Source organism: Ruegeria sp. YTSC004 (assembly GCF_059609805.1).
Genome location: NZ_JBXWMJ010000002.1, coordinates 1 through 55,740, shown reverse-complemented (window position 1 = coordinate 55,740; position 55,740 = coordinate 1). Strand labels below are relative to the sequence as shown.

Here is a 55,740-nt window from a genome sequence, read left to right as displayed (position 1 = left end):
GTCTGCCGAGGTCACGAACGTCGCGCCCACACCAAAGGTCGAGGTGTCGCCATCCGAACCACGGTACATGCCACCAGGGATTGTCGCAGTACGGTAGAACGAGTTGTCGTCTACCAGCTTGCTGACGGCGTCGCCGCTGACGTTCACCAGAACCGAGTCACAGGCTGTGGTCGCTTCCTGGATCGAACCCGACGGGTGACCAACGGTGTAAACCATCGCGTCGATCTGGTTGTCACACAGAGCGGCAGACTGTTCAGCCGCTTTCAGCTCGGTCGCCAGTTCGAAATCGTCGGTGGTCCAACCCATTTCGCCCAACAGGACTTCCATCGTGCCGCGCTGACCGGAACCGGGGTTACCGATGTTGACGCGCTTGCCCTTCAGGTCTTCGAAGTTGGTGATGCCGGAATCGGCACGTGCAACAACGGTGAACGGCTCGGGGTGAACCGAGAAGACGGCGCGCAGGTTTTCAAAGGGGCCAGCCTCTTCGAATTTCGAGCTGCCGTTATACGCGTGGTACTGCCAGTCCGACTGGGCGACACCAAACTCCAGCTCGCCTTCGCGAATGGTGTTGATGTTGTAGACCGAACCACCTGTCGACTCGACCGAGCAACGAACGCCGTGCTCTTTACGGCCTTTGTTCACCAGACGGCAGATCGCACCACCGGTCGGATAGTAAACGCCGGTAACGCCGCCGGTACCAATGGTGATAAACTCTTCTGCATGAGCGGCCGGAGCCATAAGAGCAGCGGTAACGACCGCGCCCAGGCTAAGCTTGCTGCTATTTTTCATTTTTGAGAACTCCCAACTCTTATTGTGGATGAGAGACAGTTCAGCGGCCCCCATCCAGGGACCTTGCCGGTACGGCAAGCGAACCCGTCTTGCAACGGGTCAAGCATCTGAAATTTAAAAGTCTCCCAACGCCTTTGACGTTTCATTCAGACACTCCGCTTGTCAACCCCTGCGCGGGGTATGAAGGCCCCGATCCGCAGATGTGAGGAGATTTCCGAAAGTTTCCCCCTTTAACGGGGCGGTTTCGCACAGATCGGCATCACTGGGCCGGATCATGAGAAACCGCGCCAGCTAAATATCCAAAAACACTTTGAAAGTTTGGATTCCGCAACCTAGGCTTGGCCAAACGACCCGATGTTTCATGAATTTACGCGAAAGGGTTCTGGACAGTGGACGGCAAATCACCCAGTCCGATGCTTGTGATCGCCCTAGCCCTTAGTGCGGCCATCGCAATCTGGGGCATTGCTGACCCGCAAGGCCTGGGTCGCATTGCTGCATCGGCGGTTGAGACGCAATTCAACAGCCGCGGCTGGTTCATCATGCTTGAGGTCAGCGGGCTTTTGTTTGTGGTCCTCTTTCTGGCCCTGTCACGATTTGGAGATATCCGCCTTGGCGCTGACACAGCCGAACCAGAGTTTTCAACGACCGCATGGATCGCGATGTTATTCGCCGCAGGAATGGGTGTCGGTCTACTGTTCTATGGCGCAGCCGAGCCGCTGACCCACTACGAAGTGCTGCGTCAATATAATAGCGACGCAGAAGCGGCCAGTTATGCGATGTTCGTGACCTACTTGAACTGGGGGTTCCACGCCTGGGCGATTTACGGAATCGTCGGATTGGTCATCGCCTATTTTGCCTATCGCCGAAATCGCACTTTGTTGCTGAGTGCCCCAGTCACCGACGCACTTGGCGAAGCAGGATGGACAAAAGCGCTGGGGTGGGTTTTCGATCTGCTCTCGATCGTCGCAATTGCCGTCGGTTTGGCGGGCTCTATGGCAATGGGGGTATTTCAGATCCAGACCGGACTGGCAGGCCTGTTGGGTATAGAAACCCCAGGCGTGCTGACGCTGCCCGTTTTTGCCGCGCTTTGTATTGCATTCATCATACCGTTGCGTCGCGATCTGGGAGACGGAATGGCCCTGCTGTCCAACGCAGCAATGCTGATCGCCGTCGGGATGATGGTCTATCTTCTAGTGCTGGGTCCCACATCTTATCTGATGGATGGCATCGTTTCGGGATTCGGACGCTATCTGTTCGGTGTCCTGTCAGCAGGGTTCTCTACGGCTGAGTTCTTCGACGACCTGTTGGTCGACTGGTTCCACGGCTGGACGCTGAACTATATGATCTGGTGGCTGGCTTGGTCACCCTTCGTGGGCATTTTCATCGCCCGGATTTCCCGCGGACGCACGATCCGAGAGTTTCTGATCGGAGTCGTCGTCACTCCCACACTTTTCTCTATCCTGTGGTTCGGCGTTTTTGGCGGCTTGGGTTTTTTCGATGCTTTGCGTCAGGACGGAGCCTTATCAGCCGTCAATGCAGAGAACCTTGACGCAACCACATTTGCATTGCTTGAGCGCTTCCCGCTAGATGGCATCACAAGAATAGCAACAATCCTGGCCGCGTTCCTGTTCGTGGTTACCAGCGTCGTAAGCGCCGGGTTCACCCTTGCGATGATAGGGACCGGAGGCGACGACAACCCCTCCCCCCGAATTCGTACAATCTGGGGCATTATCCTTGGCGCGTTAGGGATGGCGATGATTTTGGTGGGCGATATCTCTCTGGTTCGGTCCATCATAGCGCTGTCAGCCATCGCTTTCGTGTTTATCGTGCCCGTTCTTGTTGTCTGCCTGTTCAAACGTCTGGCGCAGGAGGACCGATCATGAGTGGCCAACTGATCGACACCGCACTGAACCTAAGCGTTTTCGCCTATATCGGGTTCCTGGCGTGGCTGATCCTGCGACGCAGTAAGTGAGCGCAGAAACTGGGAACAGATTCGCCCTGAACATCCCAAGTCTGTTCGCTTTTTCCTGAGTTTGCCGGGAAACTTGCCCGATGAAACTGCACGCGCAATCCGGAACTCAGATTGTCGCCAAGCTTTCCAACGACCGTCAAAACCCCGACATTTTCGATACCCCGGTCAAAAGTGGCAACATGAACATTCGAAACGTCAGAAAAGAAAAAACAGAGAGCAGGTTCCCCTTACCCTCTGTTTTTACCTTGGTACCCAAGGCCGGACTCGAACCGGCACGTCCGTCAGGACGGGGGATTTTGAATCCCCTGCGTCTACCATTCCGCCACTTGGGCCACGAACACTGGATTAGCGCTCATAATCGGGAAGGTCCAGAGGCAAAAAACAACCGATATTCAGTTTGTTTTCTTCAGGCACGGTTGACGGCCCATCAGGCGCATGGTTTGGCTGACGCAACAAAGGAACGGGATTTTAGCATCTGATGTTGCGATCGCTCTATGACTGGACCATTCGTCTGGCCGAACACCCGCACGCGCTTTGGGCTCTGGCCATTGTGGCATTTGTCGAAAGCTCGTTCTTTCCGATTCCCCCGGACGTTCTGATGATTCCCATGATTCTTGCGCGCCCGTCGCGCGCCTGGCTGATCGCGACGGTTGCCCTGGTGGCCTCGGTGTTGGGGGGCATGCTGGGATATGCGATCGGCGCGTTCTTCTATGAAAGCATCGGCCAACCCATCCTCGAATCCATGGGCAAAGCGCATGCCATGGAAGAGTTCAACACCAAGTTCAACGACTTCGGATTCTGGGCCGTGCTGGGCGCAGGGATTACCCCATTCCCGTACAAAGTCATCACCATCATGTCCGGGTGGACAGGCATGCCGCTGGGCACATTCATCGCCACGTCGATTCTGGCCCGCGCGCTCAGGTTCTTTGTTGTTGCTGGGCTGCTTTGGGGTTTTGGTGAACCCATTCGCAACTTCATCGAAAAGCGTCTGGGGCTTATGTTCACTCTGTTTGTCATCCTGCTGTTCGGTGGGTTCTTAGCGGTGAAGTTCTTATGACACGCAAAAAACTGTTGATCCTGATTGCGGCAGGCGGTTCGGCCGCACTGTTGTTAGGCGCATGGGCGTTTCAACACCTGGGCGGTATGGCCCCGTGCAAAATGTGCATCTGGCAACGCTATCCCCACGCCGCGGCTGTTCTGATTGGCGTGTTGGCCTTTGCCTTTCCAGGCATTCGCCCCCTGCCGCTTTTGGGTGCGGTTGCCGCGATGGTGACTGCCGGGATTGGCATGTACCACGCAGGTGTCGAACAGAAATGGTGGGAAGGTCCAACCAGCTGCACGTCGGGCGATATTGGCGGGTTGTCCGCTGAGGAACTGATGGATCAGATCATGTCCGCGCCGCTTGTGCGCTGTGATGATATCCCGTGGGAGATGTTCGGCCTGTCGATGGCTGGCTGGAACGCTCTGCTATCTGCTGGTCTGGTTTTGGTCTGGCTGGCCGCGTTCCGTGCGAAATAAGCGTACTACGCGTCCAGTTCGGCATCCCAATACAGAAAGTCGATCCAGCTGTCATGCAGGTGGTTCGGGGGGAACTTGCGTCCGATGTTTCGCAGTGCCTCGGCATCTGGCTGACGCGGCGGCTTGCGCAGCGACATGCCCGCCTGCCGCAGCGACTTCGATCCCTTCCTCAGGTTGCAGGGGCTGCACGCCGCCACAACGTTCTGCCAACTGGTCACACCCCCGGCAGCCCGCGGAACAACATGGTCAAAGGTCAGGTTGTCCCGGCTTCCACAATACTGGCAGCGGAACTCGTCCCTTAAAAATAAATTAAAGCGCGTGAAGGCCACGCGCTTTCTGGGTTTTACATAGTCTTTCAGGACAACGACCGATGGTATTCGGATCTCGGTACTGGGGCTTCGGACGACCTCGTCGTATTCGGCCACGATGTCCACCCTGTCCAGCCAGGCCGCCTTGATCGCTTCTTGCCAGGGCCACAGGGATAAGGGGTAATAGGACAAGGGGCGATAATCGGCGTTCAAAACCAATGCCGGATGGTGCTTTAGGGCACCCGGTTCCCTGACAAATTCGGTCCTGAATTCTCCGTCCATATCGGAATCGCTCCTCGCTCTGCTCTGCCCGTTATTGACACCAGAGCGGGGAACACCCGCCCCGGCCTTAACTTAACTATATATCGTGTTAAAACTCTGACAAGCCCTGAGTTTCCACAACATCTCGGGTATTGAGTATGCCTGCTCCGTAACAAAGACGTGACAGTTATCCACAGGTTGCGTTCTCTGCCTCTGGCAGGCTATGGCGGGATCATGAGCTGGTTCATACGATTCAACAAACCCTTCGATGTGTTGCCGCAGTTTACCGACCGGGCAAATGCAGAGACGCCGCGCAGTACTTTGTCGGATTTCATCGACCTGCCCGGTGTGTATCCGGCTGGGAGGCTGGATCGCGACAGCGAGGGCCTGATGCTGCTGACTGACAACGGCCGGCTGCAGGCGCAAATATCGGACCCCAAGCACAAGATGCCCAAAACCTATTGGGTTCAGGTGGAAGGTTCACCCGATGCTGCCACCCTGAAGGCTCTGCGCGACGGGATTGATCTGAAGGACGGACCGACGCGCCCGGCCAAGGCCCGGTTGATGGATGAGCCCGAAGATCTATGGCCACGAAACCCACCTATCCGCGTACGCCAAACAGTACCAGACAGCTGGATTGAGCTGACCTTGCGCGAAGGCCGCAACCGGCAGGTTCGACGCATGACGGCAGCGGTCGGTCATCCCACCCTGCGCCTGATCCGCGCCCGGATCGGGGACTATACGCTAGAGGGGTTGGCGCCCGGCCAATGGGACAGCCTGACAGCTCCTGTATTGGATTCCGCACCGAAGCGCAAACGGGACCGCCGACCGCGCAGGTGACAAAAACGTCCTTTTGTGATAGGGTTAAGGCATGAAAGTCACCCGAAGCACACCATCCCCAGAGGGGATCCTTGAGGCCGCGCTTTATGTTGGCGATCTGGACGCGGCCGAACGATTCTATGGTGAAATACTGGCGTTAGAATGTATTCAACGCGTCGCGAACCGACATGTATTTTTCCGCGTCGGCGGATCGGTGTTGTTGCTGTTCAACGCAGATGAGACGGCAAAGCCGCCGGAGAATCCGAAGCTTCCCGTCCCGCCACATGGCGCACGCGGTCCCGGTCACGTCTGCATGACTTTATCGCGGACAGAGATAGACGAAATGCGCAAGCATCTGCTGGAGTGGAACATCCCCATAGACGCCGAGTTTGATTGGCCAAGCGGGGCACGATCGCTGTATATTCGGGATCCCGCCGGAAACTCGGTGGAATTCGCTGAAGGTCACCTGTGGGATTGAGACCCTAGCGCAGCGGTTGTTTTTCTCCCCCGACAATCCGGTAGATGTCGCTCGAAACAACGCCCACTTCGCCCAGAACAGCTTGAAACTCGGCCATATGCGGGGCAGCGAAATGCGCCTCGAGCGCGGCCTGATCCTGCCATTCTTCATAAACACGGAACTTGTTGGATTGCCCGAGTATCTGGCTGAATTCATAGATCAGGCAGCCGGCCTCTTTCACAGTCTCGGCGACCATTTTCTGTGCGGCCTCAAGGGCTTTGTCGACGCCATCTGTCGACACTTCAACCGTTCCGGTGACTATCAGCATGTCGTTCCCTTCTTCAATTCAAACCGTTTCGAAATCCTGTCGACTGGCGTTCCGTCTTGCAGAGAAACAGCATAAGTGACCGAGTAGTCGCGGAAACCCATCTTGTCGTAATAGCTAAGCCCCTGCCGGTTGTCGGCCCGGATCGTCGCGTTGAGCGCGCTGAACCCAAGGGCCGCGGCATAGGTCGCGGTTTCAGAGAACAACGCCCGCCCTGCCCCTTTCAACACCGGCTCTCGCCGGGTGAAAGTCGCTATATCCGCGCAATCTTCCGGCAAGTCCTCATTGGTACCTAACCATTGAAACCCGGCCACCTCACCCTGTTCATCAAGGGCAACGTGGCAACAGATTTTGTCTGCGCCATTCAGGTAGACTTGAGCAAACAGCGCCTCGGAAAACGGTGTTTCAAACGCGGTCGTCCCGCCGATAGCAATGATTTCGTTGAGAATTCGGCAGGCAACTGCCACGTCCTCAGGCATCATGGGACGAACCGCGATCATGGCTACAGGCTCAGCTTGTCGCGCATGAAGGCAAGCGCGACACTAAGACCGTCGGGGGCAATCCCGTGGCCGGTGCCCTTCATGACATGCGCGTAAACTTCTTTGAAATCTGCGGCCTGCAACGCTTCGGCAGCTTCGGGCAACGACTGTGGCGGAACGACGTCGTCGGCATCGCCATGCACCAGAAGGATGGGCATCCGGCTGACGGTTTCGTCGGGCAGCAGATCCGGTTCCAACAACCGGCCCGAGAAGGCAACGACCCCAGCCACCGGGTCTTCGCGGCGCGGGGCGACGTACAGGCTCATCATCGTACCTTGCGAGAACCCAAACAGAACCACCTGTTCGGGCAGCACATCTTCATCCACCATCAGGGCATCAAGGAAGGCGTTGAAATCCTCAACGGCCATTTCCATGCCACGGCGTGCTTCTTCTTCGGATGAGCCATCAATCCACGGGATCGGAAACCACTGATATCCGTTAGGCATTCCGGGGATCTGTTCCGGCGCATCGGGTGACACGAACAACGTGTCAGGCAGATGCTCACCCAACGGATCGGCCAACCCCAACAAATCGGCCCCATTGGCGCCATAGCCGTGCACGAACACCACGACCGAGCGTGTATCGCCCGAAACCGGCTCTTTTCGGAGCGCATTCAAAACCCGTGTCATCTGATCCCTTCTCGTTCTTTTGCCACCCGGTAATAGGCCCACAAAACCCGCGCCGCAACCGACCGCCAGGGCGACCATGCCTCGGCCATCTGGCGCAGCTGTTTGTCGGTAGGCCGGTCGGGCAAATCATATAAGATGCGCGCGGCCTCTTGCAGCGCCAGATCGCCCGGCGCGATCACGTCGGCACGACCCAAAGAGAACATCGCATAAATCTCGGCCGTCCAGACGCCAATACCCGACACCTCGGTCAGGATCGCCACCACGTCTTCGTTTGAAACGTCCCGCAAGGCTTTGTAGTCAATGCGCGCCTCAGCCAAAGCGCGGGCATACCGGATTTTTTGGCGGCTCAACCCAACTGCACGCAGATCATCGTCGGTGGCCCACATGATTTTGCGCGGGCCGGTCAGTTTCGCATCCTTCAACCGGTTCCAGATCGCATTGGCCGAGGCCACACTCACCTGCTGGCTGACTATGGCGCTAAGCAGTTGCGCAAACCCGTCCGGGCGACGGCGCAAGGGCAACGGACCGGTCTGTTCCATCGCATAGGCCATGCGCGGGCAGCTTTCGGCCAGCCATGTCGCGCCTTCTTCCACACAGTCGGGTGTTTCTATGATCCGTCCAACGGACATGTGCTCTCCGGCCTCGATGATCGACTGCACGTTAGGCCGCTTTGCCGCAGATGCAACCCGCTTGTGCACAATCGTTTTCGCCATTACGCATGTGCTCATGACCATGACCGCCACAACCCCGGACAACAGTCTGGCCAAACGCAATGTCGCCGTTCTGGTGGCTGCGCAGGCCCTGCTGGGCGCACAGATGCCGATGATCTTTATCGTCGGTGGGTTGGCCGGGCAGTCATTGGCGACCAATCCCTGCCTGGCGACTCTGCCCATATCTTTGATCGTGCTTGGCTCAATGCTGGCGGCGACGCCGATCTCGGCCATCATGCAACGGTGGGGTCGCCGGGCTGGATTTCTGGTCGGCGCGACGGCAGGTGCTTGCGGCGGGCTTGTCGGCGCTTATGGCTTGTTTCTGGGATCATTCCCTGTGTTTCTTGCTGGCAGCCTGCTGACCGGCATCTACATGAGCGCGCACGGTTTCTACCGCTTTGCCGCCGCTGACACCGCATCGGACGATTTCCGTCCCAAAGCGATTTCCTATGTCATGGCGGGCGGTCTGGCAGCGGCAATCATCGGGCCTCAGATCGTCAAACTGACCTCGACCGCGTATGTCATCCCTTTTCTCGGTACGTATATCGCTGTCATCGCAGTGAACGTCATTGGCTCGGCCCTGTTCTTTTTTCTCGACATCCCGACCCCGCCCAAACCTGCCGCTGATGCCCCCAAAGGTCGGTCCCGGATCGAGCTTCTGAAAACGCCGCGTATTGCGGTTGCAATCATCTGCGCCATGGTGTCCTACGCGCTGATGAACCTTGTGATGACGTCGACACCGCTGGCCGTCGTGGGCTGCGGGTTCAGCGCCAATGACGCGGCGGATGTCGTCACCAGCCACGTGTTGGCGATGTACATTCCCAGCTTTTTCACCGGACAGTTGATCGCACGTTTTGGGGTCGAACGGATCGTGGCACTGGGCCTACTCATTCTTGCCGCGGCCGGAGTGGTTGCTTTACAGGGCGTTGAGCTGGGTAATTTCTTTGTCGCGCTGATCCTGCTGGGCATCGGCTGGAACTTTGGTTTTATCGGCGCAACCACCATGTTGGCTGAATCTCATGACGTCAGCGAGCGCGGACGCATGCAGGGGTTGAACGACTTGCTGGTGTTTGGTGGCGTCACGTTTGCCTCACTGGCTTCCGGTGGGCTGATGAACTGTTCTGGCGGCTCTCCGATTGAAGGTTGGACCGCGGTGAACGTCGCGATGATCCCCCTTCTGACTTTGGCGGGCGGCGCGCTTTTGTGGCTGACGATGCGGCCCCGAACGGCCTAATCGTTAATGTTCAGTATCGGTGCAAAGGCACCTAATCTCTGTGCCTCGGCGATCCCCTCATCAATGTGCATGCGGTAGATATCCCACATCTGCCGTCTCAGGGTACGGCCTTTTTCGGTAATGCGCAGGATTTTTCCCCGTCCGTCCCCCGCTGCAGCATGGCGCGTCAACAATCCGTCCTCCGCCATCCGTGCGACCTGACGGGAAAAGCTGGACTGATCAAACAGCAGCTGTTGCTCCAGCTGTTTAGGTCGCAGGCCGTCTGGTGCTCGTTCCAACTCCCACAACACGTCATACCAGTGCAGCCGTGGATATCCCGCTGCCACCAGCGCGCGCTCAGCCCGGGAAAAGATCCGGGTGCGTGTCTGGTTCAGAGCGATCCAGGCCGCCTCTCGTTCTTCAAATCCGCCCATCACGCCTCCGCGAGGATTGTGGTTTTCCTTTGCTCATCAATTTAGATGCATTTACATGTTAATTATCAACCCTGCAAATCAGAGAAATGTCATGAAGCTGTTTACCGCATCTGCCCTCGTCTTGGCACTGGCCACACCAGTCCTTGCCGAAACCTATCACTTTGATCAAAGTCACACCGAAATCCGGTTCTACTACAACCACGCGGGACTGACCGAACAATCCGGCGAATGGACCGCCGTATCCGGCACGGTCGAGTTTGACCCTGAAAATGTCACCGCAACCAGCGCGGATATCACAATCGACGCCTCAAGTGTCGAAACCGGTTGGGGGCCGCTCAACGATCACCTCAAAAGCGGTGACTTCTTCGATGTCGAAGCTTACCCAAACATCAAATTCGTCTCGACCTCGGCGGTGCAAACCGGTGCAAGCACCCTGCAAATGATCGGTGATTTGACAATCAAGGATCAGACCAAGCCCGCAACGCTTGAGATCGACCTGACCTTCATGGGCGAACATCCCCTGGCCGGATTTTTCGATTATTACAAAGGTGACTGGGTTGGCGTCGAAGCTGCTGGCCAGCTTTTACGCAGCGAATACGGCGTCGGGATGTTTGCCCCGGGAACGTCAGACTTGGTGCAGCTGAAAATCTCGGCCGAAATGCGCGCCGGCGGCTGGGAATAACTACCAGCGCCCCGTTGCCGCCTGGACCATCAGCGACAGGCGGCGGCGGATTTCACCCGGCCCAAGGGCTCCAGAGGCGACCCTGTCCGGGCGCGCAATGACCTGTTTTAGAACCAATTCAGTTTGCCAACCGGCATGAAACGCGGCAGCAGCTTTTGCCGAAACCGAGTGTCGTTGAGTACGTGCCTGTTTCAAACGCCCGTACGCTTTTTCAGCCAGACGTTGAACACCCGCAGGCGTTCCATCCAGCAGCGGAATTCGCCCACGCGCTTCCAGATCCGGAATGGCGCGCAACCAATTGGCGACCCCAACGGCATAGCCAAAGTCCCGCACGACATCCTCATCCGCCGACCCCAGCGCTTGTGCCGCTACCACCGTGAGCGTGCCCGCGCTGTGGTTTATGTACGCGTCGAAATGATCTTCGTCCTCGAACGGGTCGCGATAGATATCCCAACGCCTTACGGCCACATATTCATCCATCATCGACGCAAGATGAGGGGACAAGACACGCGACAGCGGCGTAACGATCTCATGCCGACGCACGGTTGGACCTTCGGCAATCTCTTGTAAAGCATCGCGCCACCATTGCAGGCGCATCTCGGCAATCATCGGTTCTTGCGTCACCCAAGGTGCCCGGGCGACCTCGATATTTAACGCATAGATCGGAAACAACACCGCCCTGGCGGACACTGGTGCCGCCATGGCCGCCATGAACCGGTCGGGATCGGCCCGATGCAACAGCGCGGCACAGGCCTTGACGTCATCGTCAAAAGGCGCACTCACTCGGCGACTGCCGACTGTGGGCCGCAATCGCGCACGAGTTTCCATTGGATCGCATCCAGCAACGCCTCGAACGAGGCGTCGACTATGTTCGCGCTGACGCCGACGGTGGACCACCGGCGCCCCTGCCCGTCTTCACTATCGATGATGACGCGGGTCACGGCCTCGGTGCCGCCCTGCGTGATACGTACCTTGAAGTCGACCAAGTGCATATCATCCAATATCCGCGAATACTGCCCCAGATCCTTGGCCAGCGCCTTGGCCAGCGCGTTCACCGGACCCCGGTCACCGCCGGACCCATCCAGAGACTCGCTGACCGACAGTTTCTTTTCACCATCGACCTTCACCACAACAACGGCCTCAGACAAACTGACCATCTTGTTGTACTTGTTCTTGCGCCGTTCAACGGTGACCTTGTACCGCTTTACCTCAAAGAATTGAGGCAGTTGACCCAGTTCGTCCCGCGCCAGCAGCTCAAAGCTGGCCTGCGCGGTGTCGTAGGAATAACCTTCCGCCTCACGCAACTTGATCCGTTCGAGGATACGGCCCAGGGACGGGTCACCGGGTTCGACCGACAAACCGGCCTCGATCAAGCGCTGGCGCAGGTTCGACTGCCCCGCCTGGTTCGACATCGGAATGATCCGTGTGTTCCCAACCGACGCCGGATCCACATGTTCATAGGTCGTCGGGTCCTTGAGGATCGCGCTGGCATGCAGCCCTGCCTTGTGCGCAAATGCGGACGCCCCGACATAGGCCGATTGCTTGCTGGGCACCCGATTCAGGATCTCGTCCAGCATGCGGCTGACGCGGGTCAGACCCGCCAGCGCTTCGACACTGACGCCGATGTCAAAGTTCGATGCATAAGGTTCCTTCAGCAGCAGCGTCGGGATCAATGAGGTCAGGTTCGCATTTCCGCAACGCTCTCCCAATCCGTTCAAGGTTCCCTGAACCTGCCGCGCGCCCGCATCGACAGCCGCCAAAGAACAGGCCACCGCGTTTTCCGTATCGTTGTGGGTATGGATACCCAGCCGGTCCCCCGGCAGGCCCGCCGCGACCATCTCGGACACGATCTGCGACACTTCTGCGGGCAAAGCGCCCCCATTGGTGTCACACAAAACAACCCAGCGCGCACCGGCATCCATCGCGGCCCGACAGACCTCAAGCGCATAGGCCGGATTGTCCTTGTAGCCGTCAAAGAAATGCTCGGCATCAAACAGCGCCTCGCGCCCCTGCGCTACGATATGTGCAATCGAGGCGCGTACGTTCTCGACATTCACATCCAATGAGATGCCAAGCGCATGGGTCACGTGGTAATCGTGCGACTTACCAACCAGACACACAGCCCGCGTACCCGCGTTCATCACCGCCGCCAGAACATCGTCATTCTCTGCCGACCGGCCCGACCGTTTGGTCATCCCAAAGGCGGTCAAACAGGCCGACGTTTTGGGAGCTGCATCGAAAAACGCACTATCCGTCGGGTTCGCCCCCGGCCAGCCGCCCTCGATATAGTCTACGCCTAACTCGTCCAGAGCCTGCGCGATCTGCACCTTCTCAGCGGTCGAGAACTGCACACCCTGTGTCTGCTGCCCGTCGCGCAGAGTAGTGTCGTAGAGGTAGAGGCGTTCTTTAGTCATCATACGCCCTCCAGCTTGGCCGCATCGAACCCGGTGCCCGGAACCAGTTCGACCCCGTCCTTACTCATGCGTACTTCCAGCCCTGCTGCAACATAGGCCGCTTTCAGACGGTCAACCTCCGAGAAGTCCTTGTTCTGCATTGCACTCGCGCGGGCATCGGCCAACCGATCTGCGTGAGACGACAGGTCCACCGACGCTGTGTCAGCCCATGCTCCCATTTCTGACAACAATAGGCCCAGCACCTGTGCGCTCGCCAACAATCCCGCCGCATCACCATCTGCAGCCAAACGGTGCAACTCTGTGAGCGCGCCCGCAGTGTTCAGGTCATCGCTGAGTGCAGCGACCACAGCAGGCGCAGCGCTGGCGGCGGGCTCCATGCCCGCTGTCAGCGCCCGCCATTTGCGCAGCGTCGCCTCAGCCTCACGCGCCTTTTTCTCGGTCCAATCCATCGGCTTGCGATAATGCGTCTGCAGGAAGACAAACCGGATCACCTCGCCCGGCACGCCCTGCTCCAGCAAGTCATGTACGGTGAAGAAGTTGCCCAGCGATTTGGACATCTTCTTGCCTTCCACCTGCAACATCTCATTATGCAACCAGTACCGCGCGAACTCACCGTGCGGATGGGCGCATTTGCTCTGCGCGATCTCATTTTCATGATGCGGGAACATCAGGTCGTTTCCGCCGCCGTGAATATCAAAGCTCTCACCCAGCAGTTCATAGCTCATGGCCGAGCATTCGATGTGCCAGCCCGGACGACCACGGCCCCAAGGCGAGTCCCACCCCGGCAACTCATCGGTTGAGGGCTTCCACAGCACGAAATCCATCGGGTTCCGCTTGTACGGCGCAACCTCAACCCGGGCACCAGCGATCATGTCATCCACCGACCGACCAGACAAAGCGCCATAGTGTTCCTTCCAGCGGTCAACCGCGAACAAAACGTGCCCTTCGGCTGCGTAGGCGTGACCCTTCGCGATCAAATCCTCAATCATCGCAACCATTTGCGCGATGTACTGAGTCGCACGCGGCATCTCGTCGGGCTCAAGCGCGCCCAACGCACCCATGTCGTGCAGATACCAGCCGATGGTTTCATCCGACCGCTCCTGCACCAACTGCTCCAGCGTGCCCTCAGCACCCGCCTTCTGGCGTGCCAGCGCGGTTGCGTTAATCTTATCATCCACGTCGGTGAAATTGCGCACATAGGTCACGTGATCCGCGCCGTAGACATGGCGCAGCAATCGATAGAGCACGTCAAAAACCACCACGGGCCGCGCGTTGCCCAGATGGGCGCGATCATAGACCGTAGGTCCGCAGACATACATCCGCACGTTATCGGCACTGATCGGAACGAAATCTTCTTTCGCCCGTGTCCGTGTGTTGTGCAGTTTGATTGTCGTCATCGGTCGGCTCCTAAAGACAGCAAATGCTTGCGCTTGGCGCGGGCTTAGCAACTTGTCTCAGGGATGAAAACGAAAGAAACCGGCCCGCTTGATAAATCAGCAGGTAATGCAGCAGATAATGATGCAGGTCATACGGTTCATGTCCTCCCCCTAGCATGGACAACGCGTTCAGCCAAGACTTGAGTTCAATCTCAAGGTGGCGCACCCTTTCGGCCATGAGCCGAGAATTTGTCAATTCCATCTGCCGCACGTTTCCAGGCGCTGACCTTTCCGACCCTTGGGGCGGAGGCCATGATGCCTGGAAGGTTGGCGGCAAGATGTTTGCCTGCATCGGCACCGCCAACGATGGCGTGTCCGTCAAAACGCCTGATATCGAGACAGCTCAGATGCTGATCGAAGCAGGCGTCGGTACCAAAGCCCCCTATTTTCATCACAGCTGGATCCGCCTGCCGTTTGGCTGTGACGAGGATGAGATGCGTCATCGGCTGGCCACATCCTACGATCTGGTGCGGTCTTCCCTGACGAAAAAAGTGCAGTCCACTTTACCCCCACGAAGCTGATTGACATTTTCCAATGCCTCTGGCCCATTCTGCGCTGAAGACAAGATCGGAGCGTGCCATGAAACTGTCGCAGCGTATCACTCATCTGACCGGAGGTGGCAGTGATGGGTGGGATGTATTTTACCGCGCGCGCCGGATGATCAGCGAAGGGCACGTCATTACTGAACTCACCATTGGTGAGCATGACATTCGCACGCACCCGACCATTCTGGATGCCATGGATCTATCGGCACGTCAGGGAAACACCGGCTACGCTGTGGTGCCCGGGTCTGATTTGCTGCGCGATACTGTTGCCGCGCGCATTCAGGGCCGCACTGGTCAGAAGACAAGCCGAAACAACGTGTTGATCACCCCGGGCGGCCAATCTGCCCTTTTTGCTGCCCACGTGGCGGTGTGCGATCCCGGTGATGTCGGTCTGTATCTCGATCCCTATTACGCGACATACCCCGGCACGATCCGGGGCGCCGGTGCGACAGCCCGGGCCATCCAGACCACCGCCGAGGATGCATTCCAGCCGCGCGCGCAGCAGATCGATGCGGCGGCAGATGGTGCGGTTTCGCTATTGATCAACAGCCCGAACAACCCCACTGGCGTCGTATATTCGCGCGAGACACTGAACGGTATCGCAGGTGTCTGCCGTGACCGCGACCTGTGGCTGATCTCAGATGAAGTTTACGACACGCAGGTCTGGGAAGGTGAGCATATCTCACCACGTACCCTGCCCGGAATGGCCGAGCGTACCTTGGTCGTTGGTTCGATGTCCAAGTCACACGCGATGACCGGGTCCCGATGCGGTTGGGTGGTCGGCCCTGAAGAGGTGATCACCCATCTCATCAATCTGGCAACGCACACAACTTACGGCGTGCCCGGGTTCATTCAGGACGCCGCCAGTTTTGCTTTGAGCGCGGGTCATGATCTTGAAGAGGAAATCGCTGCCCCGTTCCGGCGTCGTCGCGCATTGGCGGTCGACATTATGGCTCAACAAAACATCGTCGGCCTGGTGCCCGCGCAGGGTGCGATGTACCTGATGCTGGACATTCGGGCCACCGGGATGAGCGGCGAGGACTTTGCCAACGCGCTGCTGGACACTCACGCAATTGCTGTCATGCCGGGTGAAAGTTTTGGCGAGGCGGCGGCAGGTCACGTGCGCGTTGCTATGACAATTGACGACGACCGCTTTGCCGCAGCACTCAGAACGATCTGCGAATTCGCAACCGGCTTGGCGGAAAGTCACGCGGCGGAATAGACGGCCTTAAAACCGGAAGGTTGTACGCAGGTTGAACACGTTGGCGTCAATATCGCCCTGGCTTCGTGTGACGTCGTTAAAATTCTGTCGCAAGGCCTCACCACTGATGACGAAATTGTCGCCGATGGGATAGGCAATTCCGATGCCGTACACTGCAGCGGTGTCATTTTCCGGTGACGCATCCAATCGGGCCGCGCCCACGACGACATAGCCCAAGGCCGGTCCGAAATCATAACCACCGCGCAACTTAAGGCGGGTCAGACTGTCCACGCTGCCTTCACCCTGCCCCAGATCAAGCGAGAGCCGGTTGTACTCCAACTCACCGCCAAGAACGAAATTACCGAAGTCATGATCATAACCGACAAGCGGGCCAAAAGTCGTGTCGTTTCCGCCAGAGCTATTTGGGCCATCAACATCCGCATAGCCAAAGCTGAAGCCCGCATACGCCCCTGTCCAATCCTCTGCATATACCGGTGCAATGCCGATTGTCAGGCAAGTGGTCATGAGGGCCATCAGGGCTTTCATCAACCTCTCCAAAATTCCTTGTAGCGCGCCCACCAAACGATAGGCTTCATCACATAAAACTTGGTCTGCAATCGTTAAAAATCCATTGAGATCACGGACCACTCTTAAATAAGTGATAGAAGCTTAACAGAATTTCCCACATTCGGGAAAAAACTTTACCCCACGGCAAGAACGTGATGCCGACAGGGCACAACACTTCGTTTTTGGCCCCTCAGGTCGCAAACAGGACAGATTGTGCACCCTCGTATTGAGAGAGTTCACATCACCAAATGAGGACCCGCATGCAAAGTGACGTTTGGAAGATTCGCCTGATCAGCCGTACCATTGGTGCGGATCGTGGGCGTGCCGCGCGTGGGCGGCCGGTTGTGGTCTGAGTACACTCACCCTGAACGTACTTTCTCGACCGGACCTAAAATTATGAACGAACAATCCCGAAATACATCGCGCAGCGGCGGTCGTGCCGCGCGCCGTGCAGCCCGTGCCACAGCGCTACCCGAACATCTGCGCCCGATCCGCCCCGGCATGGAGGGCGGCACGCTGAAGGTGCTGACCCCGGCGCAGATCGAGCGTATTCACCAGGCCGCGCTGACCGCGCTGGAAACAATTGGTCTGGCGGACGCTCCACAAAGCGGGATCGACTATCTTGTCGGCGCTGGCTGTATCTTGGGTGACGACGGGCGTATCCGCTTCCCCCGCGCTTTGGTGGAAGACACAATCGCCAAGGCCAATCGCTCGGTCACCTTGCATTCAAGGGATGGCAATTCCGATCTGGAACTGTCGGGCAACCGCGTCCACTTTGGCACTGCCGGCGCAGCTGTCAGCATGGTTGACGTGCACGGCCAGGAATACCGGGATTCGACCCTTCAAGACCTGCACGACGCGTCCCGAATCTGTGAACAACTTGAAAACATTCACTTTGTTCAGCGCCCAATGGTGTGCCGCGACATCGCCGACAACCTCGAGATGGATTTGAACACCGTCTACGCCACCACGTCCGGAACGTTCAAACATATCGGCACGTCCTTCACCGAACCCAGCCATGTGGCCCCTGCGATTGAGATGCTGCACATGATCGCTGGTGGCGAGGATAAGTGGCGAGAACGGCCCTTTATGTCGAACTCGAACTGCTTTGTTGTTCCGCCGATGAAGTTCGCGACCGAAAGCTGCGAGGTGATGGAAGAATGCATCAAGGCAGGAATGCCCGTTCTGCTGCTATCGGCCGGAATGGCCGGCGCCACCGCGCCTTCGACAATCGCCGGTGCTATTGCGCAGGCCACCGCCGAATGCCTGGCCGGGTTGGTTTATGTAAACGCCGTAAGTCCCGGCGCACCCGCGATTTTTGGCACCTGGCCCTTTGGCCTTGATCTGCGCACAGGTGCGATGTCCATCGGGTCTGGCGAACAAGCACTCCTGACAGCGGGCTGCGCCCAAATGCACCACTTCTACGACTTGCCGGGCGGCGCGGCCGCCGGTGCATCGGATGCGAAACTGCCCGACATGCAAGCCGGGTGGGAGCAGATGTGCTCGAACGTCATGGCCGGGCTTTCGGGTTTGAACATGGTGTATGAGTCCGCGGGCATGCATGCCTCGCTGCTGGGATTCTGCCATGAAAGCCTGATCCTCAGCGATGATTTAATCGGGCAAGCACAACGCTGTGTACGCGGCATCGAAGTGACGGACGAAACGCTGGCACTGGATCAGATGGCCGAAGTCTGTATCGGAGGACCCGGTCACTATCTGGGAACCGATGCAACGCTGAGCCGGATGCAGGCGGACTATGTCTACCCGACTTTTGGCGACCGGTCGTCTCCGAAGGAATGGGTCGAAATTGGCAAGCCCGATTTGATCGAAAAGGCGGTGAAGCGGAAGGAAGAGATTCTCTCGACGCCGTCTCCGGCCAGTTTCGATCCGCTTTTGGATGCCGAACTGCGCGGCAGGTTTAACATTTACTTGCCGGCGTAACCCATTGAAATATGGCGGCCCGTGGGGGTACGGGCCGCCGATGCCTTCGCGGGATTAACCGTTGCTGGGCGGTAGCAACCCTGCTTCCTGCGCGATGGCAATTTCATCTGCGTCCAGCGACCCGTCGCCGTTGGCGTCCATCGCCGAGAAACCATCGGCGTCAACTTCGGGCAGAACGGCCTGAACTTCTTCTATGGTCAGAACTCCGTCGCCATTGGTGTCCGCCGAGGACTGCGCGGCAGCCATCGCCGGCAGGCCCAATACGAATGCGGAAATGATTGCCAGGTTTTGCGGTTTCATTGTGATGCCTCCTAAGTGGTATTTGTGTGTGTTTTCGTCCGGACAGGCACCACAGACACCAAATCAATGAACGTCGTCACCCCAACCCGGCAACACGTCCTGTTTCGCGCCATTCTCCGCGTGTTTGTCCGAGTCGCGTCTGCAATCAACCGCTGGGCGAAACGTCCAATCCACGTTTCGGCGGTTCTTGCCCGATGCGCCTGTGCCGTTCCGGCAAGGCCCTGCCTAAATCACCGACTCGGAGGGGCAAAAAGAAAGGGGGCCGAAGCCCCCTGTCAGTTTCGCCATCCAGGCTCCATTCGTTGACCGCCCGGTGTTTTGTTTGCCTGCGGCCTGGACGTCGCATGGGACGAGCGCACCCGTCCCGTGAGAGAGTGGGAAAGAGCAAATATTCCGCCCCACCCTGTTCCCGGTCGACACGGGCATGTCGACCGAGTGGACCAAGGCGTATTTGGTAAGTCTCAACGCCTTGCTCCGTGTTCGTCGGGATCGGACATCCGAGGGGAAACCCTGATCCCTACACCCCGCCTGACGGGGCGTTTTCCTTAGCTACACCCGCTGGTCGCCCCGCAGGTATTGCACTTCATGCAGGTGCCATTGCGCACCAGCGTGTAGTTTCCGCATTCGCCGCAAGGATCGCCCTCGTACCCTTGCATCTTGGCCTTGGTCCGTGCGTCCATGCCCGTGGCAACGGCAGTTTCCGCAACCGGAGCTTCAAATTGCGCTGCCGGTTCTGCCATGCCGTTCACTTCGGGTTGGCCGCCGTTGAACACCACCAGATCCTGCGGCAGACGCTTGCGCAGATAACCGGTCGAGCTGATTTGTTTCAACACCTCCAAGGACTTGGACGCGGCGCTGTCGCTGATCTCAGATACGTTGGACAGACCATCTTCCTCGCCGCGGCCCAGATCATCAAATGTGGCACCTTCGGGTTTCACATGGGCCAGATCGGTGCGATCCAGATAGGACACGGCCAATTCGCGGAAGATGTAATCCAGGATCGAGGTCGCGTTCTTGATCGAGTCGTTGCCCTGCACCATTCCCGCCGGTTCAAACTTGGTGAAGGTAAAGGCGTCGACGAATTCTTCCAGCGGCACACCGTATTGCAGGCCAACCGACACTGCTATGGCAAAGTTGTTCATCATCGCCCGGAAGCCAGCGCCCTCCTTATGCATGTCGATGAAGATTTCGCCCAGCTTGCCGTCTTCGAACTCACCTGTCCGCAGATAGACCTTGTGGCCACCGACGATCGCTTTCTGGGTGTAACCCTTGCGGCGATGCGGCAGTTTCTCACGATGGCTGCGGATGATTTCCTTGACGACGACCTTCTCAATAACCTTTTCGGCGAGAACGACGGCTTTTTCATGGGCCGTGCCGCTCTCCAGCACCTCTGCCGCCTCGTCGTCATCCTCGACCAGTGCGGCTGCCAGCGGCTGCGACAGTTTCGAACCGTCACGATACAGTGCATTGGCCTTCACACCGAGCGACCAGCTGAGCTCATAAGCCTTCTGGCAATCCTCGATGGTTGCGTCATTCGGCATGTTGATCGTTTTGCTGATCGCACCCGAGATGAAGCTTTGGGCCGCGGCCATCATGGTGATGTGGCTATCAACCCCAAGGAAACGCTTACCTTTCTTGCCGCACGGGTTGGCGCAGTCGAAGATCGAATAATGCTCTTCCTTCAAGTGCGGCGCGCCTTCCAGCGTCATGGTTCCGCAGACATGGTCGTTGGCCGCGTCGATATCCGCCTTGGTAAAGCCCAGATGGCGCAGCAGATCGAAGGTCGGATCATTTAGCTTGGTCGCCGGGATGCCCAGAACGCCGGTGCAGAAATCCTCGCCCAGTGTCCACTGGTTGAAGACGAACCGGATATCAAAGGCGCTTTCCAGTGCGGCATCCACCTTGGCCAGCTCATTTGGGCCAAACCCGTGACCCGTCAGCGAGGTGTGGTTAATCCCCGGCGCGTTGCCGATGGTGCCGTGACCAACCGCGTAACCCACGATCTCTTCAATCTGAGACGAGGAATAGCCCTGCTTTTCCAGCGCCGACGGCACCGAGCGGTTGATGATCTTAAAGTAACCGCCACCCGCGAGCTTTTTGAACTTCACCAGAGCAAAGTCGGGCTCGATCCCGGTCGTGTCGCAATCCATCACCAGACCAATGGTGCCGGTGGGCGCGATTACCGTGGCTTGCGCGTTACGATAGCCGTTTTTCTCGCCAAGGCTCAGCGCCTCGTCCCAAGCCGACATCGCCAGATCGACCAGACGCTTGTCCGGGCAGTTGCCATGGTCCAGAGGCACCGGCTTCACGGCCAGTTTCTCATACCCATCGGTCACACCTTGCGAGGCACGGCGGTGGTTGCGGATGACGCGCAGCATGTTGTCTGCGTTGCGCTCATAGCCCTTGAAGGGTCCAAGCTCTCCGGCAATCTCGGCCGAGGTGGCATAGGCCACACCGGTCATGATCGCGGTCAGTGCGCCACAGATCGCCCGACCCTCATCCGAGTCGTAGCTGTAACCCATGTTCATCAGCAGACCGCCGATGTTGGCATAGCCCAGACCCAAGGTGCGGAAATCATAGGACAGTTGCGCGATTTCTTTGGATGGGAACTGCGCCATCGTGACTGAGATTTCCAGCGTCAGGGTCCACAGGCGCGAGGCGTGCATGTAGTCTTCCGCCTGGAACTCACCATCCTTGAGGAAGGTCAGCAGGTTCATCGACGCCAGGTTACAGGCCGTGTCATCGAGGAACATGTATTCCGAGCAAGGGTTCGAGCCGCGGATTGCCCCGTCTTCGGGGCAAGTGTGCCATTCATTAACGGTGTCATGGAACTGGATACCCGGATCAGCACAGGCCCATGCCGCATGGCCGACTTTCTCCCACAGATAGCGCGCCTTGACGGTCTTGGAAACCTTGCCATCCGTCCGGTTGATCAGTTCCCAATCCGCATCTTTTTCAACTGCGGTCAGGAATGCGTTGGTCACACGGATCGAGTTGTTCGAGTTCTGGCCCGAGACCGAGCTGTAGGCTTCCGAATCCCAATCCGTATCGTAGGTCGGGAACTCGATGCTGTCGTGGCCCTGCTTTGCATAATCAAGCACGCGCTTGATATAAGTCTCGGGGATCGCAACCTTTTTGGCCTCGCGAACCGCTTTCTTCAAGCTGTCATTCTTGTTGGGATCATACGCATCGTCCTGCGCACCATCCCATGAGCGGATGGCCTCGAAAATGCCGTTCAGCATCTTCTCGTGCATCTTCGATCCGGCAACGATCGAGGCCACCTTCTGCTCTTCGATCACCTTCCATTCGATGAATTTCTCGATGTCCGGGTGATCGGCATCGACGATTACCATCTTTGCTGCTCGACGGGTTGTCCCGCCTGATTTGATCGCGCCAGCGGCGCGGTCGCCGATCTTGAGAAAGCCCATGAGGCCCGAGGACTTGCCGCCACCTGACAGTGCTTCGCCTTCTGCGCGCAAGTGGCTGAAATTGGTCCCGGTACCCGAGCCGTATTTAAACAGGCGCGCCTCGCGCACCCATAGATCCATGATGCCGCCTTCGTTCACTAGATCATCATCAACGGACTGGATGAAGCATGCGTGCGGCTGCGGATGTTCGTAAGCGGATTTCGACTTGGTCAGCTTGCCGGTTTTGTAGTCGACATAGTGGTGACCCTGCGCAGGACCGTCGATTCCGTAAGCCCAGTGCAGACCGGTGTTGAACCACTGCGGGCTGTTCGGCGCGGCGCGCTGTGTCGCCAGCATATAACGCATCTCGTCAAAGTAAGCGCGCGCATCTTCCTCGGTCGAGAAATAGCCACCTTTCCAGCCCCAATAAGCCCAGGCTCCTGCAAGGCGGTCAAAAACCTGCTTCGAAGACGTCTCGCCATCAAATTCTGCGCCATCGGCGGGGACCGAACGCCACAGGAATTCGGGGACGTCTTTTTCCTTAACTTTCTTCAGCTTGGACGGGACGCCTGCTTTGCGGAAATACTTTTGCGCAATGACGTCGCTGGCAACCTGGCTCCAGCGCGTGGGCACTTCGATGTTGTCCAGGCGAAAAACGATGGTGCCATCCGGGTTTCGGATCTCAGACGTTGCTGAGACAAAGTCCAGTTCCGCATAAGCGTCCTGCCCCGGTTTCGTAAATTTCCTGTCAATCTTCATGTCCGCACGCCCTAGATTCAATCAACTTGTCTTTCAGCGTCAGGTCCTCAGACGCGGACCGATCGCCATGCCGTATAAAATTGGGCGCAATTGACCAGCCGCTGCATTCCGCAGCGCAAAACCGATCAAACGGTTGCACGTTACTATGATGTGCTTTCCGACCCTCGCCCTGTGCCTTATACTGGTTTTGGTACCAGATTTTGTGGCATCCCTTCCGGCCCATACAACTTGACGTATCGACCCATAGATCGTCAACGCCATTTTTAAGTCATTTTTGATATCTTTTGTGTTGACCCATTTCTGACAACTTGCTTCGGGACACCCTGTTCTGATTCCTCCACAGGTTCATCCACCACGTGCGCACGTCGATTCCCAAAACCTGCGGGTAAATTAACTGTGTTTCCCGGCACAGTTATCGGAATTTGATAATCTAACGCTAAGGTGTCTACGTTGAATGAGAATCACGAAGCGGTCATTTTGAACCGCGGCGCTGGGTAAACCGCCGGGCGCGATCACTCAAAGGGGAGCGGACAGATGTCGTTGTTACGTTTAATTCCGATTCTGGCCCTGATCGTGGCCTGTACACCACAAGATGTGCCCCCACCGGCGCGCAGCGCTCAATTCGACAGCTACCCCAAAAAACTGTTCGACACGTTCGAGATCAGTTGCGACGGCCCGGGCGAGCGCTTTGAAAAAACCGGGAATCGGGTATTTGAATGCACCGAGTTTCTGCCCCCGGACACAACCGCGTTTCTGATTCTCAACTATGACGGATACCCTCAGGACCTGCCCAAAAGCGTGATGCGGCTGACAACGACCAAGAACAACTCGGGCTACCGTGTCGATGCCGAGCTGTATTTCAACGTCCCACGCAAAAGCGGCCCGTCGGTCAAAGTACCAGTGGAAAGCGAAACGCTGGATAAGGCGCTTGGCGCGCTTTACCAAGCGTTGGGTGGATCGCCAACATAAGTGGAAGAAGTGGTCGGGGCGGCAGGATTCGAACCTACGACCCCCTGTACCCAAAACAGGTGCGCTACCAGACTGCGCCACGCCCCGAACCGTGCGCCTTCCTAACCATGCCAATCTGATTTGAAAAGCCCTAACAGGACCAAATTGCAGGACCTTGCGAAAAAATTTCGTGCCGCATGACGGTTCCGGGCTTAATTGAGTAGCGCGCGGCGAGTCCCGCGTTGATTTCGAGAACCGCAAAGACGGAATCGCCACCTTCGATTGGTGTCAGATCACCGGGAATCGCACCTTGATGAACATGCGTCACGGTCCCAGCCCTATCGATGAAAATGATGTCCAAGGGAATCAGTGTGTTCTTCATCCAGAACACCACCGGTTGCGGCGGGTCAAAAACGAACAGCATGCCCGAACGGTTTGGCAGCGACTCGCGGAACATCAGTCCACGCGACCGATCCTGCGGGCTAATCGCCAATTCGATATTGAATCGGATCTGCGCCGAGTCGTTCTTGATGTCGATCTGATCAGGCTTGCACGCAGCCCAGGTCATTCCGGACCAAAGCAACAAAATCGCTAATAGACCCGGAAGAAACTTTGGCATGAATCACTCAGTCGTCCAAAGCAGCTTCCCAGGCCAATACCTGAGCCGCCATACGTCCACGCTTGCCACTAATGACACGCATCGCGAGGGCCTCGCCCGGCTGCAGATCCGACAGGCCGGAGCGGCGCAGCACTTCGATATGCAGGAACACGTCTTCACCGCGGCCAAAAACATTGGCAAACCCAAAGCCTTTGCCTTTGTCGAACCATTTGACTCGCGCGGCCTCTAGCGGGGCAGCGGCGATCTCAACAGGATCAAGCTCGGCAAAATCAGCCAGCATCATCGTGTCCGTCCGGGCGGGCGGATCGACACTGATGACCTCAACCGCCTGAACACCACGGTCCGTGCGATGGGTCATGATTTCTATGCCCGCACCATCCGCGACCGAACTTTGGCCGAAATTGCGCAACACATTGACGTGCAACAAAATATCCGGACCGCCCTCATCAGACACAACAAATCCGAATCCCTTTGCAGGGTCGAACCATTTCACGTGTCCACGGACGCGGTACATGTTGTTCAGATCTTCTGGCACGGCGTTCCCATCGCGAAAATTGTCATTTCGTTAAGGGTCCGATGTGTATGGGAATGGCGCGCAAATTCAAGCTGAAAAAACCTTTTGTTTTCGGCCTCTTGCATTTCACGATACGCGAACGTCATGGATTCAACCTCTGTATCTGCCAGTCGGAACCCACTTGATCCCGCTGCCATCGGAACCTGTCGTGCAACCGAAAGGCCCCATCGGCCCAGAATTCGATTTCGGTTGGCACCAGCCGATAGCCGCCCCAGAACGGCGGGCGTGGCGGGTTCGGGCCCAACTTGGCTGTTACCTTGGCCACCTCGGCCATCAGAACCGAGCGACTGCTGAGAGGCTGAGACTGCTTGGACGCCCAGGCCCCCAATCGGCTTTTTAGCGAGCGGGACGCATAATACTCATCTGCCTGCGGCCCGCTTTCTCTGGTTATTGTACCACGAACTCGGATTTGCCGCCGCAGAGATTTCCAATGCATCACAAAAGCAGCTTTTCCGGCGCTGTCTAACTCGGCCGCCTTGGCACTTTCGTAGTTGGTGTAGAACACAAAAGCTGCCGGTTCGATCTCTTTCAGAAGAACCATGCGAACATTCGGCATGCCGTCCGAATCGACGGTCGCCAAAGCGATCGCATCCGGATCGTTCGGTTCATTCTCTTTGGCCTCAGCCAGCCACCGCCCCGCTATTTCAAACGGATCGGTGCCGGCAAATATGCCGCTACGTTCGCTCATTCCCATCCCCTGGAAACTAATAAAGTCCACCCTAGGGCGAGAACCCGCCACGGGCAAGAGCGCGCGGCCTTGATGCAGCGCACCCAATGGCATAAACCATCCCAACATAACGCGAAGACAGGCGGAGAACCAAACATGTCAAATCAGTTGATGGCCGGCAAACGCGGCCTCATCATGGGACTGGCCAATGATAAATCAATCGCATGGGGAATAGCCCGTGCTTTGTCCGAATCCGGAGCGGAGCTGGCTTTTTCATATCAAGGCGACGCACTTAAGAAACGCGTTGATCCACTGGCGGCACAGCTTGGCAGCGAAATTGTTCTGCCCTGCGACGTCAGTGACGAAGAATCGATTGATGCGCTCTTCACATCTTTGGAAGCGAAATGGGGCAAGCTGGACTTTGTTGTTCACGCCATCGGTTTTTCGGACAAGAACGAACTGCGGGGCCGCTACGTCGACACGTCGCGTGCGAACTTCAAACTGACCATGGACGTGTCGGTCTATTCCTTCACCGCCGTGATGCAACGGGCCGAGAAGATGATGTCCGAGGGCGGCAGCGCAATTACTCTGACCTATTATGGTGCTGAGCAGGTGATGCCGCACTATAACGTGATGGGTGTCGCCAAAGCCGCGCTTGAGGCTTCGGTCAAATACCTGGCCGAGGATCTGGGCAAGGACGGTATCCGCGTGAATTCGATCTCGGCCGGTCCGATCAAGACGCTGGCCGCCAGCGGTATCGGCGACTTCCGCTATATTATGAAATGGAACGAGTATAACTCGCCCCTGCGTCGCAACGTGACCATCGACGATGTCGGCAAATCAGCTCTGTATCTTCTGTCTGACCTCAGCAGCGGCGTGACCGGTGAAAACCTGCATGTGGATTCGGGTTATCACATTGTCGGCATGAAAGCCGTCGACGCACCTGACGTCGAAAAGGGATAAAGACATGAGCGCCAAGGATCGCCTGCCCCACGAAAAAGGGTTTCACATCAGCTGGGATCAGATTCACCGTGATTCCCGCGCCTTGGCCTGGCGTTTGGACGGGCAAGGCCCGGATGACGGCGCATGGCGCGCAGTTGTGGCCATCACCCGTGGTGGTATGGCACCTGCGATGATCGTCAGCCGCGAGCTGGACATTCGCACCGTCGACACAGTCAGCGTGCGCTCGTACCACCATCAGGACCAAGGCGAAGCCGAGGTGTTGAAAGCCCCCGATGCCCAGCTGATGGGCGACGGCGAAGGTATTCTGATCATCGACGATCTGGTCGACAGCGGCAAAACGCTGGAACTGGTGCGCGCAATGTACCCCAAGGCGCATTTCGCGACGGTTTACGCCAAACCCAAGGGGCGACCGATGGTCGACACGTTCATCACCGAGGTCAGCCAGGACACCTGGATCTTTTTCCCGTGGGATATGGCCCTGCAATATGTCGAGCCCTACCGCGGGACCGACTAAAAGGACCCTCTCAACCCACAAAGAGTGAGGCAAAGCCTTACAAAGGACAGGCCCGTCATGACCCAGTCCCGCACCACCGCGACATTTGCTCCTCCGGTCATGGAGGCGCGGCGCTGGTTGGACGGGGTGGAGTTTCCGGATGACCGTCCCCTGATCAACGTCAGCCAAGCGGCCCCAGTCGATCCACCGCCGCTGGCGCTGCGCGAAGCGATTGCCAGCTTTGCCGTGACCGAAGACAGCGCCCATCTTTACGGGCCGGTTCTGGGCAATCCAGCCCTGCGAACTGAACTCGCCTTTCAGATCGGGTCACACTATGACGCGCAGGTGTCCAGCGATCAGGTGGCAATCACCTCGGGCTGCAATCAGGCATTTGCGGCTGCGATCACAGCGATCACCGATCAGGATGCCGAGGTGATTGTTCCGACGCCCTGGTACTTTAATCACAAGATGTGGCTGGACATGGCCGGGGTTCGGACGGTGGATCTGCCAACCGATGACGCCCTGCTGCCCGATCCGGACGCAGCCTGTGCTCTGATCACCGACAAAACCCGCGCCATCGTTCTGGTGACCCCGAACAATCCCGGCGGAGTGGAATACCCTGCCCCTTTGGTGCGCGCATTCTTTGATCTTGCGCAGGAGGTCGGCATCCGGCTGATCGTGGACGAAACATATCGGGACTTCGACAGCCGCAGCGGCCCACCGCATGACCTGTTCGCCCAGCCTGACTGGGATCAAACCCTGATCCACCTCTATTCCTTTTCCAAAGCATACAGGCTGACCGGCCACCGTGTCGGCGCGATTGCGACCGGCACTGACCTGCTATCCGAGATTGAAAAGTTTTTGGACACAGTCGCCATCTGCCCAAGCCAGATCGGCCAGCACGCAGCCCTTTGGGGAATGCAGAACCTGTCGCAATGGCTGGCAGGAGAACGGGATGAGATCCTCGACCGCCGCGCCGCAATTGCCGAGCTGTTGCCAAGCCTGACGGACAAGGGTTGGCGGCTGCTGGGTCTGGGCGCTTATTTCGCCTATTTCGAACACCCGTTCGATATCCCATCGGACGAACTGGCCCAACGACTGGTCCCCGAGGCCGGTATCCTGCTGCTGCCCGGCACAATGTTCATGCCCGAAAATGATGCGGCCGGAAAACGTCAGGTTCGTATCGCATTTGCCAATCTGGACCGCGCCGGATTGGGGCAATTGTTCGAACGGCTGGCTGCTCTGTCCTTCTGAGCTTGCTCCCCGACGGTGCGCGTCGTATTCAGGGCCGCAACCGACAGGGCAGTTACCTGCCGACAAAAGCACGAAGAGGGCACAATGGCCGCAGGCGTAAAAAAGTTATCAAAGACCTTTGTCTGGATTCTCATGGGCCTTTTGATGCTCGGACTTGCAGGGTTTGGCGCAACCAGCCTCTCTGGCACCGTGCGTTCGGTGGCCCAGGTCGGGAATGAGGATATCTCGGTTGATGACTATGTCCGCGAGCTGCAGCGCGAAATTCGCGCGGTTGAACAACAGACAGGCCAGCCTTTGCAAATGTCGCAGGCCATTGAGTTTGGTCTGGATCGTCTTGCCTTGTCGCGCCTGACGGCTTTAGCAGCGCTGGACAATGAGGTCGGTATGCTGGGCATCTCGATCGGCGATGAGAACCTGCAGGAAGAAATTGTTGCGATTCCGGCTTTTCAGGGCGTCAACGGCACATTTGACCGCGACGCGTATCAGTTCCAACTGGAACAGGTCGGCATGTCAGACACCGAGTTCGAATCGGACCTGCGCAAGGAAACATCCCGCACAATCGTGCAGAGTGCCGTGGTTAGCGGTGTGAAGATGCCCGAAACCCTCACGCAGGTGTTGACCGACTACGTTGGTGCCCGCCGCAGCTTTACCGTCGCAACTTTGGCGCCTGACGCCCTGCCCGCACCTGTTGCCGCCCCGACCGACGAGCAGGTCCAAACGTTTTATGATGAGAACACCGAGCTGTTCGCCCTGCCGCGCACCAAAAAGCTGACGTATGCGATCCTGTCACCCGAAATGCTGCTCGACGACGTGGAAGTCGACGAGGATTCGGTAAAGCGTTTGTACGAACAGCGCGCAGCTGAATTCCAACAGCCCGAGCGTCGCCTAGTTGAACGCCTGACCTTTCCGGATCAAGAAGCAGCACAAACTGCCATGGCTCAGCTAGAGGTCGGCGGTGCAACCTTCGAACAACTGGTTCGGGATCGCCAACTTGAGCTCAGCGATATCGACCTTGGCGACGTCACCCGCGAGGATCTGGGCGAAGCAGCCGATGGTGTCTTTGCTGCCGATCTGGACGCTGTTATCGGCCCGCTGCCTTCCACCTTCGGACCGGCGCTGTTCCGCATCAATGGCTCGCTTGCCGAAAACAACACGTCGTTTGAAGATGCCGCCCCTGCCCTGCGCGAGGAATTGGCAGCCGATCGTGCCCGCCGCCAGATTGAGGCGCAGGCCGAGGATATCAATGACCTGCTGGCCGGTGGCGCGACTTTGGAAGAACTGGCGTCCGAGACCGAAATGGAGTTGGGCCAAATCGACTGGAGCGCGCAAACCGGTGAAGGCGTCGCCGCCTATGACGGGTTCCGCAGCGCAGCCGAAGCCGTGCAGGATGGCGACTTTCCCGAGGTCGCGTTTCTTGAAGATGGCTCGATCTTTGCCCTGCGTCTGAATGAGGTTCTTGAACCCCGGCCGGAACCGATTGATTCTGCGCGTGACCGCGTTGTTGCCGCCTGGACCCAGGCCGAAACCAACAAGGCGTTGGAAGAACAGGCAAATGCTGTTCTGGAGCAGGTGCAGACCGATGGTGAGTTTACGGCTACCGGATTGCCGTTCCGCGTCGAAAACGCCCTGACCCGCACGGCCTTTTTGGAAGATGTACCTGCAGACTTCATGACTCAGGTCTTTGAAATGGAGCAAGGTGACCTGCGCGTCATTCCCGGTGCCGGAACCGCGTTTATCGTGCGTCTGGATGAACTGTTGCCACCTGCCGAAACAGATGAGCTGCGTCAGGTCCAAGCGGCCCTTACCGCGCAGCTGGATCAGGCTTTGGCACAGAACATCTTTGATGCGTTTGTCCGCGATGCACAGGTCCGTGCCCGTCCCGTCGTAGATCAGCAGGCCCTGAATGCTGTTCAGGCGAGCTATTAAAAGAGACTGAATATGGCGCTGACCCCCGACTTCGACAGCTTCGCCCGCGCTTATGAGGCAGGCGAGAATCAGGTTGTCTACACACGCTTAGCCGCTGATCTGGACACGCCGGTTTCCTTGATGCTCAAGCTGACAGGCGCGCAGAAAGACGCGTTCATGTTGGAATCGGTCACCGGTGGTGAGGTTCGTGGCCGCTATTCGATCATCGGGATGAAGCCGGACCTGATCTGGCGCTGCCAAGGCGAGACGTCCGCGCTGAACCGCTCGGCGCGGTTCGACCCCGATGCGTTCTCGCCCCAAACCGGCAACCCGATGGATAACCTGCGGGCGCTGCTTGCGGAAAGTAAGATCGACCTGCCGGACGACCTACCCCAAGCCGCAGCCGGGCTGTTTGGCTATCTCGGCTATGACATGGTGCGGCTGGTGGAATACCTGCCTGATGTGAACCCTGATCCGCTCGGCCTGCCTGATGCCATCATGCTCAGACCCTCGGTCATTGCTGTGCTGGACGGCGTCAAAGGCGAGGTCACGGTTGTGTCGCCTGCATGGGTCAGCGAAGGGCAATCGGCCAAGGCTGCTTATGCACAGGCCGCAGAACGTGTTATGGACGCAGTACGCGATCTAGAACGTGCCATGCCCGCCGAAACTCGCGATCTTGGGGATGCTTCCGAGGTGGCTGCGCCAGTGTCGAATTTCACCAAATCCGGCTATCTGGAAGCGGTCGAAAAGGCCAAGGAATACATCCGCGCGGGCGACATCTTTCAGGTTGTTCCGGCGCAGCGCTGGACGCAGGATTTTCCGCAACCTCCCTTCGCGCTCTATCGTTCGCTTCGGCGCACGAATCCATCGCCCTTCATGTTCTATTTCAACTTCGGCGGCTTTCAGGTCGTGGGCGCCAGCCCCGAGATTCTGGTCCGCGTCTTTGGCGATGAGGTCACGATCCGCCCCATCGCCGGCACTCGGCCACGCGGCGCGACCCCCGAAGAGGATAAAGCCAACGAAATTGATCTTCTGGCCGACAAGAAAGAGCTGGCCGAGCATCTGATGCTGCTGGATCTGGGCCGAAACGACACCGGGCGCGTGGCAAAGATCGGCACTGTGCGCCCAACCGAAGAGTTCATCATTGAACGCTACAGCCACGTGATGCACATCGTCTCCAACGTTGTTGGTGAGTTGGCCGAAGACAAAGACGCGCTAGATGCTTTCTTTGCCGGAATGCCTGCAGGCACCGTTTCAGGCGCGCCCAAGGTCCGCGCAATGGAGATCATCGACGAGCTCGAGCCCGAAAAGCGCGGCGTTTACGGCGGTGGTGTGGGGTATTTCAGTGCTGGCGGCGACATGGATATGTGTATCGCCCTGCGTACGGCCATCGTGAAAGACCATAAGCTTTATATTCAGGCAGGCGGAGGCGTGGTCTATGACAGCGACCCCGAGGCCGAATTCATGGAAACCGTCCACAAATCGAACGCCATTCGGCGTGCGGCTGCAGACGCGGCCCGATTCACCGGCTCTGGCAACTCTTAAAGAATAGCGGCTGACCTCATGGTCAGCCGTTTTTCATCTTCAGCCTTACTGAGCTTCTTGCGTCATGACCGCTGAAATCGGGGCCATGGCCACGCGGCCACCGCGATCTTCCAGCCCCCATAACAACAGGGCCGAGATCGTGTCCGGGCGCAGCCGTCCCAACATGACGACAGTTCCCTGCTGGCCAGCCCGGAACGCCGCTTGATCCAAGAAACGTCGCATGATCGTGGGGTCCTGACGGGCACCGTCGATGTCGCGAAAGATGACCCCGGAAGGGATGCCATTGCGAGCGGCCAGTTTCTGGACAGTGTTCAGGCCATTATCCTGGGTGATAAGCCCGCGCCCGGTATCACCGGCAATTGCGGCCACCTGATCGGCCAATTTGCGATTGCCCTGAATGCCGGTTCCCACGCCTTCCAGAATACCAACGGTTTCCGGCAGAGTGTCCAGCCACACAGCCATCGAAACCTCAGCATCTTGTGCGCTGGCCGCCTTGGGCAAGTCGGCAAGGGCCAGAACCTCGAAACCCGCTGCGCGATGGCGGGCCATTTTTTCGGCCGCATCGGGGTCAGACGGGCTGACGGCAAAGCTCAATGGGTATGGGAAATCCTTCAACGCCTCGGCTCCAAAGGCCCCTTCATCATCAATCAAAATGATCGACATAAGCGGTTTGGCCTCGGGGTTTTCGAACTTGGCGGCATAGGCATCAATTGGCTTACCGGGCAGAAGTACCGCGGGTTGCTCGTCCGCTGAAACCGGCGCGTCATCGCGTTCAGTCAGCGGGACGACTCGTTTACCAACGGTCAGACCGTCGGCATCCGTTTCTTCACCGCCGATCTGTGGGACCGCTGCGATCCGGGGCAGCTTTTTGAGCTGTGGGTCTTCTTCCCCTTCTACGGCAATCGGGTTTTCCTCAAGCGGATCGACCTCGGGCTCCAGGGGTTCGATTGCCGTGGGTTCAGGCTGCGGCTCGGGTTCCGGTTGAACCGCTGCGACCTCGGGCTCGGGCTGAGGTTCTGGTTCGATTTCAGTTTCGGTGACTTCCGGCAACGGCTCTGCGATTTCAGGCTGGGTCTCTGTCACCTCGGGCTGCACCTGTTCCACTTCCGGTTCGGGCAGTATTTCCAGGACTTCGGGCGCGGGCTGCGGCTCAACCTCGGCAATGGTCTCTTCTTGCTTGGGTGCAACCGGCGGTTCCGGCGCGGTTTCCGAAATGATCGGCTCACCTTCGGTGCTCGGCAATGGTTGCAATTGCGCAGGCGACTGCGGCACAACCGGAGCCTCGTTTGATGTGGTTACCTCAACCGTTTCAGGTATTTCGACCCCTTCGACCTGCGTGACGACCTCACTGATCGTCGGCTCAGAGTCTGGCACAGTCTCTACATCCGCCAGCCCTGCAAGATTGTCCGTTTGATCCCCGGACGCATCGGATGTCACCGGCGCCGCGGTTACCAGATCGGCATCTGCCACCGTCTCAGCCGCTTCGGCGCTGACCTCGGGGGTCGCAGCCGGTGCCGGCTCGGGGGCCTCGGCGTTTACAACCGGTTTCCGGGTCAAAGGGGTATTCAGGGATAGTACCACACCAAGCAGACCAACAACGACCGCCCCTGCGATCATCCCGCCTAAAAATCCGCCCATCTTAACTGCCTCTCGCCTTCATCCTGCTTCGATCGCCTCAACGCCGTTTACCGCGCCTTTGGCCTGCGATTGCGCCCTGAACAGGATGTCCTCTTGACGCTGCCCCGCAAGCCTGAGCATGTATGTCCCGACATTATACCGTGGCCAGGGGCTGTATCGCCAGTCCGAAATGCCCAAGCCGAGACAAGTGCCCAAATGCTGCTGCTGATCGACAACTACGACTCGTTTACCTACAACCTGGTACATTATTTAGGCGAACTTGGCGCCGAAATGGTCATTCGGCGGAATGACGCCTTGGATGTGCAAGAAGCCATGGCGATGAACCCGGCGGGGATCCTTCTCAGCCCCGGTCCATGTGACCCGGATCAGGCAGGGATTTGCCTGGCGTTGACTGAAGCGGCAGCTGAAACAAAGACGCCGCTGTTGGGCGTCTGTCTTGGCCATCAGACGATTGGACAGGTGTTTGGCGGCAACGTTGTCCGCTGCCACGAAATCGTTCATGGCAAGATGGGAATGATGCATCACACTGGGAAAGGTGTTTTCGCGGGCCTGCCCACCCCGTTTGAGGCGACCCGTTATCACTCGCTGATTGTGAATCGTGACACCCTGCCCGACACGCTTGAGATCACAGCAGAACTGGAAGACGGCACCATCATGGGCCTGCAACACAAAGAATTGCCCATTCACGGCGTCCAGTTCCACCCGGAATCAATCGCCTCCGAGCATGGCCACGCTCTGCTCAAGAATTTCCTGTCCGAGATGAAAGTTCCTGCATGAGCGACGCTCTGAAACCACTGATCGGAGCCGCAGCCGATCGGCCCCTGACGCGTGCCGAGGCTGAACAGGCCTTTGGTATTCTGTTTGACGGCGAAGCCACGCCCAGCCAGATTGGCGGCCTGCTGATGGCGATGCGCACACGTGGTGAAACGGTAGACGAATATGCAGCCGCTGCCGCCGTGATGCGCGCGAAATGCAATGCGGTCAAGGCCCCGGCGGGCGCGATGGATATCGTCGGCACCGGTGGCGACGGCAAAGGCACACTGAACATTTCGACCGCCACGGCGTTTGTCGTTGCCGGCGCGGGCGTAACTGTCGCCAAACACGGCAACCGAAACCTGAGCTCCAAATCAGGCGCTGCAGATGCGCTGGGACAATTGGGAATCAACGTTATGGTTGGCCCGCAAACCGTTGAAAAGGCTCTGCAAGAAGTCGGCATTGGCTTTATGATGGCCCCCATGCACCATCCTGCGATTGCCCATGTCATGCCCAGCCGGCAAGAGCTTGGGACGCGTACGATTTTCAACATTCTTGGCCCGTTGACCAACCCCGCTGGTGTTCGGCGTCAACTGACCGGTGCGTTCAGTCGCGACTTGATCCGCCCAATGGCGGAAACGTTGGGACTGCTCGGCGCTGAACACGCCTGGTTGGTGCACGGATCGGATGGCACAGATGAGTTGACGATCACCGGTGTAAGCTGGGTCGCTGCGCTGGAAGACAGCGTTGTGAAAGAGGTTGAACTGCATCCCGAAGACGCAGGTCTGCCAGTTCATCCCTTCGAAGACATCATTGGCGGAACGCCCGAAGAAAACGCCGTGGCCTTCCGCGCCTTGCTGGACGGCGCGCCCTCGGCCTACCGGGACGCGGTGCTATTAAACTCTGCCGCAGCCCTTGTGGTTGCGGGCGCTGCCGATGACCTGAAAGACGGCGCCGCAAAGGCGCGGGAAAGCATCGACAGCGGAAAAGCCAAAGACAAAATCGCGGCGCTGGCCCGAATTACGCAGGAGGCCGCATGACCGAGACGGTTCTGGATAAGATCAAAGCCTATAAACTTGAGGAAATTGCGGCGGACAAAGCGCAGAAGTCGCTGGAAACGCTGGAAAACGAGGCCCGCAATGCGCCCGAGGTCCGCGGCTTTGCCGATGCGCTTCGAACAGCGGCGCGTCGGGGGTATGGCCTGATAGCCGAAGTCAAGAAAGCCAGCCCATCCAAAGGTTTGATCCGCCCGGATTTCGACCCGCCCGCGCTGGCCAAAGCCTACGAAGAAGGTGGAGCCGCATGTCTCTCGGTGCTGACAGACACACCCAGTTTTCAGGGGGCAAAGGAATACCTGACCGAAGCCCGGGCTGCCACGGAGCTTCCGGCGCTGCGCAAGGATTTCATGTACGACCCCTATCAAGTGGTCGAGGCGCGTGCTTTGGGTGCGGATTGCATCTTGATCATCATGGCATCGGTCGACGACGCGCAAGCCGCTGAACTGGAACAGACTGCATTCGACTGGGGTATGGATGTCCTAATCGAAGTTCACGACCAGAACGAGTTGGAACGTGCAGCCGAGCTGAAAAGCTCACTGATTGGGATAAACAATCGTAATCTCAAGACCTTCGAGACATCTCTTGATACCACACGGCATCTGTCCAAGCTTGTGCCAGCGGGCCGGACGATCGTCTGCGAAAGCGGTCTGAGCACGCCTGAAGATTTGGCCGACATCGCACGTTACGGCGCGCGCAGCTTCCTGATCGGTGAAAGCCTGATGCGTCAGGACGACGTGGCAGCAGCCACCCGCCACCTTCTCGCAAGCCCTCTGATCCCCGGAGTCATGTGATGCCCTTGACCCATTTTGATGCTCAGGGACAGGCCCATATGGTCGATGTCTCGGACAAGGAAGTCACCGACCGCGTCGCCGTGGCGGCTGGTCACATCAAAATGGCGCAGGACACCTTTGATCTGATTTCCGAAGGCCGCGCCAAGAAAGGTGATGTTCTGGGCGTGGCACGTCTTGCGGGCATCATGGGCGCAAAGAAAACGCCTGATCTGATCCCTTTGTGTCACCCGCTGCCAGTCACCAAGGTCGCTGTCGAGCTGACGCTGGATCCGGACTTGCCCGGTGTGCAGGTCCAGGCCACAGTCAAAACCTCCGGCCAGACTGGGGTCGAGATGGAGGCGCTGACCGCCGTTTCTACCGCTGCCTTGACGGTCTATGACATGACCAAGGCCGTGGATAAGGCGATGGAAATTGGCGGTATCCGCGTATTGCTAAAAGATGGCGGTAAGTCAGGACGTTACGAAGCAAAATGATCACCGTCGAAGAGGCCCGCGCGCTGTTGTTTGAACTGGTCTCGCCCCTTCCAGCCGAGACCGTTGCTTTGTCCGACGCCGCAGGTCGTGTTCTGGCTCAGGATATCGAGGCCACCCGCGACCAGCCGCCATTTGAAGCGTCCTCGATGGACGGCTACGCGCTGAAATCGACCGAGGTCGAGTTGCACGCCATGTTCAAGGTCATCGGCGAGTCGGCAGCTGGCAACCGCTACACCGGTCGCGTCGGGCCCGGACAGGCGGTGCGCATATTCACTGGTGCCCCGGTTCCCGAAGGTGCTGATTTCGTTGTCATACAAGAAGATACCGAACGTCGCGGCGACCTGATCACAATCTCGGACCTGCCCGGCCCAAAATCGAATATCAGACCTGCAGGCGTCGATTTCAAAGCAGGCACAAAGATCTCGGCCCCACGTCAGTTGCGCGCCGAGGACATCGCGCTGATGGCGGCGATGAATATTGCGACCGTACCAGTGACTCGAAAGCCTGTTATTGCGCTGATCTCCACCGGTGATGAATTGGTGATGCCGGGCGAAACCCCGGGCCCCGATCAGATCATCGCATCCAATACGTTTGGCTTGAAAGCACTGCTGGAGGGCGCTGGCGCGCACGTCCGCATCCTTCCGGTCGCGCGCGATACGGTGTCATCGCTTGAGACTGCCTTCGGACTGGCCGAAGGAGCGGATCTGGTTGTGACCATCGGCGGCGCATCGGTTGGAGACTACGATCTGGTGTCAGATGTCTCAACCGGACTGGGAATGGAGCAATCTTTCTACAAGATCCGAATGCGCCCCGGCAAACCTCTGATGGCGGGTCGATTGGGACAAACGGCAATGGTCGGTTTGCCCGGAAATCCTGTCAGTGCAATGGTTTGCGGTTATCTCTTCCTGTTGCCGATGGTATGCCGGATGTTGGGTGTCGAACAGGTTCTGCCCCCATTGCGAACCGCAAGGCTTGCTGAACCATTGGGCGAAAACGGTCCGCGTGAACACTATATGCGGGCTATGCTGGACGAAACCGGTATTCGCGCGTGTTCCGATCAGGACAGTTCGCTGCTCAGCGTTTTGGCGCAGGCAAACGCTCTGTTGGTGAGGATTCCGCATGACCCCGCCCGACCTGCCGGGGATGAGGTTCAATACCTGCCGATCTAAATCCCGCTCAAATCCGTTGACACAAAACGTGAACATGCGTAGAACAAAAGAAAACGCATGACCGATGAGGTGTGAGCAATGTTGACCAAGAAGCAGTTGGATTTGTTGGAATTCATTCACAAACGCGTTCAAGCGGACGGTGTTCCGCCCAGTTTCGATGAAATGAAGGCCGCGCTGGACCTCAGGTCCAAATCCGGCATCCACAGATTGATTACGGCGTTAGAAGAACGTGGGTTCATACGGCGTCTGGCGCACCGCGCGCGGGCTATCGAAATCGTCAAACTGCCGGAAAGCTTGGGTGGAGAACCCACAGTGGCCTTCAAGCCGCGTGTGATCGAAGGCGACAAGCCGTCCGGCCCCCGCCCCGCGAATTTTGAGCCGGTGACCGTGGATGCGATGGAATTGCCAGTGATGGGCCGCATCGCTGCCGGCGTCCCGATTGAGGCGATCAGCCACGTCTCGCACCGCGTCGCGGTACCCGGAACAATGGTTTCCGGAAAAGGAGAGCACTACGCGCTGGAAGTGCGTGGCGACTCGATGATCGACGCCGGAATCAACGATGGTGACGTTGTAGTGATCCGGGAAACCTCGGTTGCCGACAACGGCGATATCGTTGTTGCCCTTGTCGAAGATCAGGAAGCCACCTTGAAGCGGTTCTTCCGCCGGGGTCAGGCGATTGCGCTTGAGGCCGCGAACCCCGCCTATGAAACCCGCGTTCTGCCGGAAGATAAGGTCAAGGTGCAGGGTCGTCTGGTTGGGCTGATCCGCAGCTACTAAAACTGCTTGGTATCCCGGTTCCCGGATGTGTTCGGGGACCAGAGCCTGTAGCCCATCGCCTCTTTAGACGTTGTGATCTTGCCGCCCGACAGGGACAGGCTTCCCGTTGCCAGCAGCCGTTTCGGATCGAAGACTTCACAGCCGCCGGACAGTTGCAGCGCCACGGCAGAAATCACGATCTGATCGGTATTGCAGGCACTGAACCCGCGCGCCGCGCGTTTGCCTGTAACGTGCAACACCTCTTTGCCCTGCCAGTCATACCGTTGAATGGTGCCGGAATCATGCGGCCAACGGCTGGCCGCCTGCAACTGATCTGCCCCGTCCCCATCATTTTCCAGCCAGACGGTTGCGACAAACCCGCTTCCCTTTTTCTTACTCAAGGCGCGTCCTTGTTCAGTCATTACGCCAACAAGACCGCCACTATCCGCAACCAGTATTTCAGGGCGATTTCCCTGCCCCCATAACATCAACGCCACGGCCATTGGTGCCACCCCAACCCATCGGGCCCGTCCTTGCCACAGCGCAAGCCACAGGCCGCCAAGCGCAATTAGCGGCAGGACAGGGGTCGGCGGGCTGACAACATATCCTTGCGCGCCGTCAAATCCCGATACCCATTGCGAAACCGCAAGAATCCACTCTAAACCCAGCCCCATCAGTGCCAGCGGCACTATCTCAAAGCCGAATGGCGACAGCAGTGCTGCCACCACGGCCGAAGGGACGACAACCATGCCCATGACCGGCACCGACAGCATGTTGGCCAGAAGACCATAGTGAGACAATGTGTTGAAATGCGCCGCACCAATTGGCGCGGTTGCAAATCCCGCGATAGCTGAGGACATCAGTAGGCCCGCAACAGGTTTCAGCCACTTTGGCCCCGGCATCGGTCCAATGTCACGCAACGCTCCGAACACCGCCACAAGCGCTGTCGTTGCGGCAAAAGACATTTGAAACCCCGGGCTAAGTAAGGATTCGGGGCGCAGACTGAGTACAATAAGTGCGGCGACCGCAACGGCCCGTAGGGAAATCGCGCGTCTGTCGATCAGTATGGCCATCAACATGACACTCGCCATGACAAAGGCGCGTTCCGTGGCGACATTCCCCCCAGACAGTAACAAGTAGATCGTGGCCGCGACCATCGCACAGACAGCCGCCAGTTTGCGCACAGGCAATCTGAGAGCCAGCGCAGGAATGGTAGAAAACAAAAGCCTGCACATCAAGTAGACGAACCCGGTCAGCAGGCCCATGTGGAGGCCCGAAATCGCCAACAGATGCGCCAGGTTGGATGCGCGCAGTGACTTTAGCGTTTCTTGCCCCATACCGCTGCGATCACCCGTTGTGACGGCGGCCGCAAACCCGCCAATCTCACCCGGCAGGATCGTGCGGACATGGTGGGAAATCACCATTCGCCATGCCGTAATGCGGATGCCTTCGGGCTGCGGGGGCGCAGCGATCAGCACCGGAACTCGGGTGTATCCCACGGCCCCCAGCCGTTGAAACCACGCGTGTCGCCGAAAGTCGAATCCTCCCGGTTCCACCGGACCTTGAGGGGGCGACAAATGGGCAGTGGTCATGATCCTTTGGCCGGGCACTAGTGAGCGTGCGTCGCCGTGCAAGGAAAGCCGAACGCGCTGCGGCCGCCGGTCACCGGGCACATCCCCTATACGCACCCGATCCAGCGTAATCCGCAGCGCATCCGACGCAGAGCGATCCATGGCAACGACCCGCCCCTCGACCGGGCCATAGTAACGCCATGACAGGACCGGCTCTGCCACCGTATGGGCGCGCACGCCCGCCAGGATGAACCCGGCAGCGATTAGCGCCCCCCCTGTTGTCAACGCCGCCCAGCCAGACGGCAGCCTGCGCGCCATCCCCAGGCAAATGGCAATCGCGGCAACAAGGCCAACATAAGCCTTCCAGTCCGGTTCGAACCGAAGACTGAAATACAGACCTATACCGACTGCCACACACACCGGAGACCACTGAAACAAATACCCTGTCTGGTTCAGCAATGCGGCCTCGACCCGTGCCAGAACACGCATGGTTGCCCCCGTCCTTCCGGCTCGTTAGACAGGCGCCAATCTATGCCCGACACGGTTACCAAAAGGTTAATCCACACAATGTCCGATCAGGTCGTCACTCGTTTCGCTCCGTCCCCAACCGGCTTTTTGCATATCGGCGGGGCACGCACCGCACTGTTCAATTGGCTCTATGCCCGCGGCCGTGGCGGCAAGTTCCTGTTGCGGATCGAAGACACCGACCGCGAGCGTTCTACCCCAGAAGCAACGGCTGCGATCCTGCAAGGCATGGAATGGCTGGGGCTGGATCACGACGGCGATGTGATCAGCCAGTTCGACGGTGCCGCACGTCACGCCGAGGTAGCACATCAGTTGCTGGCTGAGGGCAAGGCGTACAAGTGCTTTTCAACTCAGGACGAGATAACGGCCTTCCGCGAACAAGCCCGGGCCGAAGGGAAGTCGACTCTGTTCCGAAGCCCTTGGCGGGATGCTGACGAGTCCTCTCATCCAGACGCCCCATTCGCGATCCGCATCAAAGCGCCTCAGGATGGTACAACCGTGATCCGCGATCAGGTTCAGGGCGACGTCACCATTCGCAATGATCAACTGGATGACATGATCCTGCTGCGTTCCGACGGAACTCCGGTCTATATGCTGGCGGTCGTGGTCGACGATCACGACATGGGCGTGACCCATGTGATCCGAGGCGACGACCACCTGAACAACGCTGCACGACAGATGATGATCTACGAGGCGATGGGTTGGAACGTCCCGGTCTGGGCACATATCCCTCTGATCCACGGGCCGGATGGTAAAAAGCTGTCCAAACGCCATGGCGCTTTGGGTGCGCAGGAATATCAGGCCATGGGTTACCCCGCGGCTGGAATGCGCAATTATTTGGCGCGTTTGGGCTGGAGCCATGGCGATGATGAATTCTTTACTGACGAACAGGCAAAGGAGTGGTTCGATCTGGATGGAATCGGCAAAAGCCCTGCCCGTTTCGACCTGAAAAAGCTGGAAAATCTGTGTGGACAGCATATCGCCATCGCGGCTGATGCTGCATTGCGGCAAGAGATCGAAGCCTATTTAGCGGCGGCGAAATTGCCTGACCTCACGGAAACACAATCCGGTGATCTGGAACGTGCGATGTATTGCCTCAAGGATCGTGCGCGCATTTTCCCGGAACTTCTTGAAAAAGCTCACTTTGTCTTGACATCTCGCCCAATTGAGCCGGATGAAAAGGCCGCAAAAGCACTGGCCTCAGTATCCGATGGTATACTGAACGAATTGACGCCGCACGTGCAAAATGCTAGCTGGACGCGAAACGAACTGGAGCAAACCCTAAATTCGTTTGCAGAAGCGAAAGAGGTTAAGTTCGGCAAACTGGCGGGCCCGTTGCGGGCCGTGTTGGCAGGTCGGGCAGTGACACCTTCAGTTTTTGACATGATGCTTGTGCTGGGGAAGGAAGAAACCCTGGCCCGGCTTTCTGACGCAGCGACGTAAACCCAATCTTCATATTTGGGTAACGCTGCTCCGCTAACACCCGGACTGCGCGCCCGCGCGCAGCCGTTGCCCGCAAGGTCGGACAGCGATTCGACATGCGTAAGAATGAGGAAGGGACACTATGACCGACAGCAATAAAACAGCCACTCTGACAGTCCATGGTGAAACGTACGAGTTGCCGGTTCATTCTCCGACCGCTGGACCTGACGTCATCGACATCCGTAAGCTGTACAGCGATGCCGGAGTGTTCACCTACGACCCCGGTTTTACGTCGACCGCAAGCTGTGACAGCACCATTACTTATATCGACGGCGAAAAAGGTGAGCTGCTGCACCGTGGTTACCCAATCGATCAACTGGCCGGCAAATCGCATTTCCTAGAAGTGTGCTACCTGCTGCTGTACGGAGAACTGCCGGTCGCCAAGGATCTTGAGAAGTTCGAAACCACCATCACGCGCCACACCATGCTGCACGAGCAGATGCAGTATTTCTATCGCGGCTTCCGTCGGGATGCGCATCCGATGGCGATCATGGTGGGTGTCGTTGGCGCAATGTCGGCGTTCTATCACGACTCAACCGACGTATCTGATCCGCATCAGCGCGAGGTCGCTTCGCACCGTCTGATCGCCAAGATGCCGACGATCGCCGCATGGGCCTATAAGTATCACATCGGCCAGCCCTTCGTTTATCCGCGCAACGATCTGGACTACGCGTCCAACTTCCTACGCATGTGCTTTGCCGTTCCCGCCGAAGAATATGAGGTGAACCCGATCCTCAGCCGTGCGATGGACCGGATCCTGACTTTGCACGCGGATCACGAACAAAACGCGTCAACCTCGACCGTGCGTCTGGCGTCTTCGTCAGGCGCCAACCCGTTTGCGTGTATCGCGGCGGGTGTGGCTTGCCTTTGGGGTCCTGCCCATGGTGGCGCAAACCAGGCCTGTTTGGAGATGTTGGAAGAGATCGGTTCCGTCGATCGTATTCCGGAATACATCGACCGTGCCAAGGACAAGAACGACCCGTTCCGCCTGATGGGCTTTGGCCACCGCGTCTACAAGAACTTCGACCCGCGCGCGACTGTAATGAAGCAATCAGCCGACGAAGTGCTGGAACTGCTTGGCGTCGAGAACAATCCGAAGCTGCAGGTTGCCAAAGCACTGGAAAAGCAGGCGCTGGAAGATCCGTATTTCGCCGAGAAAAAACTGTTCCCGAACGTGGACTTCTACTCGGGCATCATCCTCGAGGCGATGGGTTTCCCCACCTCAATGTTCACGCCGATCTTCGCGCTGTCGCGCACCGTTGGCTGGGTCAGCCAATGGAAAGAGATGATCGCAGATCCACAGAACAAAATCGGTCGTCCGCGTCAGCTATATCTGGGCGAAACGACCCGCGATTATGTGGACATCGAAAACCGCTGATTGCCGGTTACAATTTCGAAACGCCTCGGACCCGTGTCCGGGGCGTTTTTCGTTTTAGAAAAGGGTCAATTGGTCCCCTGCCTGCGCGGGCCTGGAAAACAGATCGCATCGGAGCGGCGGCGTTCTTGTGGCCAACCCCAAACGTTTGACCGCGAGGTTGAAGCGCTTGGCCACCAGCCCGGCATACTCACCTTCCCCCCGCATGCGGTGCCCCCAACGCGGGTCGTAGTCACGACCGCCGTGCATTTCGCGCAGTTTGGACATGACCTTTTCAGCTCGCGCCGGCTCATGCTGATGCAGCCAGGATTGCCACAGCTCAGAGACTTCGCGCGGAAGGCGCAGCATGATCCAGGTTGCGGAATCAGCGCCCGCGTCTCGCCCGGCTTCCAGCATGGATTCCAATTCGTGATCCGTCAGACCCGGTATCAAAGGCGATGTCATGACGCGCACCGGCACACCTGCATCGGTCAACCGTCGGATCGTCGCCAGCCGTCTTACAGGGGATGGCGCGCGTGGTTCCATACGTCGAGACAAGCCTGGGTCCAAAGTTGTCAACGAAATGCCGACCCGAACCAATCCAAGTTGCGCCATAGGGGTAAGGATATCCAAGTCCCGTTCGATCATCGCGCCTTTGGTCACGATCGCGACAGGATGCTGGAACTCTCGCAAGACCTGAAGGCAAGCCCGCGTTATCTTGTGCTGTTTCTCGATCGGTTGATACGGGTCGGTATTCGTTCCCATCGCAATGGTCGCTACTTTGTACCTGGCCGAGGACAGTTCTTTCCTCAGAACCTCGGCCGCGTTTGGCCGGGCGATCAACCGGGTTTCAAAATCCAATCCCGGCGACAACCCTAGATAGGCATGGGTCGGACGGGCAAAACAGTACACGCACCCATGCTCGCACCCGCGATACGGGTTAATCGAGCGGTCGAACGGCAGATCGGGCGATCGGTTGTAGGTGACCACACTGCGCGCCACCTCTTCTCGGACTTCAGTTCTGAGCGTCGGAAGCTCCTCTTCCATCTCCCAGCCGTCATCGCAGGCTTCGGTCGCAAAGCGTTCGAATCTGCCTGATTCATTGCTGGCCACGCCGCGGGCCTTTATGTTGAGTGCAGGCATATTTGTTCCTGTTATGTTCTCATTCAGGAATCAATAAACCCTGTATCGCCATGCGACAAGGAAAACTGCGCGAACCGCCCTTTTAGCCCCCCGATCTTGGGCGCCTGGTTTTTCCCCGTTTGTGAACAGAATGCAGGATGTTGTTGCAGATAATTCCATCGTGATCGCAAACAATTTGACGTATAGGTCGGTCCCGGAACCGCCAAGGTCGCAATCGTAACAGTCTAACTGCGACGAAATGGCCAAAACGGAAAAAATGCCACCACGGGCCGATGGCCCGCCCAGCACAGGGAAATGCCCCATGTCCGATGAAGAAGACATCGTCCTGTCCGAACTCAACGACGACGAACTTGTCGAACAGATGTTCGACGATCTTTATGACGGCCTGAAAGAAGAGATCGAAGAAGGTGTGAACATCCTGCTTGAACGCGGATGGACACCATATGACATCCTGACCAAAGCTCTGGTCGGTGGCATGACCATCGTGGGCCACGATTTCCGGGACGGCATCCTGTTCGTTCCCGAAGTTTTGCTGGCCGCTAACGCGATGAAAGGTGGCATGACGATCCTTAAACCACTGCTGGCCGAAACCGGCGCGCCGCGCGTTGGCAAGATGGTGATCGGGACCGTTAAAGGCGACATCCACGACATCGGCAAGAACCTGGTGTCGATGATGATGGAAGGCGCTGGTTTCGAAGTTGTCGATATCGGCATCAACAACCCGGTCGAAAACTACCTGGAAGCCCTGGATTCCGAACAGCCTGACATTCTGGGCATGTCTGCCTTGCTGACCACTACGATGCCCTACATGAAAGTGGTCATCGACACGCTGATCGAACAGGGACGGCGTGAAGATTACATCGTACTCGTTGGCGGCGCCCCTCTGAACGAGGAATTCGGCAAGGCCATCGGCGCAGACGCTTATTGCCGTGACGCGGCGGTTGCGGTGGAAACTGCCAAAGACTTTGTGTCCCGCAAGCATAACCAACTGGCCAGCTAATTCAGGTGACACGAAAATGATCAAGGCCGCCCTTTCCGGGGCGGCTTTTTTGTCTTCAACTGCTTGATAAGCAGTACAGGTTTTATTACCTGTCAATTGTGATAGTGCGAATCTGTTGTGACGCACGTGTTGTTAACGAGTACATATAGGGTGGGTTATGCCTACGACGTTTAATGCTATTTTTCTTGGTAATCTTGCAATCATCGACCCGACTGAGGGTAACAACACTGCTGAAAACGCGGGCGCTTTGGTTGGACAAACTTTTGGTGGTCCGGGTGATCCATTACTTGACGACGCTGTCGTTTGGACACCGGTAGGAAACCCTGGTGGAACCTACGAAAACAACGCCAACTCTGACGTGGATTTTTTTGCAATTGATGGCGCTGCGACCATTTTCGATGCAGCTGTCGCCTACAATGCGACAATTACGTATGTCGACGGCACAACGGCAGACATAACGGCAGTCATCGCGCAAGACACGCTCGGGAACACTTTTCTGGTTCCAGAATTCTCAGCCAACAGCGATCAGGCCGCATTGGAATTTGCGGGCATCAGGTCACTAACGCTCAACAGTATAAACACCGCCACAACTACGGGTTTGAACGCTGACCGTGAATCCTGGGACATCGCCAGATGTTTCGCAACCGGCACTCTGATCGAAACGGAACGTGGCCTGGTCGAGGTCGAGAATTTGCGCGTGGGTGACAAAATTACGACGCTGGATCATGGGTTGCAAACGCTGCGTTGGATTGGCTCTCAGACCGCGCGTGCCGCAGGCGTGTTCACGCCTGTGCTGATCAAGGCGGGTGCGCTTGGCAATGATCGCGATCTCTTGCTCTCGCAGCAGCACAGGATGCTGATCAGCGACTGGCGTGTTGAACTGCATACGGGCCACGCTGAGGCGCTGGCGCCTGCCAAGCATTTGGTGAATGGCCGCGATATCGTGATGAAGCCCGGCGGTCTTGTGACCTATTATCACCTGATGTTCGATCAGCACGAACTGATCTGGGCCGAAGGGTGCCTAAGCGAGAGCTTTCACCCTGGAATCCAGGCGTGGAACAGTTTTGAGGATGACACACAGCAAGAGATCCTGTCGCTGTTTCCGGAACTGGCCAGCCACGGGATCACCGCCTATGGTCCCCCTGCCCGCCCATCGCTTCAATCTTTTGAAACGCGTGCGTCGGTGGCCTGACACGGGATGTCGGAAGTGGACTTGCCTTGATCCGGCATTCATTCTTTGATGCTGCAATCCTTCAGGGAATTGACGATGCAGCAGAACACCACACCGGATGACGCAAGCCTGACGACAAAAGGCTATACCGAAGACACTCGGCAAGGCGGCATACTGCTATTGGCATGCGGTGCGCTGGCGCGCGAAATCCTGCATCTGAAAAAGCGCAACGGCTGGGATCATATGACCCTGACCTGCCTGCCCGCCATACTGCACGTTCACCCCGAACGGATTACACAGGCTGTCGAAGAAGCTGTTGCCAAGCACCGCGGTAACTTTGACCAGATCTTCGTCGTCTATGCCGACTGTGGCACCGGCGGCCTATTGCAGAAAGCCTGCAAGGAGATGGGCATTGAGATGATCAAAGGCCCGCACTGCTATTCCTTTTTCGAAGGAAATCAAGCCTTTGAAGACCATGGCGATGATGAAACAACAGCCTTCTACCTGACGGATTTTCTGGCCCGCCAGTTCGATGCCTTTGTGTGGAAACCGCTTGGCCTGGACCGTCACCCCCAACTGCGGGACATGTATTTCGGGAACTATACCAAGCTTGTCTATCAAGCGCAGACAGACGATCCGGACCTCACGGCCCGCGCTCAGGAATGCGCCGAACGCATGGGTTTGACGTTTGAACGCCGGTTCACCGGCTATGGCGATCTGGAAACCACCCTGACCGAGTGGGCCGCCCGCAAGCCGACCGCCTGATCGTCAGGCGTTCTCGTGCGCGACTTCGCGGATACGCTCGATCATCGACCGCAAGCCATTTGACCGCTGTGCGGACAGATGATCATTCAACCCAAGGCGTGCCAACTCGCCGCCCGCGTCGACCTTTGGGACTTCGCCAACAGGCAAGCCATTATACAAAGACCGCAACACCGCGATCAGCCCGCGCACAATCAACGCGTCGCTATCGCCGTCGAACCGGAAAACGCCACCCTCGATCGTGGGCTGCAGCCACACCTGACTGGCACAACCGTGCACCTTTGTGGCGGGCACTTTGAACGCATCGTCCAGAGGCTCCATCGCTTTGCCCTGATCTATGACATGGCGATACCGGTCTTCCCAGTCATCCAGAAACTCAAAATCCTCGACGATTTCCTCAAAGGCGGGCGTTGCCATTTCGCAGCGGTCCTTTTTGTTGCGATCACATTTGTGACCTATGCCTCTGTTGGGCACCTGTCCAGCCCCGGTGTGGGTTTTCAATCTTTGGAATTTACGATAACCCATTGCTGAAAATACTTCTCTGGGCTTTGGGACCATGAAAAAATCAACACCTCTTTTATTGGTCGGCACGCTTACACTGGCCGCCTGCAGCGGCTGGAGCGAGTCGCGCGTGAACCCGACCAATTGGTTCGGGTCCAGTACACCCGCCCCTACTGAAGTATCCGTAAACGAAGCTGATGCTCTGGTGCCCGAAGGGCGCGACGGCCCGGGCCTGTTTTCGCGACCCGAAAAGGAAGTGATCGGCTTTGCCATAACCAAGGTAGATGAGCTGCGCATCGATCCCACGTCTACCGGGGCAATCGTCTATGTCAAAGGTACGGCCGCAAGACAGGGCGCCTATAATGCGCGCCTTGTCCCCGTGGAAAGCGAAGAAAACGAAAAGAACGGCATTCTGGAATACACGTTCGAAGTCAGCTACCCAAGCTACGCGACCAATCAAGGCTCTGAAAAATCGCGTGAGGTCAATGGTGCTACGACGCTAGGCCGGGCCGAGCTGCGAAACACCCGTCTGGTTCGCGTTCGTGGCGAACAGAATGCACTAGAGTCCCGGCGGCGTTAACCGCCGCTAAAGCGACACGACTTGTACGGATTGCCCCTTGGCGGCCAGAGCGATCTTGCCGTCACACAGTTTCAGGGCATCCTCGCCAAACACCTCAAATCGCCAGCCTGACATCGAAGGCAGCTTACGCTCGCCCGCAGCCAACTGGTCCAGTTCGGAACTGGTGGCGATCAGCTTGGCCGCCACGCCCGAGCTTTCGGTTTTGGATTTGAGCAAAACGCGCAGCAAATCGGCGAGCGCCGGGTTGATCTTTAGCTTATCACGGCTGTTATCAACGCGCGGCATTTGATCGGCAGGGCAATTCACCCCCTGTTTCACCGCCGCCAGAATACCATCGGCAATCACGCCTTTGCGCGCCTCGCGCAGCAGCAGGCGAGAACCACCAAGGTCCGACGGAGATTTGGGCTTGGTCGAGGCAAGCTCGATCAGGGCGTCATCCTTGAACACCCGGCTGCGCGGAACGTTGTTCTCTTGCGCATAAGCTTCGCGAAACTGCGCCAACTCGCGCACGACAGCCAGGAACTTGGCCGAATTTGTGCGGGTCTTCACCCGCTTCCATGCATCTTCCGGACGGATATCGTAGGTTCCGGGCTGGGTCAGGGTGCGCAACTCTTCGGACACCCAATGGCTGCGCTGCGACTTGTTCAACTGGGCCGCCAGATATTCGTAGATCTGCCGCAAATGCGTGACATCCGCCAAGGCATAGGTCTTTTGCGAATCTGTCAGTGGCCGACGTGACCAATCGGTAAAACGCGAGGTTTTGTCGACCCCTTCCTTGCAGATTTTGCGCACCAAAGTCTCGTATCCCACCTGCTCTCCAAAGCCACAGACCATCGCGGCGACCTGAGTGTCGAACAGAGGTTGCGGGAATACGGACGCCTCGACCCAGAAAATCTCAAGATCCTGTCGCGCGGCGTGAAACACTTTGACCACGCTTTCGTCGCGAAACAGGTCGTAAAGCGGGTCCAGCGACAAGCCGTCGGCTAATGGGTCGACGAGAACGGCGCTGTCCTCATTGTCGGATGGAACTGCAAGCTGCACCAAACAGAGTTTCGAATAGTAAGTCCGTTCGCGCAGAAACTCGGTATCTACGGTGACATAGTCATATTCCGCCGCGGCCTTGCAGAATTCGGCCAGCTCTTGCGTCGTCGTCAGGGTTTTCATGCGCGGTGCTGTTCTTGCTCTTGTTCTGTGCGGCTGATTGTCTGTTTCATTCCGTACCCAGCCGTATTGCGGACCATAGGATGAATTTGACGCGCGTGTAAATCATCCCGAGACGTTCAGGGCAGCAACACCGGAGTCCGATCCCCACTGGCGTAACGGCGCAACACTGCGGGGTAGAGTTTGTGTTCCCACACCAGCACCCGGGCGGCCAATGCCTCGGACGTATCACCCGGTTCAATATCTACTCGCGCTTGCCCAAGGATCGGACCGTCATCCAAGGCTGCGGTGACTTCGTGAACCGAACATCCATGTTCAGCATCCCCGGCTTCAATAGCGCGCGCATGGGTGTTGAGACCCTTGTATTTCGGCAGAAGCGAAGGGTGGATATTCAGCATCCGTCCCTGAAAGCGTGACACGAAATCGCCTGTCAGAACACGCATGAAGCCAGCCAGACAAACGATATCGGGTTGCGCTTCTTCCAGCGGTTTCAGCAACTCGGCCTCAAACGCGGCACGGTCGCCCTTGAACGGGCGGTGATCCACCGAAGCCGTCGGAATGCTCCGCTCTGCCGCCTTTGTCAGGCCACCCGCATTCGCATCATTGGACAGAACCAGACAAGGCCGCGCAGGGTGATCGTCGGTCATGCTGTCGACCAGCGACACCATGTTCGAGCCACCCCCCGAGATCAGAATTGCGACGCGCTTATGGCTCACAACAGGGTGCCCGAATAGGCCATGCCCGCTGTCCCGGTCACAGTGCCAATCCGCGCAACCGTTTCGCCCGCATCGGCCAGCAACGCCGCCAAATCATCCGCGCGATCCGCTTCACACGCGACGATCATGCCAATGCCGCAGTTGAAGGTCTTCAACATCTCAGCCTCAACAATCCCACCGGTTTCCGCCATCCAGCGGAATACAGGCGGCAAATCCCATGCATTCAGGTCAATCTCGGCACCCAACCCCTCGGGCAGCACACGGGGCAGGTTTTCTGTAAGGCCGCCGCCGGTGATATGGGCCAGCGCATGCACGCCCCCTGCTCGGATCGCCTGCAGAGCTGGCTTCACATACAGACGTGTGGGTGTCAGCAGAGCTTCGCCCAGCGATCCTTCACTGAACGGTGAGGCGGCATCCCAGCCCAGACCCGAAATCTCTACCAGTTTGCGCACAAGGGAGTACCCGTTGGAATGCACACCGTTCGAGGCCAACCCCAACAGCACGTCGCCCGCCTGAACGCCGGCCGGCAGATGAGCCCCACGTTCCATCGCGCCAACCGAGAACCCGGCCAGATCGAAATCGCCATCCGGGTACATGCCGGGCATTTCCGCGGTTTCACCGCCGATCAAGGCGCATCCGGATTGGACACAGCCTTCGGCAATGCCTTCGATGATCCGCGCCGCCGTATCCGTATCCAGCTTGCCGGTCGCAAAATAATCCAGGAAAAACAGCGGCTCAGCGCCCTGGCAGATCAGGTCATTGACGCACATGGCCACAAGATCGATGCCCACGCCGTCGACAACGCCGGTATCAATGGCGATGCGCAGCTTGGTGCCCACCCCATCGGTGGCCCCAACCAGAATCGGGTCCTGATATCCGGCATCCTTTAGATCGAACAGAGCGCCAAATCCGCCCAGCCCGCTCATCACACCAGAGCGGTTGGTGCGTTTTGCGGCCGGCTTGATCCGGTCGACTAGGGCATTCCCCGCATCAATATCAACGCCTGCATCGGCATAGGTGATTCCGTTCTTGCCCGTGGTCATGGCCAGCCCCTTATGAATGGTTCCCGCGCGGGTTATTCGATTGTGCGACTTGTTGCAACGGTCAGGCTTGACGCGGCTGTTCACCGTGGTACTCAAAGCGCTCAGGCGGGCCTGTAGCTCAATTGGTTAGAGCAGAGCGCTCATAACGCTTTGGTTGCGGGTTCAAGTCCTGCCGGGCCTACCACCGTCTACTTGTTCATTGTTATCAGTTACAGATGCTTGCCAGACCAGCAATGCACGGTGTTTCTGCTGTCCAGTTCAAACATAAGATTCATTCTTCTAAATCTGCAGGGTTGCCCAGTAACTCTGAGCCTTATTCAAGCCCCTAGAGTTCGGAGTCCCGCTCAAGCGGAAGTGCCATTTGGTACATTCAAGACAATATGACACATACGCATACTATACTTTTGGATACATCACCTATTCGAATGGGTTTTTGGCTATCCCATTTCCATTTAGCGAAACTTGTAAATTCATGTTTTCATGATCTTGCACGTCCCATACATGTGCATCCCAGCCTCCGACTAGCACCCAGTAGGAGGAAATTGACCGGCTTCGCGACCCCTCCGCTCACTCGGACCGCGAAGCTGGTTTTTTTTGTGCCCTTTTTAGTTTGAAAAAAAGCTTCCAAATACAAAGCGCACCGGCAAACCTCCAATTGAAGTTCAGGCCTACCTTGGAGGTTCACCGAAGTATCCACCAAAGTATCCAACCATCGCACCCAATACGCCAACTACGATGACAATCGAGATTAATGCACCACTGCTTTTTGAGTAATATCCAAGCGTCAAAAGCCCGACGACAAATATACCAACCAAGAAATACAATACAGTGTTGTCCATACCTAAACCTATGCCGCAAAAGACGTTCTGCAACGTTACGATAGAAATGCGCCTCAAGTCTAATGGGGGAGATACACCCCGTTAAACACCAGGGTAGCCACTCGTTCCCGCTCCAAAAAAACCCGCGTTGTTCGGAGGGAAACCGTTACAAACAACGCGGGAGGCAGTTGGGGTAGTGAAGGCGATACGGAGCGGGTCAAGAATTGGACCAAAAAACCCCGGGTAAAGCCGTTCGGTCTAATACGAGGCAGCAACTTTACGCTTCAGGATCTGTCGCTTCAGCCTTTTGGAAAACTGCCAAGGTGACAAACAACCCGCCGATCAGCAGCAAATGGCCCAATGCGGTTACACCGAAAACAAAATAGCTGCCAACCATCAGCGAGAAGATTGCGCTCCACATCCATGCCAACATCTGCATCAGCATGTGTGCTGTGGATAGAGAGTATTTTTTTAGTGGGTTTTTTGTTTCATCCATTACCGATACCCACGATGATTTCACGTCGAAACTATTGGTCATGACTTCCTCCCATTCTAAAGGTTGTACGGGGTGATCGGTGCTTTAGACCAAAGAAAAATTTTGCGCGCCGCTTATGGCAGCGACACAAAACGTAAATTCCGATCCCACCAAAATCACCTCCCAACAATGATATCTGCGCAAAGGCCACCCAGCCTTTCACTTTTGCCAAGCCGCAGGACACCGCCATGTGCGCGGGCAATATCCGCAACAATCGCCAACCCAAGACCAACGCCACTACCCTGATTCTGGTTGCGTGCGGGATCAAGACGCGAGAACGGTTTTACAGCCTCAGTGCGCTGCTCTACCGGAATGCCCGGTCCGTCATCTTCGACCCGGATGCGCGTGGTTTTGGGCGTCAGGGACAGGCTGACTTCGGCCCGGTTGCCATATCGCACCGCATTGCCAATCAGGTTCTCGACCGCGCGGCGCATGGCCATCGGGCGCAGCATCGCCGTGCCGTCACCTTCGACTGAGACCAATTCGGCCTGATGACCTGCCCGTCGCGCGTCTTCGACAATCTGGCGCAACAACGCCGCGGGCTCGATTGCCTCGGCAGGGCCCTCAGCGGCGCCGCGAGAGAAATCGAGGAACGCATCCAACAGCAATTGCATCTCGTCTACGTCCTGCTGCATCGGTGCTGCCTCATCCTCAGGCAACATGGACAGGCCCAGTTTCAGGCGCGTCAGCGGTGTTCTCAGGTCGTGACTGACCCCCGACAGCATCATCGTGCGCTGTTCCATCTGGCGCTCGATTCTTGCCCGCATTTCCAGAAACGCACTACCGGCTGCACGCACTTCTATTGCACCGCCCGGCGAATAGGGTACCACCCTGCCCCGGCCAAAGGCCTGCGCGGCGTCAGCAAGCCGGGTGATGGGCCGCAGTTGATTGCGCATATAGAGGAATGAGATCGTGGTCATGACCACGGCAAAAAACACCATAGTCACAATCAACTGATGCGGCGCCGTGGGTGACAAGCGGCGGCGATCTATCGTCAACTGCAGAAGCCCCAGATCGGTTTCCAGATACAACCGTGCCTCGTCACCCGAAGGCAAGGCCACAGAAACCAGATCGGGCAGTCGCATCTGCAAATTTGCCTCGACCTGAGGTGCGATGAAGTCGTACCACCGCCGCTTGTCGGTCAAAGGATCCTGATCGGGGTCGACAAAGCGGGCCTTCATCTCAAGCGCAACCAAATCCGGGCGAATGGCTGCCAATGCCTGCTGCCGGGTCTCGGCCCCCTGCATTGTTTCAAGCACCAGAGTCACTTCGCGCGCCGCGGATCGAGTCATCTGTGCGGTGACGTCCTCAAGATGTTTTTGCAAAAAGGCAATCCCAACCACCAACAGCAGAACGATAACCGGAAGAACCAGAATCAGTGCTGCTCGGGCATAAAGGCTGCGCGGCATATAGTGTTTGAGCCATCGACTGGACATGCGCTAAACCTAACGGGCTGATCCTCCAAGAGAAAGAGCTCAGAATGCAGGTGCCCGACGATTTCAACCCGCCACCGGGTCAAGCAACCGAAATACAAACTGGCCTGCGGCGGATTCTGGCACCAAACCCGTCTCCGATGACTTATCGCGGTACGAATACGTATCTATTGGGAGAGCTCGATCTGGCGGTCATCGACCCCGGCCCCCTGAGCGACGCGCATCTTGAGGCGATTCTGAACGCCATGCAGCCGGGTCAACGGATAAGCCACATCATCGTCACCCACAGCCATCTCGACCACTCGCCGCTTGCGGCACCTTTGGCAGAACGGACCGGAGCGCCGATTTTGGCCTTTGGCGGGCCACAAGCCGGACGCAGCGCAGTCATGACCGAATTGGCGCAACAAGGTCTGGTCGGCGGCGGTGAAGGGATAGATACCGCGTTCCGGCCGGACATCGAAGTGGCGGATGGTGAGATGATCGAGGGTGAAGACTGGCAGCTTGAGATCATCCATACACCCGGTCATCTGGGAAACCATATCGCCCTGGGATGGGGCAATGTCTGCTTTACAGCCGATCACGTCATGGGCTGGGCAAGTTCGCTGGTCTCCCCTCCGGACGGGGATCTGACGGATTTCATGCAAGCCTGCCAAAGGTTGCGCGCCCGGGACTGGACCGTGTTTCACGCCGGCCATGGTGCACCGATCACCGATCCTGGCGAACGTTTGGACTGGCTGATCAAACACCGCCTCACGCGCGAAGCTCAGATACTGGCGGCGCTTGCGGATCAGCCCGGAACCGCCCGCCAACTTGCCGAGCGCATTTACACCGATACACCTATCGCGCTGCTGCCAGCCGCCGAGCGTAACGTGTTTGCGCATCTAATTGATCTATATGGCAAATCAAAAGTCTCCACACCTGATGCGCTATCGGGAAATGCCAATTATTTCAGAACCGCGTGACTTGTCCAAATTTTTTTCCGATTGATGCAGTTCTCCTCTGGACGGGCAAAAAACGGGTTGTTATACGCCCCTCAGTTCCGGCGTAGCTCAGCGGTAGAGCAGTTGACTGTTAATCAATTGGTCGTAGGTTCGATCCCTACCGCCGGAGCCA

Annotated in this window: 54 protein-coding genes and 4 tRNA genes (1 of these 58 only partly in view); 31 read left to right on the top strand and 27 right to left on the bottom strand. The window is 57.7% G+C overall.

Annotated elements, in window-relative coordinates:
- A protein-coding gene (locus AC2FFP_RS03965) for a TAXI family TRAP transporter solute-binding subunit (protein WP_496880738.1) crosses the window boundary here: on the bottom strand, positions 1 to 789 show its 5' portion. It extends 180 nt beyond the left edge of the window; only the first 789 of its 969 coding nucleotides appear in the window; it begins with the start codon at positions 787 to 789; its stop codon lies off the left edge, out of view.
- Between the two features lie 389 nt (positions 790 to 1,178).
- Here AC2FFP_RS03965 and AC2FFP_RS03960 point away from each other — a divergent pair, with 389 nt between their 5' ends.
- The gene (locus tag AC2FFP_RS03960) at positions 1,179 to 2,672 is read left to right on the top strand and encodes a BCCT family transporter (protein WP_496880737.1); all 1,494 of its coding nucleotides are present in this window, start codon (positions 1,179 to 1,181) and stop codon (positions 2,670 to 2,672) included.
- 335 nt (positions 2,673 to 3,007) lie between these two features.
- On the opposite strand, the gene AC2FFP_RS03955 is transcribed toward AC2FFP_RS03960, so the two are convergent.
- Positions 3,008 to 3,093 (bottom strand) — tRNA-Leu (locus AC2FFP_RS03955).
- A gap of 146 nt (positions 3,094 to 3,239) precedes the next feature.
- Between AC2FFP_RS03955 and AC2FFP_RS03950 the strand changes: the two genes are divergently transcribed.
- Both AC2FFP_RS03950 and AC2FFP_RS03945 read left to right on the top strand, forming a co-directional pair.
- Positions 3,240 to 3,818: a YqaA family protein gene (locus AC2FFP_RS03950; protein WP_058278010.1), complete on the top strand. Its 579-nt coding sequence runs from the start codon at positions 3,240 to 3,242 to the stop codon at positions 3,816 to 3,818.
- Positions 3,815 to 4,279: a disulfide bond formation protein B gene (locus AC2FFP_RS03945; protein ID WP_496764745.1), complete on the top strand. Its 465-nt coding sequence runs from the start codon at positions 3,815 to 3,817 to the stop codon at positions 4,277 to 4,279. The genes AC2FFP_RS03950 and AC2FFP_RS03945 overlap by 4 nt, the downstream gene beginning before the upstream one ends.
- 5 nt (positions 4,280 to 4,284) lie before the next feature.
- Here the strand turns inward: AC2FFP_RS03945 and AC2FFP_RS03940 are convergent, their stop codons facing one another.
- Positions 4,285 to 4,869 (bottom strand): HNH endonuclease, encoded by a 585-nt coding sequence (locus AC2FFP_RS03940; RefSeq protein ID WP_058278012.1) that lies wholly within the window; start codon positions 4,867 to 4,869, stop codon positions 4,285 to 4,287.
- A gap of 213 nt (positions 4,870 to 5,082) precedes the next feature.
- On the opposite strand from AC2FFP_RS03940, the gene AC2FFP_RS03935 reads away from it, so the two are divergent.
- Positions 5,083 to 5,688: a pseudouridine synthase gene (locus AC2FFP_RS03935; protein WP_496843791.1), complete on the top strand. Its 606-nt coding sequence runs from the start codon at positions 5,083 to 5,085 to the stop codon at positions 5,686 to 5,688.
- Between the two features lie 31 nt (positions 5,689 to 5,719).
- Positions 5,720 to 6,145, top strand: coding sequence for a VOC family protein (locus AC2FFP_RS03930; protein WP_496764737.1), 426 nt, complete (start codon positions 5,720 to 5,722; stop codon positions 6,143 to 6,145).
- A gap of 4 nt (positions 6,146 to 6,149) precedes the next feature.
- Here AC2FFP_RS03930 and AC2FFP_RS03925 read toward each other — a convergent pair whose 3' ends face one another.
- The 4 genes from AC2FFP_RS03925 to AC2FFP_RS03910 are packed head-to-tail and all read right to left on the bottom strand — an operon-like array spanning position 6,150 to position 8,246.
- Positions 6,150 to 6,452: a putative quinol monooxygenase gene (locus tag AC2FFP_RS03925; RefSeq protein WP_496764734.1), complete on the bottom strand. Its 303-nt coding sequence runs from the start codon at positions 6,450 to 6,452 to the stop codon at positions 6,150 to 6,152.
- On the bottom strand, positions 6,446 to 6,949 hold the full coding sequence (locus tag AC2FFP_RS03920; protein ID WP_496764720.1) for a GNAT family N-acetyltransferase: 504 nt from the start codon (positions 6,947 to 6,949) through the stop codon (positions 6,446 to 6,448). Before AC2FFP_RS03920 ends, AC2FFP_RS03925 begins: the two co-directional genes overlap by 7 nt.
- A 2-nt stretch (positions 6,950 to 6,951) precedes the next feature.
- Positions 6,952 to 7,617, bottom strand: a complete 666-nt coding sequence (locus AC2FFP_RS03915) for an alpha/beta hydrolase (protein WP_496727142.1) — start codon at positions 7,615 to 7,617, stop codon at positions 6,952 to 6,954.
- Complete coding sequence (locus AC2FFP_RS03910) at positions 7,614 to 8,246, bottom strand: DNA-3-methyladenine glycosylase family protein (protein WP_496727143.1); 633 nt, start codon at positions 8,244 to 8,246, stop codon at positions 7,614 to 7,616. The genes AC2FFP_RS03915 and AC2FFP_RS03910 overlap by 4 nt, the downstream gene beginning before the upstream one ends.
- Before the next feature lie 97 nt (positions 8,247 to 8,343).
- On the opposite strand from AC2FFP_RS03910, the gene AC2FFP_RS03905 reads away from it, so the two are divergent.
- Positions 8,344 to 9,561: an MFS transporter gene (locus tag AC2FFP_RS03905; protein ID WP_496727185.1), complete on the top strand. Its 1,218-nt coding sequence runs from the start codon at positions 8,344 to 8,346 to the stop codon at positions 9,559 to 9,561.
- Here AC2FFP_RS03905 and AC2FFP_RS03900 read toward each other — a convergent pair.
- Complete coding sequence (locus AC2FFP_RS03900; protein ID WP_496727144.1) at positions 9,558 to 9,974, bottom strand: MarR family winged helix-turn-helix transcriptional regulator; 417 nt, start codon at positions 9,972 to 9,974, stop codon at positions 9,558 to 9,560. The genes AC2FFP_RS03905 and AC2FFP_RS03900 overlap by 4 nt on opposite strands.
- Positions 9,975 to 10,065: 91 nt before the next feature.
- Between AC2FFP_RS03900 and AC2FFP_RS03895 the strand changes: the two genes are divergently transcribed.
- Positions 10,066 to 10,656, top strand: a complete 591-nt coding sequence (locus AC2FFP_RS03895; protein WP_496727145.1) for a YceI family protein — start codon at positions 10,066 to 10,068, stop codon at positions 10,654 to 10,656.
- Here AC2FFP_RS03895 and AC2FFP_RS03890 read toward each other — a convergent pair whose 3' ends face one another.
- From AC2FFP_RS03890 to cysS, 3 genes are read right to left on the bottom strand one after another with little or no spacing between them, the layout of a single operon-like run.
- The gene (locus tag AC2FFP_RS03890; protein ID WP_496727146.1) at positions 10,657 to 11,439 is read right to left on the bottom strand and encodes a squalene/phytoene synthase family protein; all 783 of its coding nucleotides are present in this window, start codon (positions 11,437 to 11,439) and stop codon (positions 10,657 to 10,659) included.
- Entirely contained in the window at positions 11,436 to 13,070 is a 1,635-nt protein-coding gene (cimA, locus tag AC2FFP_RS03885) for a citramalate synthase (protein ID WP_496764711.1), read from the bottom strand. Before cimA ends, AC2FFP_RS03890 begins: the two co-directional genes overlap by 4 nt.
- A complete protein-coding gene (gene cysS / locus AC2FFP_RS03880; RefSeq protein ID WP_496843789.1) occupies positions 13,070 to 14,467 on the bottom strand; it encodes a cysteine--tRNA ligase in 1,398 nt (465 codons plus the stop codon). The genes cimA and cysS overlap by 1 nt, the downstream gene beginning before the upstream one ends.
- Positions 14,468 to 14,682: 215 nt before the next feature.
- Here cysS and AC2FFP_RS03875 point away from each other — a divergent pair, with 215 nt between their 5' ends.
- Together AC2FFP_RS03875 and AC2FFP_RS03870 are read left to right on the top strand one after the other, a co-directional pair.
- Complete coding sequence (locus AC2FFP_RS03875; protein WP_496727150.1) at positions 14,683 to 15,027, top strand: MmcQ/YjbR family DNA-binding protein; 345 nt, start codon at positions 14,683 to 14,685, stop codon at positions 15,025 to 15,027.
- Positions 15,028 to 15,085: 58 nt separating this feature from the next.
- On the top strand, positions 15,086 to 16,273 hold the full coding sequence (locus AC2FFP_RS03870) for a pyridoxal phosphate-dependent aminotransferase (protein ID WP_496764707.1): 1,188 nt from the start codon (positions 15,086 to 15,088) through the stop codon (positions 16,271 to 16,273).
- Between the two features lie 6 nt (positions 16,274 to 16,279).
- On the opposite strand, the gene AC2FFP_RS03865 is transcribed toward AC2FFP_RS03870, so the two are convergent.
- Positions 16,280 to 16,798, bottom strand: coding sequence for an outer membrane protein (locus AC2FFP_RS03865; protein ID WP_496727152.1), 519 nt, complete (start codon positions 16,796 to 16,798; stop codon positions 16,280 to 16,282).
- A gap of 417 nt (positions 16,799 to 17,215) precedes the next feature.
- Here AC2FFP_RS03865 and AC2FFP_RS03860 point away from each other — a divergent pair, with 417 nt between their 5' ends.
- Positions 17,216 to 18,760 carry a trimethylamine methyltransferase family protein gene (locus AC2FFP_RS03860; protein ID WP_496880736.1) on the top strand — a complete coding sequence of 515 codons (1,545 nt, stop codon included), beginning with the start codon at positions 17,216 to 17,218 and terminating at the stop codon, positions 18,758 to 18,760.
- Between the two features lie 54 nt (positions 18,761 to 18,814).
- Here AC2FFP_RS03860 and AC2FFP_RS03855 read toward each other — a convergent pair whose 3' ends face one another.
- Together AC2FFP_RS03855 and AC2FFP_RS03850 are read right to left on the bottom strand one after the other, a co-directional pair.
- Complete coding sequence (locus tag AC2FFP_RS03855; protein ID WP_108859061.1) at positions 18,815 to 19,060, bottom strand: EF-hand domain-containing protein; 246 nt, start codon at positions 19,058 to 19,060, stop codon at positions 18,815 to 18,817.
- Between the two features lie 545 nt (positions 19,061 to 19,605).
- Positions 19,606 to 23,226 carry a vitamin B12-dependent ribonucleotide reductase gene (locus AC2FFP_RS03850; protein WP_496843788.1) on the bottom strand — a complete coding sequence of 1,207 codons (3,621 nt, stop codon included), beginning with the start codon at positions 23,224 to 23,226 and terminating at the stop codon, positions 19,606 to 19,608.
- A gap of 534 nt (positions 23,227 to 23,760) precedes the next feature.
- Between AC2FFP_RS03850 and AC2FFP_RS03845 the strand changes: the two genes are divergently transcribed.
- Entirely contained in the window at positions 23,761 to 24,195 is a 435-nt protein-coding gene (locus AC2FFP_RS03845; RefSeq protein ID WP_496727156.1) for a hypothetical protein, read from the top strand.
- Positions 24,196 to 24,205: 10 nt separating this feature from the next.
- Here AC2FFP_RS03845 and AC2FFP_RS03840 read toward each other — a convergent pair.
- From AC2FFP_RS03840 to pdxH, 4 genes are all read right to left on the bottom strand, one after another.
- Positions 24,206 to 24,282: transfer RNA gene (locus AC2FFP_RS03840), tRNA-Pro, on the bottom strand.
- Between the two features lie 43 nt (positions 24,283 to 24,325).
- On the bottom strand, positions 24,326 to 24,793 hold the full coding sequence (locus AC2FFP_RS03835) for a DUF192 domain-containing protein (protein ID WP_496727157.1): 468 nt from the start codon (positions 24,791 to 24,793) through the stop codon (positions 24,326 to 24,328).
- A gap of 7 nt (positions 24,794 to 24,800) precedes the next feature.
- On the bottom strand, positions 24,801 to 25,307 hold the full coding sequence (locus tag AC2FFP_RS03830) for a cold-shock protein (RefSeq protein ID WP_369934646.1): 507 nt from the start codon (positions 25,305 to 25,307) through the stop codon (positions 24,801 to 24,803).
- A gap of 142 nt (positions 25,308 to 25,449) precedes the next feature.
- Entirely contained in the window at positions 25,450 to 26,055 is a 606-nt protein-coding gene (gene pdxH, locus AC2FFP_RS03825) for a pyridoxamine 5'-phosphate oxidase (protein WP_113790196.1), read from the bottom strand.
- 135 nt (positions 26,056 to 26,190) lie between these two features.
- Between pdxH and fabI the strand changes: the two genes are divergently transcribed.
- The 5 genes from fabI to trpE all read left to right on the top strand — a co-directional run bounded on the left by fabI (position 26,191) and on the right by trpE (position 32,194).
- Complete coding sequence (fabI, locus tag AC2FFP_RS03820) at positions 26,191 to 26,997, top strand: enoyl-ACP reductase FabI (RefSeq protein ID WP_496764700.1); 807 nt, start codon at positions 26,191 to 26,193, stop codon at positions 26,995 to 26,997.
- A gap of 4 nt (positions 26,998 to 27,001) precedes the next feature.
- On the top strand, positions 27,002 to 27,511 hold the full coding sequence (gene gpt, locus AC2FFP_RS03815; protein WP_113790194.1) for a xanthine phosphoribosyltransferase: 510 nt from the start codon (positions 27,002 to 27,004) through the stop codon (positions 27,509 to 27,511).
- Between the two features lie 57 nt (positions 27,512 to 27,568).
- Positions 27,569 to 28,744, top strand: coding sequence for an aminotransferase (locus AC2FFP_RS03810; RefSeq protein ID WP_496843786.1), 1,176 nt, complete (start codon positions 27,569 to 27,571; stop codon positions 28,742 to 28,744).
- An 84-nt stretch (positions 28,745 to 28,828) separates the two neighbouring features.
- On the top strand, positions 28,829 to 30,670 hold the full coding sequence (locus AC2FFP_RS03805; protein ID WP_282168234.1) for a peptidyl-prolyl cis-trans isomerase: 1,842 nt from the start codon (positions 28,829 to 28,831) through the stop codon (positions 30,668 to 30,670).
- A gap of 12 nt (positions 30,671 to 30,682) precedes the next feature.
- Complete coding sequence (gene trpE / locus AC2FFP_RS03800) at positions 30,683 to 32,194, top strand: anthranilate synthase component I (protein WP_496695605.1); 1,512 nt, start codon at positions 30,683 to 30,685, stop codon at positions 32,192 to 32,194.
- A gap of 45 nt (positions 32,195 to 32,239) precedes the next feature.
- Here the strand turns inward: trpE and AC2FFP_RS03795 are convergent, their stop codons facing one another.
- Positions 32,240 to 33,832 carry a divergent polysaccharide deacetylase family protein gene (locus AC2FFP_RS03795; protein WP_496695608.1) on the bottom strand — a complete coding sequence of 531 codons (1,593 nt, stop codon included), beginning with the start codon at positions 33,830 to 33,832 and terminating at the stop codon, positions 32,240 to 32,242.
- Positions 33,833 to 34,027: 195 nt separating this feature from the next.
- Here AC2FFP_RS03795 and AC2FFP_RS03790 point away from each other — a divergent pair, with 195 nt between their 5' ends.
- From AC2FFP_RS03790 to lexA, 6 genes are all read left to right on the top strand, one after another.
- Positions 34,028 to 34,609 (top strand): anthranilate synthase component II, encoded by a 582-nt coding sequence (locus tag AC2FFP_RS03790; RefSeq protein ID WP_496764690.1) that lies wholly within the window; start codon positions 34,028 to 34,030, stop codon positions 34,607 to 34,609.
- Entirely contained in the window at positions 34,606 to 35,625 is a 1,020-nt protein-coding gene (gene trpD / locus AC2FFP_RS03785) for an anthranilate phosphoribosyltransferase (RefSeq protein ID WP_496764688.1), read from the top strand. The genes AC2FFP_RS03790 and trpD overlap by 4 nt, the downstream gene beginning before the upstream one ends.
- Positions 35,622 to 36,434: an indole-3-glycerol phosphate synthase TrpC gene (gene trpC / locus AC2FFP_RS03780; RefSeq protein WP_496764686.1), complete on the top strand. Its 813-nt coding sequence runs from the start codon at positions 35,622 to 35,624 to the stop codon at positions 36,432 to 36,434. The genes trpD and trpC overlap by 4 nt, the downstream gene beginning before the upstream one ends.
- Positions 36,434 to 36,907, top strand: a complete 474-nt coding sequence (moaC, locus tag AC2FFP_RS03775) for a cyclic pyranopterin monophosphate synthase MoaC (RefSeq protein WP_282151297.1) — start codon at positions 36,434 to 36,436, stop codon at positions 36,905 to 36,907. The genes trpC and moaC overlap by 1 nt, the downstream gene beginning before the upstream one ends.
- On the top strand, positions 36,904 to 38,076 hold the full coding sequence (locus AC2FFP_RS03770; RefSeq protein WP_496880735.1) for a molybdopterin molybdotransferase MoeA: 1,173 nt from the start codon (positions 36,904 to 36,906) through the stop codon (positions 38,074 to 38,076). Before moaC ends, AC2FFP_RS03770 begins: the two co-directional genes overlap by 4 nt.
- A gap of 78 nt (positions 38,077 to 38,154) precedes the next feature.
- Entirely contained in the window at positions 38,155 to 38,853 is a 699-nt protein-coding gene (lexA, locus tag AC2FFP_RS03765) for a transcriptional repressor LexA (protein WP_058271750.1), read from the top strand.
- Here the strand turns inward: lexA and AC2FFP_RS03760 are convergent.
- Positions 38,850 to 40,892: a ComEC/Rec2 family competence protein gene (locus AC2FFP_RS03760; RefSeq protein ID WP_496880734.1), complete on the bottom strand. Its 2,043-nt coding sequence runs from the start codon at positions 40,890 to 40,892 to the stop codon at positions 38,850 to 38,852. The two genes, lexA and AC2FFP_RS03760, sit on opposite strands and share 4 nt — an antisense overlap.
- A gap of 78 nt (positions 40,893 to 40,970) precedes the next feature.
- Here AC2FFP_RS03760 and gltX point away from each other — a divergent pair, with 78 nt between their 5' ends.
- Both gltX and gltA read left to right on the top strand, forming a co-directional pair.
- Positions 40,971 to 42,371, top strand: a complete 1,401-nt coding sequence (gene gltX / locus AC2FFP_RS03755) for a glutamate--tRNA ligase (protein ID WP_496765343.1) — start codon at positions 40,971 to 40,973, stop codon at positions 42,369 to 42,371.
- 121 nt (positions 42,372 to 42,492) lie between these two features.
- A complete protein-coding gene (gene gltA, locus AC2FFP_RS03750) occupies positions 42,493 to 43,788 on the top strand; it encodes a citrate synthase (protein ID WP_282118350.1) in 1,296 nt (431 codons plus the stop codon).
- Between the two features lie 54 nt (positions 43,789 to 43,842).
- Here the strand turns inward: gltA and AC2FFP_RS03745 are convergent, their stop codons facing one another.
- Positions 43,843 to 44,907 (bottom strand): PA0069 family radical SAM protein, encoded by a 1,065-nt coding sequence (locus AC2FFP_RS03745; protein WP_496764678.1) that lies wholly within the window; start codon positions 44,905 to 44,907, stop codon positions 43,843 to 43,845.
- Positions 44,908 to 45,208: 301 nt separating this feature from the next.
- Between AC2FFP_RS03745 and AC2FFP_RS03740 the strand changes: the two genes are divergently transcribed.
- The 3 genes from AC2FFP_RS03740 to AC2FFP_RS03730 all read left to right on the top strand — a co-directional run bounded on the left by AC2FFP_RS03740 (position 45,209) and on the right by AC2FFP_RS03730 (position 47,843).
- Positions 45,209 to 45,907, top strand: a complete 699-nt coding sequence (locus AC2FFP_RS03740; RefSeq protein WP_496738501.1) for a corrinoid protein — start codon at positions 45,209 to 45,211, stop codon at positions 45,905 to 45,907.
- Between the two features lie 157 nt (positions 45,908 to 46,064).
- Positions 46,065 to 47,099: a Hint domain-containing protein gene (locus AC2FFP_RS03735; RefSeq protein WP_496764676.1), complete on the top strand. Its 1,035-nt coding sequence runs from the start codon at positions 46,065 to 46,067 to the stop codon at positions 47,097 to 47,099.
- A 75-nt stretch (positions 47,100 to 47,174) separates the two neighbouring features.
- Entirely contained in the window at positions 47,175 to 47,843 is a 669-nt protein-coding gene (locus AC2FFP_RS03730; RefSeq protein WP_496764674.1) for a DUF1638 domain-containing protein, read from the top strand.
- A gap of 3 nt (positions 47,844 to 47,846) precedes the next feature.
- On the opposite strand, the gene AC2FFP_RS03725 is transcribed toward AC2FFP_RS03730, so the two are convergent.
- On the bottom strand, positions 47,847 to 48,257 hold the full coding sequence (locus AC2FFP_RS03725; protein WP_496764672.1) for a SufE family protein: 411 nt from the start codon (positions 48,255 to 48,257) through the stop codon (positions 47,847 to 47,849).
- A gap of 139 nt (positions 48,258 to 48,396) precedes the next feature.
- On the opposite strand from AC2FFP_RS03725, the gene AC2FFP_RS03720 reads away from it, so the two are divergent.
- A complete protein-coding gene (locus AC2FFP_RS03720; protein WP_496738497.1) occupies positions 48,397 to 48,921 on the top strand; it encodes a hypothetical protein in 525 nt (174 codons plus the stop codon).
- A gap of 6 nt (positions 48,922 to 48,927) precedes the next feature.
- Here AC2FFP_RS03720 and rnd read toward each other — a convergent pair whose 3' ends face one another.
- From rnd to purM, 3 genes are all read right to left on the bottom strand, one after another.
- Entirely contained in the window at positions 48,928 to 50,085 is a 1,158-nt protein-coding gene (gene rnd / locus AC2FFP_RS03715; protein ID WP_496843783.1) for a ribonuclease D, read from the bottom strand.
- A gap of 116 nt (positions 50,086 to 50,201) precedes the next feature.
- Complete coding sequence (gene purN / locus AC2FFP_RS03710) at positions 50,202 to 50,798, bottom strand: phosphoribosylglycinamide formyltransferase (protein WP_496727177.1); 597 nt, start codon at positions 50,796 to 50,798, stop codon at positions 50,202 to 50,204.
- On the bottom strand, positions 50,795 to 51,841 hold the full coding sequence (gene purM, locus AC2FFP_RS03705) for a phosphoribosylformylglycinamidine cyclo-ligase (RefSeq protein WP_496764668.1): 1,047 nt from the start codon (positions 51,839 to 51,841) through the stop codon (positions 50,795 to 50,797). The genes purN and purM overlap by 4 nt, the downstream gene beginning before the upstream one ends.
- 107 nt (positions 51,842 to 51,948) lie before the next feature.
- On the opposite strand from purM, the gene AC2FFP_RS03700 reads away from it, so the two are divergent.
- A tRNA-Ile gene (locus tag AC2FFP_RS03700) sits at positions 51,949 to 52,025 on the top strand.
- A 911-nt stretch (positions 52,026 to 52,936) separates the two neighbouring features.
- Here AC2FFP_RS03700 and AC2FFP_RS03695 read toward each other — a convergent pair.
- A complete protein-coding gene (locus tag AC2FFP_RS03695) occupies positions 52,937 to 53,197 on the bottom strand; it encodes a hypothetical protein (RefSeq protein WP_058271760.1) in 261 nt (86 codons plus the stop codon).
- A 113-nt stretch (positions 53,198 to 53,310) separates the two neighbouring features.
- Positions 53,311 to 54,630, bottom strand: a complete 1,320-nt coding sequence (locus AC2FFP_RS03690) for an ATP-binding protein (protein ID WP_496764666.1) — start codon at positions 54,628 to 54,630, stop codon at positions 53,311 to 53,313.
- 44 nt (positions 54,631 to 54,674) lie between these two features.
- Between AC2FFP_RS03690 and AC2FFP_RS03685 the strand changes: the two genes are divergently transcribed.
- Together AC2FFP_RS03685 and AC2FFP_RS03680 are read left to right on the top strand one after the other, a co-directional pair.
- A complete protein-coding gene (locus tag AC2FFP_RS03685; protein ID WP_496780097.1) occupies positions 54,675 to 55,589 on the top strand; it encodes an MBL fold metallo-hydrolase in 915 nt (304 codons plus the stop codon).
- Between the two features lie 76 nt (positions 55,590 to 55,665).
- Positions 55,666 to 55,740 (top strand) — tRNA-Asn (locus AC2FFP_RS03680).

Excerpts from the sequence above, each read along its gene's own strand:
- AC2FFP_RS03950 (WP_058278010.1), top strand. The coding sequence starts at position 3,240 with ATGTTGCGATCGCTCTATGACTGGACCATTCGTCTGGCCGAACACCCG.
- AC2FFP_RS03945 (WP_496764745.1), top strand. The coding sequence starts at position 3,815 with ATGACACGCAAAAAACTGTTGATCCTGATTGCGGCAGGCGGTTCGGCC.
- AC2FFP_RS03940 (WP_058278012.1), bottom strand. The coding sequence starts at position 4,869 with ATGGACGGAGAATTCAGGACCGAATTTGTCAGGGAACCGGGTGCCCTA.
- AC2FFP_RS03935 (WP_496843791.1), top strand. The coding sequence starts at position 5,083 with ATGAGCTGGTTCATACGATTCAACAAACCCTTCGATGTGTTGCCGCAG.
- AC2FFP_RS03930 (WP_496764737.1), top strand. The coding sequence starts at position 5,720 with ATGAAAGTCACCCGAAGCACACCATCCCCAGAGGGGATCCTTGAGGCC.
- AC2FFP_RS03925 (WP_496764734.1), bottom strand. The coding sequence starts at position 6,452 with ATGCTGATAGTCACCGGAACGGTTGAAGTGTCGACAGATGGCGTCGAC.
- AC2FFP_RS03920 (WP_496764720.1), bottom strand. The coding sequence starts at position 6,949 with ATGATCGCGGTTCGTCCCATGATGCCTGAGGACGTGGCAGTTGCCTGC.
- AC2FFP_RS03915 (WP_496727142.1), bottom strand. The coding sequence starts at position 7,617 with ATGACACGGGTTTTGAATGCGCTCCGAAAAGAGCCGGTTTCGGGCGAT.
- AC2FFP_RS03910 (WP_496727143.1), bottom strand. The coding sequence starts at position 8,246 with ATGTCCGTTGGACGGATCATAGAAACACCCGACTGTGTGGAAGAAGGC.
- AC2FFP_RS03905 (WP_496727185.1), top strand. The coding sequence starts at position 8,344 with ATGACCATGACCGCCACAACCCCGGACAACAGTCTGGCCAAACGCAAT.
- AC2FFP_RS03900 (WP_496727144.1), bottom strand. The coding sequence starts at position 9,974 with ATGGGCGGATTTGAAGAACGAGAGGCGGCCTGGATCGCTCTGAACCAG.
- AC2FFP_RS03895 (WP_496727145.1), top strand. The coding sequence starts at position 10,066 with ATGAAGCTGTTTACCGCATCTGCCCTCGTCTTGGCACTGGCCACACCA.
- cimA (WP_496764711.1), bottom strand. The coding sequence starts at position 13,070 with ATGACTAAAGAACGCCTCTACCTCTACGACACTACTCTGCGCGACGGG.
- cysS (WP_496843789.1), bottom strand. The coding sequence starts at position 14,467 with ATGACGACAATCAAACTGCACAACACACGGACACGGGCGAAAGAAGAT.
- AC2FFP_RS03875 (WP_496727150.1), top strand. The coding sequence starts at position 14,683 with ATGAGCCGAGAATTTGTCAATTCCATCTGCCGCACGTTTCCAGGCGCT.
- AC2FFP_RS03870 (WP_496764707.1), top strand. The coding sequence starts at position 15,086 with ATGAAACTGTCGCAGCGTATCACTCATCTGACCGGAGGTGGCAGTGAT.
- AC2FFP_RS03865 (WP_496727152.1), bottom strand. The coding sequence starts at position 16,798 with ATGAAAGCCCTGATGGCCCTCATGACCACTTGCCTGACAATCGGCATT.
- AC2FFP_RS03860 (WP_496880736.1), top strand. The coding sequence starts at position 17,216 with ATGAACGAACAATCCCGAAATACATCGCGCAGCGGCGGTCGTGCCGCG.
- AC2FFP_RS03855 (WP_108859061.1), bottom strand. The coding sequence starts at position 19,060 with ATGAAACCGCAAAACCTGGCAATCATTTCCGCATTCGTATTGGGCCTG.
- AC2FFP_RS03850 (WP_496843788.1), bottom strand. The coding sequence starts at position 23,226 with ATGAAGATTGACAGGAAATTTACGAAACCGGGGCAGGACGCTTATGCG.
- AC2FFP_RS03845 (WP_496727156.1), top strand. The coding sequence starts at position 23,761 with ATGTCGTTGTTACGTTTAATTCCGATTCTGGCCCTGATCGTGGCCTGT.
- AC2FFP_RS03835 (WP_496727157.1), bottom strand. The coding sequence starts at position 24,793 with ATGCCAAAGTTTCTTCCGGGTCTATTAGCGATTTTGTTGCTTTGGTCC.
- AC2FFP_RS03830 (WP_369934646.1), bottom strand. The coding sequence starts at position 25,307 with ATGTACCGCGTCCGTGGACACGTGAAATGGTTCGACCCTGCAAAGGGA.
- pdxH (WP_113790196.1), bottom strand. The coding sequence starts at position 26,055 with ATGAGCGAACGTAGCGGCATATTTGCCGGCACCGATCCGTTTGAAATA.
- fabI (WP_496764700.1), top strand. The coding sequence starts at position 26,191 with ATGTCAAATCAGTTGATGGCCGGCAAACGCGGCCTCATCATGGGACTG.
- gpt (WP_113790194.1), top strand. The coding sequence starts at position 27,002 with ATGAGCGCCAAGGATCGCCTGCCCCACGAAAAAGGGTTTCACATCAGC.
- AC2FFP_RS03810 (WP_496843786.1), top strand. The coding sequence starts at position 27,569 with ATGACCCAGTCCCGCACCACCGCGACATTTGCTCCTCCGGTCATGGAG.
- AC2FFP_RS03805 (WP_282168234.1), top strand. The coding sequence starts at position 28,829 with ATGGCCGCAGGCGTAAAAAAGTTATCAAAGACCTTTGTCTGGATTCTC.
- trpE (WP_496695605.1), top strand. The coding sequence starts at position 30,683 with ATGGCGCTGACCCCCGACTTCGACAGCTTCGCCCGCGCTTATGAGGCA.
- AC2FFP_RS03795 (WP_496695608.1), bottom strand. The coding sequence starts at position 33,832 with ATGGGCGGATTTTTAGGCGGGATGATCGCAGGGGCGGTCGTTGTTGGT.
- AC2FFP_RS03790 (WP_496764690.1), top strand. The coding sequence starts at position 34,028 with ATGCTGCTGCTGATCGACAACTACGACTCGTTTACCTACAACCTGGTA.
- trpD (WP_496764688.1), top strand. The coding sequence starts at position 34,606 with ATGAGCGACGCTCTGAAACCACTGATCGGAGCCGCAGCCGATCGGCCC.
- trpC (WP_496764686.1), top strand. The coding sequence starts at position 35,622 with ATGACCGAGACGGTTCTGGATAAGATCAAAGCCTATAAACTTGAGGAA.
- moaC (WP_282151297.1), top strand. The coding sequence starts at position 36,434 with ATGCCCTTGACCCATTTTGATGCTCAGGGACAGGCCCATATGGTCGAT.
- AC2FFP_RS03770 (WP_496880735.1), top strand. The coding sequence starts at position 36,904 with ATGATCACCGTCGAAGAGGCCCGCGCGCTGTTGTTTGAACTGGTCTCG.
- lexA (WP_058271750.1), top strand. The coding sequence starts at position 38,155 with ATGTTGACCAAGAAGCAGTTGGATTTGTTGGAATTCATTCACAAACGC.
- AC2FFP_RS03760 (WP_496880734.1), bottom strand. The coding sequence starts at position 40,892 with ATGCGTGTTCTGGCACGGGTCGAGGCCGCATTGCTGAACCAGACAGGG.
- gltX (WP_496765343.1), top strand. The coding sequence starts at position 40,971 with ATGTCCGATCAGGTCGTCACTCGTTTCGCTCCGTCCCCAACCGGCTTT.
- gltA (WP_282118350.1), top strand. The coding sequence starts at position 42,493 with ATGACCGACAGCAATAAAACAGCCACTCTGACAGTCCATGGTGAAACG.
- AC2FFP_RS03745 (WP_496764678.1), bottom strand. The coding sequence starts at position 44,907 with ATGCCTGCACTCAACATAAAGGCCCGCGGCGTGGCCAGCAATGAATCA.
- AC2FFP_RS03740 (WP_496738501.1), top strand. The coding sequence starts at position 45,209 with ATGTCCGATGAAGAAGACATCGTCCTGTCCGAACTCAACGACGACGAA.
- AC2FFP_RS03735 (WP_496764676.1), top strand. The coding sequence starts at position 46,065 with ATGCCTACGACGTTTAATGCTATTTTTCTTGGTAATCTTGCAATCATC.
- AC2FFP_RS03730 (WP_496764674.1), top strand. The coding sequence starts at position 47,175 with ATGCAGCAGAACACCACACCGGATGACGCAAGCCTGACGACAAAAGGC.
- AC2FFP_RS03725 (WP_496764672.1), bottom strand. The coding sequence starts at position 48,257 with ATGGCAACGCCCGCCTTTGAGGAAATCGTCGAGGATTTTGAGTTTCTG.
- AC2FFP_RS03720 (WP_496738497.1), top strand. The coding sequence starts at position 48,397 with ATGAAAAAATCAACACCTCTTTTATTGGTCGGCACGCTTACACTGGCC.
- rnd (WP_496843783.1), bottom strand. The coding sequence starts at position 50,085 with ATGAAAACCCTGACGACGACGCAAGAGCTGGCCGAATTCTGCAAGGCC.
- purM (WP_496764668.1), bottom strand. The coding sequence starts at position 51,841 with ATGACCACGGGCAAGAACGGAATCACCTATGCCGATGCAGGCGTTGAT.
- AC2FFP_RS03695 (WP_058271760.1), bottom strand. The coding sequence starts at position 53,197 with ATGACCAATAGTTTCGACGTGAAATCATCGTGGGTATCGGTAATGGAT.
- AC2FFP_RS03690 (WP_496764666.1), bottom strand. The coding sequence starts at position 54,630 with ATGTCCAGTCGATGGCTCAAACACTATATGCCGCGCAGCCTTTATGCC.
- AC2FFP_RS03685 (WP_496780097.1), top strand. The coding sequence starts at position 54,675 with ATGCAGGTGCCCGACGATTTCAACCCGCCACCGGGTCAAGCAACCGAA.